Origin of the sequence: Enterobacter cloacae complex sp. EB5 (assembly GCF_031432835.1) — a bacterium.
Lineage (GTDB): Bacteria > Pseudomonadota > Gammaproteobacteria > Enterobacterales > Enterobacteriaceae > Enterobacter > Enterobacter hormaechei_C.
Window position 1 is genome coordinate 1,142,541 of the sequence record NZ_CP133860.1, and the last position, 57,671, is coordinate 1,200,211.

Here is a 57,671-nt window from a genome sequence, read left to right on the forward strand (position 1 = left end):
TTCGGCTCATTAATTGCCGCGCTTGGCAGCTACCTACAGGCTCGCGCCCGTCAGGGTAAATGGCTGGTCCGAATTGAAGATATCGATCCTCCGCGTGAAGTTCCCGGTGCAGCAGAAACTATTCTGCGTCAGCTGGAACATTACGGTCTTCACTGGGACGACGACGTACTCTGGCAGTCTCAACGCCATGATGCCTACCGTGAACGTCTGGCGTGGCTTGCTGAACAGGGCCTTTCCTATAACTGCACCTGCACGCGGGCGCGTATTCAGAGCGTAGGTGGCGTTTATGACGGCCACTGCCGCACGCGGCACAACGGTCCTGAGAATGCCGCCGTACGGCTAATACAGCGTTCTCCGGTGACGCAGTTTACCGACGTTCTCTCAGGAACAATTCAGGCGGATGAACGCCTGGCGCGTGAAGATTTTATTATTCACCGTCGTGATGGTTTGTTTGCCTATAACCTGGCGGTGGTTGTCGATGACCATTTCCAGGGCGTCACGGAAATCGTGCGCGGGGCGGATCTGGTTGAGCCTACCGTGCGGCAAATATCGCTTTACCAGCAGTTTGGCTGGGCGGTGCCGGATTACATCCATCTGCCGCTGGCGGTCAATGAACAGGGAAATAAGCTGTCAAAACAGAATCATGCCCCGGCGCTGCCTGACGGCGATCCGCGCCCGGTTTTGATCGACGCGCTGCGATTTCTCAACCAGAATGTAACGCAGGAATGGCAGGATCTGAGTCTGGATGAATTGCTGAAAACGGCCATTGCTGACTGGACGCTTATGGCCGTGCCAAAAATCCAGCATTCTCAAATGCGTTGCGCTGAGCTATGATTAGCCGCTTTTTTGATAACAAAACACACTACGAGGTGTACTATTTTTACCCGAGTCGCTAATTTTTGCCGTAAAGTGCTGAGCCGCGAAGAGAGCATGGCGAACGACGCTATTGCACAGCCACACATGTCGGTCATTCCGCGTGAGCAGCACAATATTTCCCGCAAAGATATCAGTGAAAATGCCCTCAAGGTGCTCTATCGTCTGAATAAAGCAGGCTACGAGGCCTATCTCGTCGGCGGCGGGGTGCGCGATTTACTGCTGGGCAAAAAACCAAAAGATTTCGACGTGACGACCAGCGCCACGCCTGAGCAGGTGCGTAAATTATTCCGCAACTGCCGTCTGGTTGGCCGCCGTTTCCGTCTGGCGCACGTGATGTTTGGACCGGAAATTATTGAAGTGGCGACCTTCCGCGGTCACCACGAAGCGGGCGTCAACGATCGCACGACTTCCCAGCGCGGCCAAAACGGCATGCTGCTACGCGACAACATCTTCGGCTCTATTGAAGAAGATGCTCAGCGTCGCGATTTCACCATCAACAGCCTTTACTACAGCGTGGCGGATTTTACCGTGCGCGATTACGTCGGCGGTATGCAGGATCTGAAAGACGGCCTAATTCGCCTGATCGGTACGCCGGAAACGCGCTATCGCGAAGATCCGGTCCGAATGCTGCGCGCCGTGCGTTTCGCCGCCAAGCTGAACATGCGTATCAGCCCGGAAACCGCAGAGCCGATCCCGCGTCTGGCGACGCTGATTAACGACGTGCCCCCTGCCCGTCTGTTTGAGGAGTCGTTAAAGCTGCTCCAGGCAGGCTACGGATTTGAAACCTACAACCTGCTGCGTGAATACAACCTGTTCCAGCCGCTGTTCCCGACCATTACCCGCTACTTCACCGAAAACGGTGACAGCGCAATGGAGCGGATAATTGCGCAGGTGCTGAAAAACACGGATACCCGTATTCATAACGATATGCGCGTGAATCCGGCGTTCCTGTTCGCGGCCATGTTCTGGTATCCGCTGCTGGAAACGGCGCAGCGCATCACCCAGGAGAGCGGTCTCGCCTATTATGATGCGTTCGCGCTGGCGGCAAACGACGTGCTGGACGAAGGCTGTCGCACGCTGGCGATCCCGAAACGTATTACCACGCTGGTGCGTGATATCTGGCAGCTTCAGCTGCGTATGTCCCGCCGTCAGGGTAAACGCGCCTGGAAGCTGATGGAGCATCCTAAGTTCCGCGCCGCGTTCGATCTGCTCTCTCTGCGTGCTGAAGTTGAACGGAACCCGGAGCTACAGCGCCTGGCGCAGTGGTGGGGCGAGTTTCAGGTTTCTGCGCCACCGGAGCAGAAAGATATGCTTACGGATCTGGATGATGAGCCGGCACCGCGCCGTCGTCACCGTCGCCCGCGCAAACGCGCACCGCGTCGTGAAGGCACGGCATGACCCTCGCGTATATCGCCATCGGCAGCAATCTGGCCTCTCCGCTGGAGCAGGTTAACGCTGCCGTGCAGGCCCTGGGAGAGATCCCCCAAAGCCGCATTGTCGCGCTGTCCTCATTTTACCGTACGCCCCCGCTCGGCCCGCAGGATCAGCCTGATTATCTGAACGCCGCCGTGGTGCTGGAAACGACCCTTGACGCTGAAACGCTGCTGGATAATACCCAGCGTATTGAGCTACAGCAGGGTCGCGTCCGCAAAGCCGAACGCTGGGGACCGCGCACGCTCGATCTCGATATTATGCTTTTCGGTCACGAGGTGATTAACACCGAACGCCTCACCGTGCCGCATTACGACATGAAAAACCGCGGGTTTATGCTCTGGCCGCTGTTTGAAGTCGCGCCCGATCTCACCTTCCCTGACGGCGCCTCGCTGCACGCCGTTCTGCAAAATCTCAACGCGGATAAACCGGCCCGCTGGTAATCCCGCCTCTGCATCGATTAACCATTTATTATTTGCGGTTAATCGATTGCCTAAAATCATTGTTCCCTCGAATGTTACTGTTAGAATGCGCAAAGATTCGCTTTTGGGCCATCAGGAAACAGTATGAAACCAACCACCATCTCCTTATTGCAGAAATGCAAACAGGAAAAAAAACGCTTCGCCACTATCACCGCGTATGACTACAGCTTCGCAAAACTGTTTGCCGAAGAAGGGATCAACGTCATGCTGGTCGGAGACTCGTTAGGGATGACGGTACAAGGACATGATTCCACTCTGCCGGTCACGGTCGAGGATATTGCTTACCATACCCGCGCCGTGCGCCGGGGTGCCCCCGCCTGCCTGCTGCTTTCCGATCTGCCGTTTATGGCGTATGCCACCCCGGAACAGGCCTTCGAAAATGCGGCGACAGTGATGCGCGCTGGCGCCAATATGGTCAAAATCGAAGGCGGCGCCTGGCTGGTCGATACGGTGAAAATGCTCACCGACCGCGCCGTGCCGGTTTGTGGTCATTTGGGGCTGACGCCGCAGTCTGTCAACATCTTTGGCGGATACAAGGTGCAGGGCCGAGGCGATGCGGCGCAGACGCTGTTTGATGATGCCGTGGCGCTGGAAGCCGCAGGCGCGCAGCTGCTGGTGCTGGAGTGTGTGCCGGTTGAGCTGGCTAAGCGTATCACTGAGGCGCTGTCGATTCCGGTGATCGGCATCGGCGCGGGCAACGTCACCGACGGCCAGATTCTGGTGATGCACGACGCCTTCGGGATCACCGGCGGCCACATTCCGAAATTTGCAAAAAATTTCCTGACAGAAGCAGGCGACATGCGTGCTGCTGTGCGGCAGTATATTGCCGAAGTTGAGTCCGGCGTTTATCCGGGCGAAGAACACAGTTTCCATTAAGGAGTCCAGGTGTGCTAATCATAGAAACTCTGCCGCTGCTACGTCAGCATATCCGCCGTGCACGTCAGGAAGGTAAACGTATTGCACTGGTCCCGACCATGGGCAATCTGCACGACGGGCATATGAAGCTGGTCGATGAAGCGAGAGCCCGGGCAGATATCGTGGTGGTCAGTATCTTCGTTAACCCGATGCAGTTCGATCGCGAAGACGATCTGGCGCGCTACCCACGTACCTTGCAGGAAGATTGCGAGAAGCTCAAAAAACGTCATGCGGATATCGTCTTCGCACCGGCACCCGCAGATGTGTATCCCCAGGGCACCACTGAATCGACCTACGTCGACGTGCCAGGTATTTCGACCATGCTGGAGGGCGCCAGCCGCCCGGGCCATTTCCGTGGCGTCTCCACCATCGTCAGCAAGCTGTTTAACCTGGTGCAGCCGGACATCGCCTGCTTTGGCGAGAAAGATTTCCAGCAGCTGGCGCTGATCCGCAAAATGGTTGCCGACATGGGCTACGACATCGAGATCGTCGGCGTGCCGATTGTCCGTGCGAAAGATGGCCTGGCGCTCAGCTCCCGTAACGGCTATCTGACCGCCGAACAGCGTAAAATTGCGCCGGGCTTAAGCAAAGTCATGAATACCATGGCAGAGCAACTGCTGGCAAAAGCGTTAACAGCAGAAGAGATTATCGCCCTGGCTGAACAGGCGCTGAACGAGAAAGGTCTTCGTGCTGACGACGTTCAAATTCGGGATGCCGATACGCTTCTGGCGCTTACAGAGACCAGCAAACGTGCGGTAATTCTGGTGGCGGCATGGCTCGGCCAGGCCCGCCTTATCGACAACAAAGTGGTTGAGCTGGCGTAGTTTTACTACCCGGAAGATGAAAGGTAAACGTAATGATTCGCAAAATGCTGCAAGGTAAGCTTCACCGTGTGAAAGTCACTCAGGCCGACCTGCATTATGAAGGCTCCTGCGCGATCGACCAGGATTTTCTCGACGCGGCGGGTATTCTCGAAAACGAAGCCATTGATATCTGGAACGTAAATAACGGCAAACGCTTCTCTACCTACGCGATTGCCGCTGAGCGCGGGTCTAAAATCATCTCCGTCAACGGGGCGGCGGCACACTGCGCTGACGTGGGCGATATCGTGATTATCGCCAGCTTTGTCATGATGTCTGACGAAGAAGCGCGCCGCTGGCAGCCTAAAGTGGCCTACTTTGAAGGCGACAATGAGATGAAACGTACTGCGAAAGCCATTCCGGTACAGGTAGCCTGATATTATATACCCTATACATTAAAATATTATTTCAATGTATAGGGTGTGAAAAACCATTCACAATTTACCCCCTCATAAGTTCTTTTTTCTACCGTATCGCCCCCACAAATTATAATCATCTTAAATTTTCTAAATCACTCATTAAGTTTAAATCACTTCAATTAGCTATATTTCACGAAAATTATCAATATAATCCACGGCGAAATTTAATTTCATATAAAAAGCTTTATAGGCATTTATTATTTACTCAACGAATATGGATATTGAAATGATTTCTAAAAAATATGGTTTGGCAATTGCAATGGCAAGCGTTCTGGCTGCGGGTTCAGCGGTGGCAGCAGATGACACGGGCACCATCACTTTCCACGGCATGGTTTCTAACAATACTTGCCAGGTCTCCCTTGACCAGAAAATCGATCAAAACGGTAATGATTTTGACGTAACCCTGGACACTGTATTTGTACGTGATTTTGCAACCGCACTGGGTACTACCAGCACCCTGGGTGAAAAGAAATTTAGCCTTTCTCTGACCGGTTGTGATACCGAGACTGCGAAGAAAGCGTCTGCCCAGTTCTCTTCATGGGCGGGTTCTTCTTCTACAGAAGGCGGTCTGCTGGTGCCACCAAGCAATGCACAGGGTTCTGCTAAGAACGTTAACCTGGTGCTGTCAAACGACGGTAACTCAGCTACCGATCAGATTAAAATTGACCAGACCAACAACACTCAGAAAGCAACTATTGATGCAACTTCTGGCGCAGGAAACCTGTACTACCGCGTAGCGTACACCCAGGGTCAGGGTTGGGATGCAACAACTAACCCAGTGTCTGCTGGTACCGTGCAGGCACAGGTTGCCTTCACCATGATTTACGAATAAGAGATTCGTAAACTTTAAATTAAGCAATCCTTCATGATGAGTGAGGGATTGCTTGTGTAATTCCAAAAGGAAGTGGAAAAATGTCTCATTCAGTCTTCATTAAAATTTTTCAAGCCGTATTGCTCACAACTGCCTTTTTGGCCGCATCGAATGCAAGTGCGGATATTGTTATTTCCGGTACCCGCATTATCTATCCACAGTCATCGAAGGATGTCGTTGTTAATCTCGATAACCATGGAACCAAACCGCTCCTGGTTCAAACATGGCTTGATGATGGCCGTGATGGCGTAAACCCGGAAGAGTTAAAACTTCCTTTTATCATTACCCCTCCGGTATCCCGTATTGATCCGAAAAAAGGCCAATCCGTACGTATTACCTATACAGGTGCGCCTTTACCACAGGATCGTGAATCGCTTTTCTGGTTCAATGTCCTGGAGATTCCGCCAAAATCAAAAGCTGCGAATAAAGAGAATCTTAACCAGCTTCAGCTGGCATTCAGAACCCGTATTAAACTCTTCTATCGACCAGACGGGTTAAAAGGTTCAGCAGGTGAAGCAGCTGACCATTTGACATGGACGCAGAAAAAAGAGGGGAATGCAGTTAAGCTTGTTGCTCACAATAATTCACCCTATAACGTCTCCGTTTCGGCTGTAACCATTAAAACCAGCCAAAAAAAATACGACGTTATTCATCAGGCCGTTCCACCATTTAGTGATACCACAATGATGGTGAAAGGTTTAGCTTCTGCCGTAACGGGTAAAGTTGAGTTTGATACCATAAATGACTATGGCGGCACAGACCATCATGAAGCTGGACTAAAATAGAGCACTCTTTAATACATATAATAATTGATAGTATTAACTCTGTAGAGAGTATTTCTCTCTACACTGATTAAGTGGATGTGCCATGTTATTTAAACGTTCCCTTTTATGTCTTGCGATAAGCGCAGCATTGCCTTTTTATGCTTGCGCAGAAAATATCACACCAGCAACAGATCTGCCTGAAAATGAAGAAGAGGTCGAGTTTAACGATCAATTTCTTTTAAATGGCAGCGCTAATATTGATATTAATCGTTTTTCACATGGCAACCCTGTTTTACCGGGGACCTATCGCACTAAGATCAACCTGAACGGTAAACTGAAATCTACCGTGGAGGTCACGTTTAAAGATAACGGAACACCTCGTGCGACCCCGTGCATAACAAAACTGCTACTGTCTCAATCGGGTGTTGACACCAGCACATTACCTGACGGACCGGAAGACGATGAAACCTGCGTCGATATTAAGAAATCCTTCCCTGGCGCTACGGTTAGCTATGACAGCGGCAAGCAGACTATTGATTTTAATTTTCCACAGATTTATGTGCTGAAACGCCCGGCTGGTTATGTCGATCCGTCCTTGTGGGATAACGGAATTCCTGCCGCTCTGCTCTCTTATGACATGAACGGCTGGCGTAGCGAGAACAACGGCAGTACATCAGAAAGTGCATATATAGGATTACGCTATGGCCTGAATATGGGGCCATGGCGCCTGCGCTCGCGTGGAAACTTTAACTGGGACAAAGATAGCGGCACAAAATACTCCAGTCAGGATGTCTATTTGCAGCGCGATATCACGCCGTTGAGTGCGCAGTTCGTAATCGGTGACTCTTACACGCGTGGCGAGGCATTTAACTCTATGAGCCTTCGCGGTGCACGCATGTACAGTGACGATCGCATGCTGCCAATGGGTTCCACAGGCTACGCTCCTGTCATCCGGGGTGTCGCGAACAGTAACGCGAAGGTCAGCGTCACGCAGAGTGGCAATAAGATTTATGAAACCTCGGTGCCACCAGGCGCGTTTGAAATAAACGACCTGAGTACCACAGGTTACGGAAATGATTTACTGGTAACGATTGAAGAAGCGGACGGCAGCAAACGCTCCTTTACCGTACCCTTTTCATCCGTTACCCAGATGCTCCGTCCGGGAGCCTCTCGCTGGGACGTCGGTTTAGGTGAATTAAATGACGATTCACTGATTGATGCGCCTAAAGTGGGTTACGGTACGCTTTACTATGGCCTGAATAATACGTTCACGGGTTATATTGGCGCACAATATACCGATATGGATTTTTATGCCGGTATACTCGGCGTGGCAATGAACACCCCTGTTGGTGCGTTTGCATTCGACGTTACGCAATCTTATGCAGATATCGAGGAATTGGATACATTAAGTGGTCAAAGTTATCGTTTAACGTACAGTAAAATGATTGAGTCAACCAATACGTCCTTTAACGTTGCGGCGTATCGTTTCTCGACTGAAGATTATCTGACGCTTAACGATGCGGCGCAACTTCAGGACAGTATCAAACATCAGGAATACTCAAATCGTAGCTATGACTCAAACGCAGCGTTGTATGCAGACTATCAGCGTACCAAAAACCAGGTGCAAATTAGTCTTAACCAACCGCTAATATCCGGAGAAGACAATTTTGGCTCCCTTTATATAAGCGGTACCTGGCAGGATTACTGGAACGCTACGGGCTCAACTTCCAATTACAATATTGGATATAACAATAGCTTCACCTATGGCAGCTACAGTCTGTCATTACAGCGAACCTATGATCAGAACGGCAAGAAAGACGACAGCGTTTATCTAAGCCTCAGCATTCCATTAAGTGTATTCTCAAAAGATAGAGGAAACTCTGGTGGATTCTCGAACATCAACATGGGGTTACGTTCTGACCTTAAAGGCGGCACAAGCTTTAATACATCTGCGGGTGGAAATACCCAAGATAATAAAGTGAGCTATTCCGTTAGCGCCTCGTCAAACAGTGGTAATTACGGTGACCTTAATCAGATAAGTGGCTTTGGGTCCTATAACAGTGAATATGGCCCGCTGGGTTTATCTGCCTCTTTTGGTGATGACAACAGTAAACAATATTCTGCCTCCTATAGCGGTGGCATGGTATTGCATTCAGGGGGCATCGCATTTGCGCCAGGGAGTATTGGTGACAACGATGCGCTGGCGCTGGTCAAAGCGAGTGGTGCGAAAGGCGCCGGCATCGGTTTTGGTAGTAGCGAAATAGGCAGTTCCGGTTATGGCATTCTGCCTTATATGTCCGCCTACCGTGAAAACCGCGTATACCTTGATATCAGCACGCTGGAAAACGATGTTGAAATTAAAAACACCAGTGAAATTACGGTTCCCCGCAGTGGTTCCGTCGTGCTGGTTGATTTTGCAACCGATGAAGGTCGTTCATTAATTTTAGAACTTAAGCGCACCGATAACGGATTTATTCCTTTAGGCGCGGATGTTTTAAATGAAAAAAATGAATCAATTGGCACTGTGGGGCAGGCGGGGCAAGCCTATGTCCGCGGCGTTGAAGATGAAGGCACGCTTCATGTTGTCTGGGGAAGCGATAAAGACAGTAAGTGTGACGTGCATTATAACGTCTCATCACATGCTCAAAAAGTAGGACTTACAACGGTACTCAGCAATCAAGTGTGCCAGATGTAATTATTCGGGAAAATAGACGAGAGTTTGTATGAAAAAAAATCTTTATAGCCTGTCAGCCGTTGCCATGACGATGCTGGCGTTATCAGGTTCGGCGCTCGCCGAGGGCACTAATTTAGATGTTAACTTCACGGCTAATATCCGTGAAACTACCTGTGATATGAAACTGGTCGGTGGTACGGGTTCCGATACGCAACAAACGCTGACTATAGGAAATAATGGACAGGTGCGACTTGACGATGTGAAAGCCGGGACTGCAAACGCTACTTTCAAAATCGTGATCGTCGAATGTCCGGCATCTCTTACCTCACTGAAAACGACGGTAAAAGGATCCCCATCGGGTTATTTAGCTACCGGGCTTAAGAACCAGATCGTAAAAGAAAGCGGTGGTTCAGATTACTCTGCTGTCGAAATCGCCAGAGCCAGCTCACCGACCGCCCCGTTTACCATTAACTCTACCGTGGATGCGGAACGCCTGGTCTGGACCTCTACAGAAATCCAGAATAAGGAGGTTCCATTGGTGGCCACAATGCGTGAAACCAAAGCGAATAGCATGACCCTTGGTGATTTTCAGGCTGTGGCGACTTTTGAATTTAGCTACGAGTAATTGGCGCAGGAAAACGGAGCAACATTATGAAATTTAAATCAACTTTTATCGCCCTGTCCGTTTCTGCCCTTCTGTTCTCTGGAATGGCAAGTGCAGCAATTACAGGTACCAGCAGTGTTGAGATGACGATTAAAACCAAAGTTGTATCAGGTACATGTACAGCCAAAGTGCTCAACGGAGCAGGTACTGCATCCACTGAAATTGCGTTTGGCGATGTATACAAATCAGATCTGGTGAATAAAACCCGCGTCGAACCACTCAAAATTGTCTTCACCAACTGTTCTGGGGTAACGAAGGCAACGGTCGCTGCCGCGAAAGGCGCTGGCGGAGAATGCAGTGGCACAGATAAGAGCGGCGACTCGTTTTCTGGGGGCCTGGCAACGGGTTTTGAAATATGGTCTGGCGTTGTTGATACCGGTCTACTCTTGAGCTGTAACACCCCTCCGGCAGCACAAGAAGTCACCATTACTAATGGCACCGGCGAATTCCCAATGAATTCCCGTATTGTAGTCGGTAAAGGCAAAACCATTGCTGATGTTGGCACAGGTGCGGTTACCGCTCCGGTAACGTTTACCGTCACCTATCAATAGTATCAGGAATCACCATGCAACAATCACCGTTAAATTTACACCAGCCCGGTCTTGTGTTGCTTATCGGTCTGGCTGGTAGCACCCTGCCTGGCATATGCCAGGCAGGTTCAGGTGTGGATGTAAACCTGACAGCGAATATTGTTAATAATACCTGTCGGCTAAGCGTCGAAAATGGCGGAGAGATCTATTTACCGACCGTTGCACGAGACTGGTTTTATAACAGCGACAAGAGCGATCGTTTATCGCCAACCGATGATGAAGCAGGAACGCCTTTTACAATTCACGTGGATGACTGTTACGCGAGCGGTACAGAAGGCGCAACGATTAACCAACTCAAATTTAGTTTTGCTCCGCAAAATGGTTTCTGGAGTAATCATAACCAGGTATTTAAAAACGATGCCACAGCCCGTGCGGCTGAAAATGTAGGTATCGTTATTTTCTCTGAAAAATACAGAACGAACGTGTTGAAAAGTGATGGAACGTCTGGCGTTATTTACGATGTCAGTGGAAGTAGTGAGAACTATATAAAGGATTATGGATTTTACGCGCGTTATCAGAACGTTGGAGCGATCACCAGCGGCGCTGTGATGAGCAATGTTCTTGTTAATGTGAGCTACGAATAAAGGGATTTATGATGAAAAAATATGTCAATCTATTTGCATTCGTGATGCTGGGGATGTCTGGTGCAGCGCAAGCTTATGAATGTAAATTCTATGGTGGTACAGACAATGTGTTAATTATGTCTCCGGGTACGCAGCCGGTAATTACCCCCTTGCCCGTAGGCACGGTAACAACCCCAACGCAGATAAGCACCACGATCATTATGGAGACGACGCCAACATTAAAATCGCACTGTGCAGGTGGTGATGATGGCGGCGATGTTTATCAGTTAACCAATAATGCCATGTTGTATGGAGAAATAGATGGCAAAGCCACGTTTCGTACCAATATCCCTGGGATTATCTACACGCTGGCGTTTTTTCCTGATGGCAACGGCGTAACCGCATGGTTCCCACCAAACGCCAACGCATTTTATAGAACAGGCATCGTCGGTTATGACTATAGCATGCTAGATGAGAAAAACTGGCATGTTCGTATGGAGTTTTGGCAAACCAATGCATTTACCGGTGTGCCGCCCGACGAAGATTTCCTGACCGCCAGCAGCGGCCCTATAGGTCAAATTATAATCGGAAAGCCTGATGGAACCACAAAGGAGGATCATCCACGCCCTCTGGTAAATATGTCTCAGATGTCGTTTAGCATTCCATTAAATCGCCCGACCTGTGCCTTACGTGCACCCACGACGGTAGACCTTGGGGACTGGTTTCCTGCGGAACTGGAAAACGGCAATACCCCAAAAGTTGAGTTTCATATTACGGGAACATGTGCAAATACCACGCTGGTTCAGTACTCACTTTCATCCACCCACACAACGGCAGATAAGAAATCTTTTACTAATTCCGTTCAGAGTAGTGGTGGTGTCACTGCGGCAGGCGGCGTCGGCGTTCAGATTTTCGATAATCCTAGCGATACTTATCCGGTCCCAGCAAATGGCGTAAAACGCGTCATTGCCATTGGAGAAATAGCCGGAGAGCCCACAGATAACGTTATAGACAAATCAGTTTGGGCCAGACTGGTTAAGCTCGGTAGCGACCCGGTCACCGTCGGCGTTTTTGGCACCACCGTGACCTTCCAGACCACGTACGAATAACTCACCCCTGTGGCTGATTACTGATCAGCCGCGACATGGTCTCCAGCGAATCCGTTCTTAAGATATACAGACGTTTCAGTAAGAACGGATTATCCCCCGGCTTCACCTTCCCTTTCACCGTTGTCACCGCCAGATGAAACCCTGCATCGTTCGCGGCTTTAATCGCTTTATTGTCATACCCGCCAAACGGGTACGAAACATACAGCACGCGCGGGTTGAACTGCGCCAGTGCACGCCGTGAGCGTTCAAAATCGAACAGGATCACGTGATAGCTGCGGCTCAATAAGATGGGGTGTTTATACCCATCCACGCGATGCAGGAAGTGGGTGTGAGACTGAATGTCGAACACATCCTGGATGCCCTTGATTTCCTGAACGCTCATAAACTGTAGCGATCGGGGATCCCACTTCTGTGGGTGGCCTTTAATACGGGATGAGATAATAAACGCCGTCGCGTTGAAGCCATACTGTTTCAGCACCGGATAGGCGTAGCGGCTCACCGATTTCAGGCCATCATCAAAGGTGATTACCACCGCTTTCGCGGGGAGGTTCATCTTGTTACGCACGTACCCTTCAAGCTGGTACATCGTCAGCGTGGTATAGCCTTGATCGCGTAACCAGGCCATCTGATTATTAAACGCACGTACGCTGGTCGTTGTGGAGGTATGTCGAAAACGGGTGTTCTCTTCATCACGCAGGATATGGTGGTAAGTCAGAACCGGTAGCCCGTTATCTTCCTGTGCATCAAGGCTGCTGATCCACGCCAGACGATTGCCGATGCGGATCTGAAACCAGGTCTGATTCAGGCGGTCTTTCAGCTTATTCAGAATCGGATAGCGAAGATTGGCGCTTAAGGTGCCAAAGGGCGCGCTTCCGCTGCTGGGGGCGTTATACACCGGCGTGTCTTTCCAGGTGATGAGGTTTTGATTGCTGAGCGGCTTGTTCAGATCGCCCAGGCTATCCTCAACGCGTTGCTTACCCTGCACGTTTTCCAGGTGGTCTTTATCAATAAACCCCGTACCGAATCCGAAACGAAATTCATAGTAATCCGCCGCGGCCGGAAAGACGGCGAGGATCTGCCCGGCGCGGACATTGCCCACGTTCACAACGGCATTTCCCACCTGCGCCCAGATGGCCGCATCTTCGGTAGTTTGCATATATTGAGCAGGAAGGCCTTGCTCACTGGTCAGGCTGGCAGACGCACCACCGGAAACCAGCAGCAGAAGGATAAAGATAACGCGCATGAGCATGGGATATAATCGATACGGAAAATCAGCCGACATTGTAGCAAAAGCGACATCAATACCAATGTTTAATGCTTATACAGATCGTGAAGCAGAACGAAAGGCGGATTCTTCTGCTGCTGGTGCCACAGGCTGCTCACGCCCGGCGAGCCCTGCGCCACAATGGCGTGGCGAAACTCAGCGCTGCTCAACGTTGCGCGCAGCGGATACATCGCTTCGAGTAAAGGCAGGCTGATACCGGAGATCACTTCACAGTTATCGTGCTTATGGCTCATTAACGCCGCTGAACGGTAAGGCGCCGCGCCCGATCTGTCGGTGAGAAAAATCACGCCATCACCGGAGTCGGTTTCATGCAGCGCGTCGCACATCATCCGGCTGAGCATATTGGTGCTTAGCCCTCGCCAGTAATTTACCGCACGACATTGCGCCAGAGGGCCAAATCGGGCCTCCAGCTTCAGGAGCATTTCCTGTGCCTCTTCATCGTGGCAGGTGATAACCCATCCCAGCATAACGTCTCTCCTTAGCAGGCGAGTAGTTTATCCAGGTGAAGGTTAGTTTACGGTGATAACTGTCAAAGAAAGTGCCCGGCAAACAGAACGTCGCCGGGCAGAAGGTTAGCTACGCAGCCCACGTCCACGCTGGATCAGATACCAGCACAGCAGATAGAACGCCACGATAAATACCACCAGCACCACAACGGTGGTGAATAGCGGGACATCGGTAATGCCGAGGAAACCAAAGCGGAAGCCGCTGATCATATAGACAATCGGGTTCAGGTGCGACAGCGCCTGCCAGAACGGCGGCAGCAGCGTCAGGGAGTAAAACACCCCGCCCAGATAGGTCAGCGGCGTCAGCACGAAGGTCGGGATCAGGCTGATGTCATCGAACGTTTTGGCGAACACGGCGTTCAGCAAGCCAGCCAGTGAGAACAGGATCGCCGTCAGCAATAACGTGAGCGCCACGAACAGCCACGAGTGCACCTGGAACGGCACGAAGAACAACGAAATCGCCGTCACCAGAATACCCACGCACAGCCCGCGCGCCACGCCGCCGCCCACGTAACCGGCGATAATGACATGCGTCGGCACTGGCGCCACCAGCAGCTCTTCAATGTTGCGCTGGAACTTGGCGCTGAAGAATGAGGACGCCACGTTCGCGTAAGCGTTGGTGATCACCGCCATCATGATCAGGCCCGGCACGATAAACTGCATATAGGTGAAGCCGTGCATCTCACCGATGCGGGAGCCAATCAGGTTGCCGAAAATGATGAAGTAGAGCGTCATGGTGATCACCGGCGGCACCAGGGTTTGCACCCAGATACGCATAAAGCGGTTAATCTCTTTCGCCCAGATGCTTTTCAGCGCGACCCAGTAAAGATGCGTCATGCCTTGTCTCCTTGTTTATCGTGCACCAGAGAGACAAACAGCTCTTCCAGTCGGTTCGCTTTGTTACGCATACTTAACACCTGAATGCCCTGCGCGCTCAGCTGGGAGAACACGCTGTTGATCCCCTGCTCGCGCAGCACTTCTACCTCCAGCGTCGAGGTATCGACCAGGCGATAGTTATACCCCTCAAGCTTCGGCAGGGCGCTTTTCGCCGCCAGATCGAGGATAAAGGTCTCTGATTTCAGCTTGGAGAGCAGATTCTTCATTGAGGTGTTTTCCACCAGCTCGCCGTGCTGAATGATGCCGATATTGCGGCACAGCATCTCCGCCTCTTCCAGGTAGTGTGTGGTCAGGATGATGGTGGTGCCTTTGTCGTTCAGATCCTTCAGGAAGCCCCACATGGAACGACGCAGTTCAATATCTACGCCAGCGGTCGGTTCATCGAGAATGAGCAGTTTTGGCTCGTGCATCAGCGCGCGCGCAATCATCAGGCGGCGCTTCATCCCCCCGGACAACATCCGCGCGCGCTCGTTACGCTTCTCCCACAGATCAAGCTGTTTGAGATACTTTTCGCTGCGCTCAAGCGCTTCTTTGCGCTCAACGCCATAGTAACCCGCCTGGTTAACAACAATCTGCTGCACCGTCTCAAACGGGTTGAAGTTGAATTCCTGCGGCACCAGCCCCAGCTGGCGCTTGGCGTTGACCACGTCTTTTTGCAGATCGTAGCCAAACACGCTGACGCGGCCCGAGGTTTTATTGACCAGCGAGCTGATGATCCCGATGGTGGTGGATTTCCCCGCCCCGTTCGGCCCCAGAAGCGCGTAGAAATCTCCCGCTTCGACTTTAAGATCTATCCCGCGCAGCGCCTGAACGCCCCCCGGGTAGGTTTTTTTGAGCTGTTCAAGCTCCAGTGCAATCGCCATGAATTCAACTTACCTTAAGTTCTGACACACGTTGTGTGGTTTCATTAAAAGTCGGGTTACCCTATAGTAGCGCAACGCAATCACTTGGTTACAGGTCGCTAACCTCCATGAACGACATAGATACACTCATCAGCAACAATGCACTATGGTCAAAAATGCTGGTGGAGGAAGACCCCGGATTTTTTGGAAAACTCGCGCAAGCGCAGAACCCGCGCTTTCTCTGGATTGGATGTTCCGACAGCCGCGTCCCCGCCGAACGTCTGACCGGTCTTGAACCGGGCGAACTGTTTGTTCACCGCAATGTGGCTAACCTGGTTATTCATACCGATCTCAACTGCCTTTCGGTTGTTCAGTATGCCGTTGACGTTCTGGAGGTTGAGCACATCATTATTTGTGGTCACTACGGCTGCGGCGGCGTACAGGCGGCGGTCGAGAATACAGAGCTGGGGTTAATCGATAACTGGCTGCTGCACATCCGTGATATCTGGTTCAAACATAGCTCACTGCTGGGCGAAATGCCGCAGGAGCGCCGTCTCGACACGCTGTGTGAGCTGAACGTGATGGAGCAGGTCTATAACCTGGGCCACTCGACGATTATGCAGTCTGCCTGGAAACGCGGGCAGAAGGTCTCCATCCACGGCTGGGCGTACGGTATTCACGACGGCCTGCTGCGCAATCTGGAAGTGACCGCCACCAACCGCGAAACGCTGGAACAGCGTTACCGCTCGGGAATTGCCAACCTCAAGCTTAAGCACGTTAATCATAAATAACAAAGCCGGGTGGCGGCTGCGCCTTACCCGGCCTACATGTGCCCATTCGTAGGCCCGGTAAGCGTAGCGCCACCGGGCAAAAGTACTATTCGTCCAGAATCACGACTTTCCCAACATACGGCAGATGGCGATAACGCTGCGCGTAATCAATGCCGTAACCCACCACAAATTCGTCCGGGATGGAGAAACCCACGAACTCCACCGGCACCTGCACTTCACGGCGCTCAGGCTTATCCAGCAGAGTACAAATCGCCAGTGATTTTGGTTCACGCAGGCTCAGGATCTCACGCACTTTAGAGAGCGTGTTGCCGGAGTCGATGATGTCCTCAACAATCAACACATCTTTGCCACGAATATCTTCATCCAGATCTTTCAGGATTTTCACATCACGGGTTGTGGACATGCCGCTGCCGTAGCTGGAGGCGGTCATAAAATCGACCTCGTGCGGCACCTGCACTTCACGGCACAGGTCTGCCATGAACATGAAAGAGCCACGCAACAGACCGACCAGCACCATTTCGCTGCCGCTGTCCTTGTAATGTTCGGTGATTTGACGACCCAGTTCGGCGATACGCGCTTTGATCTCGGCTTCCGGGATCATCACTTCAACAGTATGTTTCATATTACTAACCAAATGATTTTAGTGAAAATCTCTCAATGCGGATGACTCTCGCTCCGGCATCGATACGCAAGCCAGCCATTATACCAGTAAATGGATAAGCCTGGCGTATGAGTTATAAAAAGCAATATTTGTGATTCCGATCACAGTTGTTAATACCTATAATTAATTGCTAGCAAATAATTAACAAAACTGACGAGTACTTTTCTATGGCTGAAACAAAAACTAAACAGCCGCGTCTACTGGTGACATTAACAGCCGCGTTTGCCGCATTCTGCGCGCTGTATTTGTTAATCGGTGGCGTATGGCTGGTCGCGATTGGCGGCTCCTGGTACTACCCGATTGCGGGTCTGGTTATGGTTGGCGTAACCGTCCTGCTTTTACGCAGAAAACAATCTGCTCTGTGGCTGTACGCAGCGTTACTGCTCGCAACCATGATCTGGGGCGTCTGGGAAGTCGGGTTCGACTTCTGGGCATTGACGCCGCGCAGCGACATTCTGGTCTTCTTCGGTATCTGGCTGATCCTGCCGTTTGTCTGGCGTCGTCTGATCGTCCCTTCCAGTGGCGCCGTGGCCGGTCTGGTCGTTGCCCTGCTGATTAGTGGCGGCATCCTGACCTGGGCCGGTTTTAACGACCCGCAGGAGATCAACGGTACGCTGAACGCGGAATCCACGCCGGCTGCGGCTATCTCGCAGGTGGCGGACGGTGACTGGCCTGCTTATGGTCGTAACCAGGAAGGCCAGCGTTACTCCCCGCTGAAGCAGATCAATGCGGACAACGTGAAAAACCTGAAGGAAGCCTGGGTATTCCGTACCGGCGACCTGAAGATGCCAAACGATCCGGGTGAGCTGACCAACGAAGTGACCCCGATTAAAGTGGGCAACATGCTCTACCTGTGTACGGCGCACCAGCGTCTGTTCGCGCTCGACGCGGCCACCGGTAAAGAGAAATGGCACTTCGATCCACAGCTGAACTCCAACCCGTCGTTCCAGCACGTGACCTGCCGCGGCGTCTCTTACCACGAAGCACGCGCCGATAATGCCAGCCCGGAAGTCATTGCCGACTGTCCTCGCCGCATTATGCTGCCGGTGAACGATGGCCGCCTGTTTGCCATCAACGCTGAGACCGGCAAGCTGTGCGAAACCTTCGCCAATAAAGGCATTCTGAATCTTCAGACCAACATGCCGGACACCACGCCGGGTCTGTATGAACCGACCTCGCCGCCAATCATCACCGATAAAACCATCGTGATTGCCGGTTCGGTAACGGATAACTTCTCCACGCGTGAAACCTCCGGCGTTATCCGTGGTTTCGACGTGAACACCGGTAAACTGCTGTGGGCCTTCGACCCGGGCGCGAAAGATCCTAACGCGATCCCATCGGATGAACACACCTTTACCTTTAACTCACCGAACTCCTGGGCACCGGCAGCGTATGACGCGAAGCTGGATCTGGTTTACCTGCCGATGGGCGTAACCACGCCGGATATCTGGGGCGGTAACCGTACGCCGGAGCAGGAACGTTACGCCAGCTCCATCGTGGCCCTGAACGCAACGACCGGTAAACTGGCATGGAGCTACCAGACCGTTCACCACGATCTGTGGGATATGGATATGCCGTCCCAGCCGACGCTGGCGGACATTACCGTTAACGGTAAAACCGTTCCGGTGATTTACGCCCCAGCCAAAACCGGCAACATCTTCGTACTGGATCGCAGCAACGGTAAGCTGGTTGTGCCTGCACCGGAAAAACCGGTTCCGCAGGGCGCGGCCAAAGGCGACTACGTCACCAAAACGCAGCCGTTCTCTGACCTGAGCTTCCGTCCGAAGAAAGATCTCAGCGGTGCAGACATGTGGGGTGCCACCATGTTTGACCAGCTGGTGTGCCGCGTGATGTTCCACCAGCTGCGCTACGAAGGGATTTTCACCCCGCCGTCAGAGCAGGGTACGCTGGTCTTCCCGGGTAACCTGGGGATGTTCGAATGGGGTGGGATCTCCGTTGACCCTAACCGTCAGGTCGCCATCGCTAACCCAATGGCGCTGCCGTTCGTTTCCCGCCTGATCCCTCGCGGTCCGGGTAACCCAATGGAGCAGCCGAAAGATGCGAAAGGCAGCGGTACCGAAGCCGGTATCCAGCCGCAATATGGCGTTCCTTATGGTGTGACCCTGAATCCGTTCCTTTCTCCGTTCGGTCTGCCGTGTAAACAGCCTGCCTGGGGTTACATCTCCGGTCTGGATCTGAAGACCAACAAGATCGTCTGGAAGAAACGTATTGGTACGCCACAGGACAGCATGCCGTTCCCGATGCCTGTTCCAGTACCGTTCAATATGGGTATGCCAATGCTGGGTGGCCCAATCTCCACCGCCGGTAACGTGCTGTTCATCGCGGCAACCGCAGATAACTACCTGCGCGCGTACAACATGACCAACGGTGAAAAACTGTGGCAAGGCCGTCTGCCAGCCGGTGGACAGGCAACGCCGATGACCTATGAAGTGAATGGCAAGCAGTACGTTGTCATCTCTGCGGGTGGTCACGGTTCGTTTGGCACGAAGATGGGCGACTATATTGTCGCGTATGCGTTACCTGACGAAAACAAGTAACTGAAAAGCCCGGTGGCGCTAACGCTTACCGGGCCTACGGGTGCCCTATGCAGGCCGGGTAAGGCAAAGCCGCCACCCGGCTTTTTTATACGGTAAAACCGAGCATCATCCCCGTATCTTCATGTTCCAGCAGATGACAGTGGGCCATATAGGCAAACTCTTTCGGCGCGTCGTGGTCGAACTTCACCAGCACCTCACTGACGCCGCCTTCTACCCTCACCGTATCTTTCCAGCCCGCACGATGCGCCTCCGGCGCTTTACCGTTCTCAGTGAGAATACGGAACTGCGTGCCGTGGATATGGAACGGGTGCAGCATCATGTCGCCTTCGCCTGAAATCACCCAGCGTTCGAACTGCCCTTTCGTGGCAGCGAACATGGGCGTGTTCATATCGAACGCTTTGCCGTTGATGCGGTTGGCGTTGTGGAAATCGAAACCATGGCCTCCGTGATCCATGCCGCCCATATTGCCATGGTCCATATTCATATGGCCCATCATCTGGCCGTGATGCATTCCCGCCATAGCCTGATTGCCGTACTTCTTCATCAGCGCCTGCATGCCCATCATGTCGAGCATCGGGTCCATGGAGAGCTGAAGTTTACGCTGCGTAAGCCCGTCCAGCGACGGGAGCGCTGGCAGCGTGGTGAGGGTCTCCGGCAGCGTACCGGAGGCGGTGATTTGAAGCGGCTGAATGCGCAGGACCGGATGCGGCTTATCAAACGGCGCAACGGCCATCCCCATCTGGCTGACCGGCAGGGTCACGAGGTCAAACGCTTTGCCATCGCTGATATCCACCAGCACCTCGAAGCGCTCGCCCATCAGCATCGGCAGCTCACTCACCTTCACCGGCTCCGGCAGCAGGCCGCCGTCGCTTGCCACTACGTAAAGCGGGCGTTTATCGCTGGTGGCGAAGTTCAGCGAGCGGGCGTTACAGCCGTTAAGCAGACGTAAGCGCAGCCAGCCTTTTGGCGCGGCATGCTGCGGGTAGATCGCGCCGTTGGTCAGCAGCGTATCGCCAAACCAGCCTACCGCCGCGCTCATGACGTCCAGCTGATAGTCAATTTGCCCGTCAGCGTTGAATTTTTTGTCCTGCACAATCACCGGGACATCGTCGATTCCCCACTGTTTCGGCAGGCGCAGCAGGCGGCTTTCATCGTCTTCAATCAGCACCAGGCCGGCCAGCCCCATCGCCACCTGATGGCCCGTTTTGCCATGCTGATGCGGGTGGAACCAGCAGGTCGCCGCGCGTTGTTCCGGGGTAAAGGTTACGCTGCGTTTACCACCAGGCCTGATGATGCCCTGAGGCCCCCCATCCACTTCGCCCGGGACTTCCAGCCCGTGCCAGTGCAGGGTGGTCTCTTCCGCAAGCGTGTTATGAATGTCTACCGTCACCGCCTTCCCTTTGCGTAACTGCAACGCCGGGCCGAGCAGATTGCCGTTATAGCCCCACGTCGTGGCGTCGTGCTGACCGAACGTGGTTTTACCGGCCTGCACCACAAGCTGAATGCGGCTGCGGGCATCTGGGGAAAGTAATTCAGGAATGGGTAAAGCCGGTCTGTCGGCGGCAAATACGGCGCGGCTCCAGAGAGGTAACGCGCTGGCAACCCCCAGCGCGGCAGAAAATTTTAAAAAAATCACGACGTTGCATGTGCATTTCCTTATTTCCAGCAGGCGATCTTTTGAGCATAAACCCTCCCCTTACCGGAAGGTCAAGCACGGCGGCAATAATAAAGATCGTCGGCCTGGCATCAAGTATGCTAACGTTAATTTTCCGTGATGCAGTGGTAAAGGCAATGAAGACGTTTTTCAGAACAATTTTGTTCGCCAGCCTGATGGCGATGTGTGCGAACAGTTACGCGCTAAGTGAAAACGAAGCGGAAGATATGGCCGATCTGACGGCAGTTTTTGTTTTTCTGAAAAACGATTGTGGTTACCAGAATTTACCCAATGGGCAAATTCGTCGCGCACTGGTCTTTTTTGCCCAGCAGAACCAATGGGACCTCAGCAACTACGACAGCTTCGACATGAAGGCGCTCGGTGAAGACAGCTACCGTGATTTAAGCGGTATTGGCATTCCCACTGCTAAAAAATGCAAAGCGCTGGCTCGCGATTCACTCAGCCTGCTCGCCTACGTGAAGTAACCTTCCCGACGCCCCTTGTTGACCCGCTAACCGCCTCACGGCGGTGTTGTGTTGCGCCCATCTGCCGGATGTAATGGATGTTAACGAAGGAGGTGCTCCCCATGACCGAAAAAACGGTATGGCAAGAAACGCTGCATGACCAGTTTGGTCAGTATTTTGCCGTGGATAACGTGCTCTATCATGAGAAAACCGATCATCAGGATTTGATAATCTTCGAAAACGCCGCCTTTGGCCGCGTGATGGCGCTGGACGGCGTGGTGCAAACCACCGAGCGCGACGAGTTTATCTATCACGAAATGATGACCCACGTCCCGCTGCTGGCCCACGGCCACGCGAAGGACGTGCTGATTATCGGCGGCGGCGACGGCGCGATGCTGCGTGAAGTCTCTCGCCATCAGAATGTCGAAACCATCACCATGGTGGAAATCGACGCCGGTGTGGTGTCGTTCTGCCGCCAGTATCTGCCCAACCATAATGCCGGCAGCTATGACGATCCGCGGTTTAATCTGGTTATCGACGATGGCGTCAATTTTGTTAACCAGACCACGCAAACGTTTGATGTCATTATCTCTGACTGTACCGACCCTATCGGTCCGGGCGCGTCGCTGTTTACCTCGTCGTTTTACGAAGGCTGCAAGCGCTGCCTGAAGCCTGGCGGAATTTTTGTGGCGCAAAACGGCGTTTGCTTCCTGCAACAGGATGAAGCGCTTGATAGCCACCGTAAGCTGAGCACCTATTTTACTGACGTCAGCTTCTACCAGGCGGCGATCCCCACTTACTACGGCGGGATCATGACCTTTGCCTGGGCGACGGATAACGACGTCCTGCGCCATCTCTCTACCGAAATTATCCAGGCCCGCTTCCATCAGGCCGGGCTCCAGTGCCGCTACTACAACCCGGCGATCCACACCGCAGCCTTTGCGTTGCCTCAATATCTGCAAGACGCGCTGTCCTCAAAGGAGGTGAACTAATTGAAAAAGCTTAAACTGCATGGCTTTAACAATCTGACCAAAAGCCTGAGTTTTTGTATTTACGATATCTGCTACGCCAAAACAGCAGAAGAGCGCGATGGTTACATCGCCTATATCGATGAACTCTACAACGCCAACCGTCTGACCGAGATCCTGACAGAGACCTGCTCGATTATCGGCGCGAACATCCTGAATATCGCGCGCCAGGATTATGAGCCTCAGGGTGCGAGCGTCACCATTCTGGTGAGTGAAGAGCCGGTTGACCCAAAGCTTATCGACAAAACCGAGCACCCCGGCCCGCTGCCGGAAGTGGTTGTCGCCCACCTGGATAAAAGCCATATCTGCGTGCACACCTACCCGGAAAGCCACCCGGAAGGCGGGCTGTGTACCTTCCGCGCGGATATTGAAGTGTCGACCTGCGGCGTGATTTCACCGCTGAATGCGTTGAATTATTTAATCCACCAGCTGGAATCCGATATCGTCACTATTGATTATCGCGTGCGCGGTTTTACCCGTGATATCAACGGCATGAAGCACTTCATTGATCATGAGATCAACTCCATTCAGAATTTCATGTCCGAGGACATGAAGTCGCTGTACGACATGATGGATGTGAACGTCTATCAGGAGAATATCTTCCACACCAAAATGTTACTTAAGGAATTCGACCTTAAGCACTACATGTTCCACACCAGGCCGGAAGATTTAAGTGAAGAAGAGCGTAAGGTCATTACCGACCTGCTCTGGAAAGAGATGCGCGAAATTTACTACGGCCGTAACATTCCGACCGTGTAAACGTAACCCGGAGCAGGGACGCTTCGGGGAGTTACTTCTGTTTCATAAAATCGCGGTAGGCGTTCAACACGCTCAGGAAGTCTTCCACGCCGCACAGCGACAGACTCTCTTCGTCGTAGTAGCTCATCCCCTCTTCCATCTCATCACCCGAGAACTCAAGCTGGTTGGCGCGCACCATCACCTCTTCGCCATCCATCCACAGCGTGTATTCGTGCCCGGCGCGTTGCCAGGAGCGTTCACTGCCTTTCACCGTTTCCGCCGCCTGTTCGACTTCATCCAGCAGCGCGAGGTTCTCTTTCACCTCTTCGTTAAACCAGTGTCCAACGGCTTCGTGCCCCATCGACATTCGCACTTTCACCACGCCGGTGATGTCGCGCAAAAATTCGTAATCCATAGCGTTTTCCTCTGCAAAGCCATTAGGGTAATTATCGCAGCAGCGAGGAAGAAAAAAAGCGGGAGAGGCGGGAGGAATGAAAATAAAAAACCCACCGACGTTGCGATGGGTTTTGTAGGCCCGGTAAGCGTAGCGCCACCGGGCAATGGGTCAGGTGCGGAGCGGTCTGGTGCCCTCACCCCCAGCCCCTCTCCCACGGGAGAGGGTAGCATTTATACTGCGGTCTGGAAGATCACCCCGTCAGCCTTCTCGGTGTACTGAGAGAGCTGGTCGAAGTTCAGATAGCGATAGGTATCCACCGCCGTCTTATCTACCTGAGCCACAAAGGTCTGGTACTCTTCCGGCGTTGGCAGTTTGCCAATCAGCGCCGCAACCGCCGCCAGCTCCGCAGAGGCCAGGTAAACGTTCGCCCCGGTTCCTAAACGGTTAGGGAAGTTACGGGTTGAGGTGGAGACCACCGTTGCACCGTCGGCCACGCGCGCCTGGTTGCCCATGCACAGGGAACAGCCAGGGATTTCGATACGCGCCCCGCTCTTACCAAACACGCTGTAGTAGCCCTCTTCGGTCAGCTGTGCCGCGTCCATACGGGTTGGCGGCGCCACCCACAGACGGGTTGGCAGCTGGCCTTTATGGGTATCCAGCAGCTTACCGGCAGCACGGAAGTGGCCGATGTTGGTCATACAGGAGCCGATGAACACTTCGTCGATCTTATCGCCCTGCACGTCAGAGAGCAGACGCGCATCGTCCGGATCGTTAGGCGCACACAGGATTGGCTCTTTGATATCCGCCAGATCGATCTCAATCACCGCCGCGTACTCTGCGTCAGCATCGGCTTCCAGCAGCTGCGGATCCGCCAGCCATTTTTCCATGCCCTGGATACGGCGCTCCAGCGTACGACGGTCGCCGTAGCCTTCCGCAATCATCCACTTCAGCAGCACGATGTTGGAGGTCAGATACTCAATAATCGGCTCTTTGTTCAGCTTGATGGTACAGCCCGCAGCAGAACGCTCGGCAGAGGCATCGGTCAGCTCGAACGCCTGTTCCACTTTCAGATCCGGCAGACCTTCAATTTCCAGAATGCGGCCAGAGAAGATGTTTTTCTTGCCTTTCTTCTCAACGGTCAGCAGACCCTGTTTGATGGCATACAGCGGGATCGCGTGCACCAGATCGCGCAGGGTAATGCCCGGCTGCATTTTGCCTTTGAAGCGCACCAGCACGGATTCAGGCATGTCCAGCGGCATCACGCCGGTCGCTGCGGCAAACGCCACCAGACCGGAACCCGCCGGGAAGGAGATCCCGATTGGGAAACGGGTATGGGAGTCACCGCCGGTACCGACGGTATCCGGCAGCAGCATGCGGTTCAGCCAGGAGTGGATAACGCCGTCGCCCGGACGCAGGGAGACACCGCCACGGTTCATAATGAAATCAGGCAGCGTGTGGTGCGTGGTCACGTCAACCGGCTTCGGATACGCCGCCGTGTGACAGAAGGACTGCATCACCAGATCGGAAGAGAAGCCCAGGCACGCCAGGTCTTTCAGTTCGTCACGGGTCATTGGGCCAGTGGTGTCCTGAGACCCCACGGAGGTCATTTTCGGTTCGCAGTACGCGCCAGGACGGATACCGGCGACGCCGCAGGCGCGACCCACCATTTTCTGTGCCAGCGAGAAGCCGCGGTTGCTTTCCGCCACGTCTTTCGCCTGACGGAACACGTCGCTGTGCGGCAGACCCAGCGCTTCACGCGCTTTGGTGGTCAGGCCACGGCCAATGATCAGCGGGATACGGCCACCGGCACGCACTTCGTCGATCAGCACGTCGGTTTTCAGTTCGAAGCTGGCCAGCAGTTCGTTGGTTTCGTGGTTGCGCACTTCGCCTTTATACGGGTAAACGTCAATCACGTCGCCCATGTTCAGGTTGCTCACGTCCACTTCAATTGGCAGCGCGCCCGCATCTTCCATGGTGTTGAAGAAGATTGGCGCAATTTTGCCGCCGAGGCACAGGCCGCCGCCGCGCTTGTTCGGCACATGCGGAATGTCGTCGCCCATGAACCACAGCACGGAGTTGGTGGCGGATTTACGGGAAGAACCGGTACCGACCACGTCACCGACGTAAGCCAGCGGGAAGCCTTTCTTCTGAAGTGCTTCGATCTGTTTGATCGGGCCAACCACGCCCGGCTGATCCGGCTCAATGCCTTCACGGGCGTTTTTCAGCATCGCCAGGGCGTGCAGAGGGATATCCGGGCGAGACCATGCATCCGGTGCCGGAGAGAGGTCATCGGTGTTGGTTTCACCGGTCACCTTAAAGACGGTCACGGTGATTTTTTCAGCCAGAGCTGGACGGTTCAGGAACCATTCGGCATCAGCCCAGGACTGCATCACCTGCTTCGCGTAAACGTTGCCTGCTTTGGCTTTTTCTTCCACATCGTAGAAGTTATCGAACATCAGCAGCGTTGAAGAGAGCGCTTTGGCAGCAATCGGCGCCAGCTTGTCGTTATCCAGCGCGTCAATCAGCGGATGAATGTTATAGCCGCCCTGCATGGTGCCGAGCAGTTCAATCGCTTTTTCAGGAGTAACCAGTGGGGAGGTGGCTTCGCCTTTGGCAACGGCGGCAAGGAATCCGGCTTTTACGTAGGCAGCTTCATCTACGCCAGGCGGTACACGGTTGATCAGCAGATCTAACAGGAATTCTTCTTCGCCCTCAGGCGGGTTCTTCAGCAGCTCGACGAGCGCGGCCATTTGGGTTGCATCTAACGGTTTGGGTACAATTCCCTCGGCGGCACGTTCTGCTACGTGCTTACGGTATTCTTCTAGCACGACGGTTCTCCTCGCTCTCATTGTCATATGCGGCGGGCGTTCTCTTCACGCTCCTGTGAGACAGCAGTTTGTAGGGTAAATGCCCGATACCGCGTCGGGCAGCATAGCAGGATTTCTGCACAGTGTTAATCTGTTTACAAAAAAGCAACATTAAAAAATTTGCTGAATCGTTAAGCATGGTGTAGCAACCCGTCACCGGGCCCGGAAGCAGTTCCGTAAGTCTGTCGTCACCCCGACAACGCGCTGCTGGTCGCTCGCGCGGCCTTCTGAATTTCCGTCGCCGGTTCAGCCATCCGATATAATTGTGTAATAAATACTCACACTCTTTATCCGGACGCTTCGGATGGTTTCCCAATAAAAGTCAAAACTGTAAAACACGGGTGAATGATACTCGCGGCAACAGCAACGCCTCACGGCACTGCACTCGTCTCGTTGGAGTCAATCTATGAAGTTGCCTTTTAAACCACATCTTCTTGTTCTGCTTTGCAGTGCGGGGCTGTTTGCCGCCTCAGGCGTCATGTTCGTTAAAAGCCGCGCAACGGAACCCGCTCCCGCACCTGCACCTGCGCCGGTTGCCCCGCAGCTCCCCGCCCCGGCAGCACAGCCTGCCCCGGTGGCGACTCCGGCCTATACGGCCGCGCAGATCGATCAGTGGACCGCGCCCATTGCGCTCTACCCCGACGCGCTGCTGTCGCAAATTCTGATGGCCTCAACCTATCCGGCGAGCGTGATTCAGGCCGCCCAGTGGTCAAAGGACAACCCTAAAATGCAGGGCGATGCCGCCATTCAGGCGGTCAGCGGGCAGCCATGGGATGCCAGCGTAAAATCGCTGGTCGCCTTTCCGCAGTTAATGTCACTGATGGGGGAAAACCCGTCGTGGGTACAGAGCCTCGGCGACGCCTTTCTGGCCCAGCCAAAGGATGTGATGGATTCCGTGCAGCGTCTGCGCCTGCTGGCGCAGCAGACAGGCACGTTGCAATCCACCCCGCAGCAGACCGTCACCACCGTGAAAAAATCTGCGCCAGCCTCCACCAGTACAGCCGCGACGTCAACGTCGGCTAGTCCGACGGTGATTAAAATTGAGCCAGCCGATCCACAGGTGGTTTATGTCCCTACCTACAACCCTTCCACCGTTTACGGCACGTGGCCAAACGCCAGCTATCCGCCGGTGTATCTGCCCCCGTCTCCCGGCCAGCAGTTTACCAATAGTTTTGTCAGAGGCTTTGGCTATAGCCTCGGCGTAGCCACCACCTATGCGCTGTTCAGTAACATCGACTGGGACGATGACGACGATCACCATCACGATCATGATGACGATCACCACGGCGGTTATTCGCATAACGGCGATAACATTAATATTAATGTTAATAACTTCAATAAGATCACCGGCGAGCACCTCACCGATAATCATCAGGTCTGGCAGCATAATCCGGCCTACCGCAACGGCGTGCCCTACGCCAATAGCCAGCTTGCCAGCCGCTATCATCAGACTTCAGTGCCGGGCGGGTTGAGCGCTACCCGGCAGCAGCCGGTCAACCGTGATAGCCAGCGGCAGGCTGCGATGGCGCAGGTACAGCAGTCGACGGGCAAAACCCTCAAACAGCTACAGCATGGCGACGCGCATTTCCCGCAACATTCAGCGTCCGCGCAGCAGCTGAAGCAGCTCTCTCAGCGCAGCAACTATCGCGGCTACGACAGCGCGCGGCCCCACGCACAACAGATGAATAATACTCTTGCGCAAACCAGACGCCCGACGCAGGTTCAGCATCAGCCGCTGCGGGCAAACGCCCTGAGCGGCAACGACAGCCGTTCGGCCAGCTGGCAGGCCCAGCACCAGCGCGGGCTGCAAAGCCGCCAGCACGCGTCGCTGAACAGTGAACAGCGTGCCAGCTTCCGCCAGCAGCTGTCCGAACACCATACTGAACACCGTGAATTCCACCGTCGTTAAGGGAGCCGCTATGAACATGAAACCGATCGGTGGAATGCTGTTGTTGATGGTATCCACCTTCGCCTGCGCCCAGCAATCCTTCTCCACGCCTGAGCAGGCAGCCAATGCCCTGACGAAGGCCATCAGCGAGCAGAATGAGCGCGCGATGGCCGACCTGCTGGGGGATAACTGGCGCGACTATCTGCCACCTGAAGGAGTTGATCCGGAGGCGGTGGCTCGATTCCTGCGTGACTGGAAGATATACCATCGTACCGAAATCAGCGGCGATATAGCCCATCTGTCAGTTGGCGATAACGGCTGGCAACTCCCCATACCGGTAGTGAAGAAAAAAGAGGGCTGGCAATTTGATATGCAGAAAGCGGCGGATGAGATCCTGACCCGCGAAATCGGCCGCAACGAACTCGCGGCTATCGAAGCGCTGCACGCCTACGTCGACGCACAGCAGAGCTACTACGCCATGAACCACCGCTATGCGCAGAAGATTGTCAGCACGCCAGGGCTAAAAGACGGCCTGTACTGGCCCATCTCGCCGGGCGAAGCGCCAAGCCCGCTGGGTCCCGCCTTCAGCCCGCCGGAGCCAGGTATGGGCTATCACGGCTATCGGTTCCGCATTCTGCCGGATAAAAATGGCTTTGCGATGGTTGCCTGGCCCGTGAGCTATGGTCAGACGGGGGTAATGAGCTTTGTCGTTAATCAGGATGACAAAGTTTATCAGGCAAATCTCGGCAACGATTCGGCACAAAAAGCGCAGGCGCTCGCTGCATACCGCCTGGATAAAACCTGGCAGCCTGTCACCCCCTGAACGCGGCGCATAAAAAAAGCGGCCTGAGGCCGCTTTTTTCAAATGAAGAAACTTATTTCTTCTTCGCTTTCGCGTTTGGCAGGTCGGTGATGCTACCTTCAAACACTTCTGCCGCCAGGCCCACGGACTCGTGCAGAGTCGGGTGAGCGTGGATGGTCAGCGCGATGTCTTCCGCGTCACAGCCCATTTCGATAGCCAGACCGATTTCACCCAGCAGCTCGCCGCCGTTGGTACCGACAATCGCACCACCGATCACGCGGTGAGTCTCTTTGTCGAAGATCAGTTTGGTCATACCGTCTGCGCAGTCGGACGCGATAGCACGGCCAGAAGCAGCCCACGGGAAGGTGGCGGTTTCATAGCTGATGCCTTTCTCTTTCGCTTCTTTCTCAGTCAGACCGACCCATGCCACTTCTGGCTCGGTGTAGGCGATAGATGGGATCACTTTCGGATCGAAGTAGTGCTTCATGCCGGCGATAACTTCAGCGGCAACGTGACCTTCGTGAACACCTTTGTGCGCCAGCATTGGCTGACCGACGATATCGCCGATAGCAAAGATGTGCGGCACGTTGGTGCGCAGCTGTTTGTCAACGCGGATGAAGCCACGGTCGTCCACTTCCACGCCAGCTTTGCCCGCGTCGAGATTTTTACCGTTCGGCACACGGCCGATAGCCACCAGCACGGCGTCGTAACGCTGTGGTTCGGATGGGGCTTTTTTGCCTTCCATGGAAACGTAAATACCGTCTTCTTTCGCTTCAACGGCAGTCACTTTGGTTTCCAGCATCAGGTTGAATTTCTTGCTGATGCGTTTGGTGAAGACTTTAACGATGTCTTTGTCGGCAGCCGGGATAACCTGGTCGAACATTTCAACCACGTCGATCTCTGAACCCAGCGCATGGTACACGGTACCCATTTCCAGACCGATGATACCGCCGCCCATAACCAGCAGGCGCTTAGGAACGGTTTTCAGCTCCAGCGCATCGGTGGAATCCCACACGCGTGGATCTTCATGTGGAATGAATGGCAGTTCGATTGGGCGAGAGCCTGCCGCGATGATCGCGTTGTCGAAGTTGATCACGGTTTTGCCGTTTTCGCCTTCCACTTCCAGGGTGTTCGCACCGGTGAATTTACCCAGACCGTTTACCACTTTCACTTTACGGCCTTTGGCCATACCCGCCAGACCGCCGGTCAGCTGAGTGATAACTTTCTCTTTCCAGGTACGAATTTTGTCGATGTCGGTTTTCGGCTCGCCGAAGACGATACCGTGTTCAGCCAGCGCTTTGGCTTCTTCGATAACTTTCGCTACGTGCAGCAGCGCTTTAGAAGGGATACAGCCGACGTTCAGACAAACACCGCCGAGGGTGCTGTAACGTTCTACGATGACGGTTTCCAGACCTAAATCCGCGGCGCGAAATGCTGCGGAGTAACCTGCCGGGCCTGCCCCAAGTACTACGACCTGAGTTTTGATTTCTGTGCTCATCATGACCTCTTAATGTATACCCGTCGTCCACCGGGTCGTTCTATCCGCCCGTATTTTACAAAATTGTTAACAATTTTGAAACAACAAACGGCTCACGAATTATCGCTTTCACCAATAACCTCAAAAACCCCATGAGATTATCAGAAAAAAGCCGGCCGACTGGCCGGCTTTTCGATTACATCACCAGGCGGCGAATGTCGCTCAGCATGTTGTTGATGATGGTGATGAAACGCGCACCATCAGCCCCGTCGATCACGCGGTGGTCGAAGGACAGAGAGATTGGCATCATCAGACGCGGCACGAACTCTTTGCCATTCCACACCGGCTCCATCGCGGACTTGGACACACCGAGGATAGCCACTTCCGGCGCGTTCACAATCGGCGCGAAGTGGGTGGTACCCAGGCCGCCGATGCTGGAGATAGTGAAGCAGCCGCCCTGCATTTCGCCGGCAGTCAGCTTACCATCACGCGCTTTTTTGGAGATGGTGGTCAGTTCACGGGACAGCTCAGTGACGCTCTTCTTGTTCACGTCTTTGAAGACCGGAACAACCAGACCATTTGGCGTATCAACCGCAACACCGATGTTGATGTATTTCTTCAGCGTCAGCTTCTGGCCGTCTTCGGACAGGGAGCTGTTGAAGCGTGGCATCTGTTCCAGCGCCGCCGCAACCGCTTTCATGATGAAGACCACTGGAGTGAACTTCACGTCCAGCTTACGCTTCTCAGCTTCGGCGTTCTGCTGTTTACGGAACGCTTCCAGATCGGTGATATCGGTCTTATCGAAGTGGGTAACGTGCGGGATCATCACCCAGTTACGGCTCAGGTTCGCACCGGAGATTTTCTGGATACGGCCCAGTTCCACTTCTTCGATTTCGCCGAACTTGCTGAAGTCCACTTTCGGCCATGGGAGCATGCCCGGGATACCGCCGCCAGCGGCTGCCGCAGGTGCAGCTTCGGCGCGTTTCACCGCGTCTTTCACGTAAGCCTGAACGTCTTCGCGCAGGATACGACCTTTACGGCCGGTGCCCTTCACTTTCGCCAGGTTCACACCGAATTCGCGCGCCAGGCGACGAATCAGCGGAGTCGCGTGGACGTAAGCGTCGTTTTCAGCGAACTCAGATTTTTCTGCTTTAGCAGCAGGGGCAGCAGCCGGTTTAGCAGCCTGAGCCGGTGCAGCAGACGGTGCCGGAGCAGCCGCGGCAGCCGGAGCGGCGGCAGGTGCAGCGCCTTCCACTTCGAAGACCATGATCAGAGAGCCGGTAGACACTTTGTCGCCGGTGCTGATTTTGATCTCTTTAACGGTACCGGCGAACGGCGCAGGCACTTCCATAGAAGCTTTGTCGCCTTCAACGGTGATCAGTGACTGTTCAGCGGCAACTTTGTCGCCCACTTTCACCATCACTTCGGTCACTTCAACTTCGTCACCGCCGATGTCCGGTACGTTAACGTCTTTCACGCCGCCAGCCGCCGCTGGTGCAGCAGCCGGAGCCGGAGCAGCTTCCGCTTTCGCTGGAGCCGCAGCGCCTTCAGCGCCCGCCACTTCGAAAATCATGATCAGGGAACCCGTAGACACTTTGTCGCCGGTGTTGATCTTGATCTCTTTAACGGTACCCGCGAACGGTGCCGGCACTTCCATAGAGGCTTTGTCGCCTTCTACGGTAATCAGTGACTGCTCAGCCGCAACGGTATCGCCCACTTTCACCAGGATTTCAGTGACTTCAACTTCGTCACCGCCGATGTCAGGCACGTTCACTTCTTTCGCTGCCGCGGCCGCTGCTGGAGCAGCAGCAGGAGCGGCTTCTTTCTTCTCTTCCTGCGCAGGTGCAGCAGCTGCTGCACCGTCGGCGGAATCGAAAATCATGATCAGTTTACCGGTCTCGGTTTTATCGCCAACAGAGACTTTGATCTCTTTAACGATGCCAGCCTGAGGAGACGGGACTTCCATAGAAGCTTTGTCGCCTTCTACGGTGATCAGCGACTGTTCAGCTTCAACTTTGTCGCCTACTTTGACCAGGATCTCGGTGATTTCAACTTCATCAGCCCCGATGTCCGGTACATTGATTTCGATAGCCATTATTCTTTTACCTCTTACGCCAGACGCGGGTTAACTTTATCTGCATCGATGTTGAATTTGGTGATTGCGTCTGCAACCACTTTCTTATCGATTTCGCCACGTTTAGCCAGTTCGCCCAGTGCTGCTACAACCACGTAGGAAGCATCAACTTCGAAGTGGTGACGCAGGTTTTCGCGGCTGTCAGAACGACCGAAGCCGTCAGTACCCAGTACGCGATAATCATCAGCTGGAACGTAAGTACGAACCTGCTCAGCGAACAGTTTCATATAGTCAGTAGACGCCACCGCTGGCGCGTCGTTCATCACCTGAGCGATGTACGGAACGCGTGGGGTTTCCATTGGGTGCAGCATGTTCCAGCGCTCACAATCCTGGCCATCACGCGCCAGTTCAGTGAAGGAGGTAACAGAGTACACATCGGAACCCACACCGTAGTCTTTCGCCAGGATCTGCGCTGCTTCACGAACGTGACGCAGGATAGAACCGGAGCCCAGCAGCTGAACTTTACCTTTGCTACCTTCGATGGTTTCGAGTTTGTAGATACCTTTACGGATACCTTCCTCGGCACCTGCTGGCATTGCCGGCATGTGGTAGTTTTCGTTCAGGGTGGTGATGTAGTAGTAAATGTTCTCTTGCGCTTCACCGTACATGCGCTGCAAGCCGTCATGCATGATGACTGCCACTTCGTACGCGTAAGACGGGTCGTAAGAGATACAGTTAGGGATAGTCAGAGACTGAATGTGGCTGTGACCATCTTCGTGCTGTAGACCTTCACCGTTCAGGGTCGTACGACCAGAAGTACCCCCGATCAGGAAGCCGCGAGCCTGCTGATCGCCTGCCTGCCAGCACAGGTCACCGATACGCTGGAACCCGAACATGGAGTAGTAGATGTAGAACGGGATCATCGGCAGGTTGTTGGTGCTGTAAGAGGTCGCAGCAGCCAGCCAGGATGCGCCTGCACCCAGTTCGTTGATACCTTCCTGAAGGATCTGACCTTTCTCGTCTTCTTTGTAGTATGCAACCTGCTCACGGTCCTGCGGGGTGTACTGCTGGCCGTTCGGGCTGTAGATACCGATCTGACGGAACAGACCTTCCATACCGAAAGTACGCGCTTCGTCGGCGATGATTGGAACCAGACGATCTTTGATCGACTTGTTCTTCAGCATCACGTTCAGGGCACGAACGAAAGCGATAGTGGTAGAGATCTCTTTGTTCTGCTCTTCCAGCAGCTGAGAGAAATCTTCCAGCGCTGGCAGTTCCAGCTTCTCGGTGAAGTTAGGCTGACGAGCAGGCAGGTAGCCTTTCAGCGCCTGACGACGTTCGTGCAGGTACTTGTGCTCTTCAGACCCTTCCGGGAAGGTGATGTAAGACAGGTTTTCTACCTGCTCATCGGTCACTGGAACGTTGAAACGGTCGCGGATATAACGCACGCCGTCCATGTTCATTTTCTTAACCTGGTGAGCGATGTTTTTACCTTCTGCGGTATCACCCATGCCGTAACCTTTGATGGTGTGGGCCAGGATCACAGTCGCTTTACCTTTGGTTTCACGCGCTTTTTTCAGTGCAGCGTAAACTTTCTTCGGATCGTGACCACCGCGGTTCAGCGCCCAGATCTGCTCGTCAGTCCAGTCTGCAACCAGGGCTGCGGTTTCAGGATATTTGCCGAAGAAGTGCTCACGTACGTAGGCACCGTCTTTGGATTTGAAGGTCTGGTAGTCGCCGTCAACGGTTTCGTTCATCAGCTGGATCAGTTTACCGCTGGTGTCTTTACGCAGCAGCTCATCCCAACGACCGCCCCACATCACTTTGATCACGTTCCAGCCTGCACCTGCGAAGATGCCTTCCAGTTCGTTGATGATCTTGCCGTTACCGGTTACCGGACCATCCAGACGTTGCAGGTTACAGTTGATGATGAAGCACAGGTTGTCCAGCTTCTCACGGGTCGCGATGGTGATCGCGCCTTTAGATTCTGGCTCATCCATTTCACCGTCGCCCAGGAAGGCGTAAACGGTCTGCTCAGAGGTGTCTTTCAGACCACGGTGTTCCAGGTACTTCAGGAATTTAGCCTGATAGATCGCACCGATTGGACCCAGACCCATAGATACGGTCGGGAACTGCCAGAACTCAGGCATCAGTTTAGGGTGCGGGTAAGAAGACAGACCCTTACCGTGAACTTCCTGACGGAAGTTGTTCATCTGCTCTTCAGTCAGACGACCTTCCAGGAAGGCACGTGCATAGATGCCCGGAGAGATGTGGCCCTGGAAGTACACCAGATCGCCGCCATCTTTCTCGTTCGCTGCACGGAAGAAGTGGTTGAAGCACACTTCGTAAATGGTCGCAGAAGACTGGAAGGACGCCATGTGGCCACCCAGTTCCAGGTCTTTCTTGGATGCGCGCAGAACGGTCATGATGGCGTTCCAGCGGATAGCAGAACGGATACGGCGTTCCAGATCCAGATTGCCCGGGTATTCCGGTTCGTCTTCGACGGCAATCGTGTTTACGTAGTTGCTAGCCCCTGCACCTGAAGCCACTTTCACGCCGCCTTTGCGTGCTTCTGAAAGCAGCTGATCAATCAGATACTGAGCGCGCTCAACACCTTCTTCACGGATGACCGATTCGATCGCCTGTAGCCAGTCGCGAGTTTCGATCGGATCCACGTCATTTTGGAGACGTTCTGACATGGGGGTATTCCTTATCTATCTAATACGTTGATTTGTCTGGAACCTGTCCCATTGTATTTTCGCCGGAAAACACAATAAGACAGGTTCTGCGTTTAGTTGCCGCGCTCTAAAAGTACCTGGCGCTTAATCCTTTCGTTGCTGTATGCGGCGTAATGAACGTTCGCGACGCGATTGTTCACGGCTGCGGTCCAGCAAGATTTCCTCAATGAAAGCCAGATGGCGGTGCGACGCTTCGCGCGCCTGCTCCGGTTCCCCGGCCATTATCGCCTCGAATACTCGGGTGCGATGGTTGCTTACCAGCGGGAGCATCTCCCGACGGGCATACAACAATTCAAAATTCTGACGAACGTTCTGGGCCAGCATCGGCTCCATGCAGCGTAGCAGATGGAGGAGCACCACGTTGTGCGCCGCTTCGGTGACGGCAATTTGATACTGGACGACGGCATTGGACTCGGCGTCTAAATCGCCGGACTGCTGTGCCCGTTCAATGGCCTGATGCAGCTCGCGAATACGTACGCGGTCTTCATCAGTGCTGCGAAGGGCGGCGTAATAGGCCGCGATACCTTCCAGCGCGTGACGGGTCTCAAGCAGATCAAACTGGGATTCTGGGTGGTCAGAGAGAAGTTCTACCAGCGGGTCGCTGAAGCTCTGCCACAGGCTGTTTTGCACAAAGGTTCCGCCACCCTGGCGACGGAGCAACAGGCCCTTTGCTTCGAGACGTTGAATCGCCTCACGCAGAGAGGGGCGTGAAACGTCGAACTGTTTTGCCAGCTCGCGTTCTGGCGGGAGTTTCTCGCCCGGGCGCAGTGTCCCTTCGAGAATTAAAAACTCCAGCTGCTGCTCAATCACATCGGAAAGTTTTGGTTGGCGAATTTTGCTGTAGGCCATATTCCCTGTCTTACGCCTTTTTGCCCGGAGTCAATTGGTCTTACCAATTTCATGTTCGTATCGCTAAAGTAACAAAGTATTCACCTTCTGTCCATATTGGTTTTGATTGAAATCAGTAAACCCTGCACATTTTAACAACCTTACAGAACTAACGTTTCAGGAATGTAACTTTGCACAAATGAAATGGTTACTACCAAAGAGGCAGTTTTAACCATAATGAAACGAGGGTTTTTGCAATCTGAAGCGATTCAACAAGGCAAAAAATGAAAATTCGCCCTCTTCTGACGCATTTCTATTCTATAGGTTGGGGTATGAGGGGTTAACGTACCGATTTACAATTGGTTTCTTTTTATTCAAGTCGTCATCACCCCTTCATAAAGCAGGTGCATTCGCTGGCGCTTACCACTATTCTTGCGCTAACGGAAGCCATCTCCGCTTTTTTCGGTATCGTTAACCGTAAAGAAATAAATACAGAATATGGACTTTCATAATTACACACGCACAGCGTGAACATAACAACCACACACGAGGTTTCAAATGGAAGCTCAACAGCATGGCGATCAGCTAAAGCGCGGCCTTAAAAACCGCCATATTCAGCTCATCGCCCTGGGCGGTGCTATTGGTACTGGCCTGTTTCTGGGCAGTGCATCGGTTATCCAGTCGGCCGGTCCGGGCATTATTCTGGGGTACGCGATTGCGGGTTTTATTGCATTTCTGATTATGCGTCAGTTAGGGGAAATGGTTGTTGAGGAGCCGGTCGCAGGCTCATTCAGCCACTTCGCCTATAAATACTGGGGCAGCTTCGCAGGCTTCGCCTCCGGCTGGAACTACTGGGTTCTGTACGTTCTGGTTGCCATGGCCGAGCTGACCGCCGTTGGGAAATACATTCAGTTCTGGTACCCGGAGATCCCCACCTGGGCATCAGCGGCGGCCTTCTTCGTCCTGATTAACGCCATTAACCTCACCAACGTAAAAGTGTTCGGTGAAATGGAGTTCTGGTTTGCCATCATTAAAGTGATTGCCGTTGTAGCGATGATCATCTTCGGCGGCTGGCTGCTGTTCAGCGGCAACGGCGGCCCGCAGGCCACCGTGCGCAACCTTTGGGAGCAAGGCGGGTTCCTGCCTCACGGCATGACCGGCCTGGTGATGATGATGGCGATCATTATGTTCTCCTTCGGCGGTCTGGAGCTGGTGGGTATCACCGCCGCGGAAGCCGACAACCCGGAGCAGAGCATCCCGAAAGCCACGAACCAGGTTATCTACCGTATTCTGATCTTCTATGTGGGCTCCCTGGCGGTCCTGCTCTCCCTGCTGCCATGGACGCGCGTGACGGCGGATACCAGCCCGTTTGTGCTTATCTTCCACGAGCTGGGCGACACCTTCGTGGCGAACGCGCTCAACGTCGTGGTGCTGACCGCCGCGCTCTCCGTTTATAACAGCTGCGTTTACTGCAACAGCCGTATGCTGTTCGGCCTGGCGCAACAGGGCAACGCACCGAAAGCGCTGCTTACCGTTGATAAGCGTGGCGTACCGGTTAACACCATTATCGTGTCGGCGGTCGTGACGGCGCTGTGCGTTCTGATTAACTACCTGGCACCGGAATCTGCCTTCGGCCTGCTGATGGCGCTGGTGGTTTCCGCGCTGGTGATTAACTGGGCGATGATTAGCCTCGCGCACATCAAGTTCCGCCGCGCCAAGCAGCAGCAGGGCGTAACCACGCGCTTCCCTGCCCTGCTCTATCCGCTGGGGAACTGGGTTTGCCTGCTGTTCATGGCAGCCGTGCTGGTCATCATGCTCATCACCCCAGGCATGGCGATTTCCGTCTACCTGATCCCGGTCTGGATTGCGATCCTTGGCGTGGGCTATATGGTGAAACAGAAAAATGCCAAAACGGTAAAAGCGCACTAAGTGTTTTCTCGCTGTACTCGCGGTGGCGGGTACAGCGTCTTGTTACCTTCCTCACAAATTCGCGCCAACAGCAAAATCCTCCATATCACCGCCTTTATATTGCAACGCATATATTCGTTTGCCAGCGAATAATTCTCTCCATACCGAAACCCGGAGAGCTGTCGATGAATAACAACAAACTGTCAGTAAAAGAAAAGATCGGCTATGGCATGGGTGACGCCGGATGCAACATTATCTTTGGCGCCATCATGTTATTTGTTAACTATTTTTATACGGATATTTTTGGTCTGGCTCCTGCACTGGTTGGCGTTTTACTCCTGTCCGTACGCGTCATTGATGCCGTCACGGACCCGATCATGGGCGCGATTGCCGACCGTACCCGCAGCAAATATGGCCGGTTTCGTCCATGGCTTCTGTGGATTGCCTTCCCCTATGCGCTGTTCAGCATTCTGATGTTCACCACGCCGGAGTGGAGCTATAACAGCAAAGTTATCTATGCCTTTGTCACCTACTTCCTGCTGTCACTGACCTATACCGCCATCAACATTCCGTACTGCTCGCTCGGCGGCGTGATCACCAACGACCCGAAAGAGCGTGTTGCCTGCCAGTCCTACCGTTTTGTTATGGTTGGTATCGCCACGCTGCTGCTGTCGCTAACGCTCCTGCCGATGGCCGACTGGTTTGGTGGGGATAACAAAGCCAAAGGCTACCAGATGGCGATGACCGTGCTGGCGCTGATTGGTACCTGCATGTTCCTGTTCTGCTTCGCCACGGTGCGCGAGCGCGTACGTCCGGCGGTGCAAACCCATGACGAACTGAAAAACGACCTGAAAGACGTGTGGAAGAACGACCAGTGGGTGCGGATCCTGCTGTTAACCCTGTGCAACGTCTGCCCTGGCTTTATCCGCATGGCGGCCACCATGTATTACGTCACCTGGGTCATGGGGCAAAGCACCCATTTCGCCACGCTGTTTATCAGCCTGGGCGTGGTCGGCATGATGTTCGGCAGTATGCTGGCGAAAGTGCTGACCGACCGCTGGTGTAAGCTGAAGGTCTTTTTCTGGACCAACATCGTGCTGGCGATTTTCTCCTGCGCCTTCTACTTCTTCGACCCGAAAGCGACGACAACCATTGTCGTGCTCTACGTCCTGCTGAACATCCTGCACCAGATCCCATCCCCGCTGCACTGGTCGCTGATGGCCGACGTGGACGACTACGGTGAATGGAAAACCGGGAAACGCATCACCGGGATCAGCTTCTCCGGCAACATCTTCTTCCTGAAGCTGGGTCTGGCGATTGCCGGGGCAATGGTCGGCTTCCTGCTCTCCTGGTACGGCTACGACGCGGGCGCAAAAGCGCAGAGCGCGGACGCCATTAACGGCATCGTGCTGCTGTTTACCGTCATTCCCGGCATTGGATACTTAATTACCGCGGGCGTAGTACGTCTGCTGAAAGTGGACCGTGAGACCATGAAGCAGATCCAGTCCGATCTGGAAAAGCGTCGCACCAACTATCGCGAGCTGAACGATTATCAGGAACTCAAAGCCGCTGAGACTAAATAAGGAAAGCCGAATGCAAACCTGGCCAAACCCGTTTATTGAACAACGCGCCGACCCGTATATCCTGCGTCACGATGGGCAATATTACTTTATCGCCTCCGTGCCGGAGTACGATCGGCTGGCGATCCGCCGCGCGGACTCGCTGGAAGGTTTACGCGATGCCGAAGAGGTGATTGTCTGGCGCAAGCCCGACACCGGCCCGATGAGCCAGCTGATCTGGGCACCGGAACTGCATCATATCGACGGCAGGTGGTACATCTATTTTGCCGCCACGCATACCCAGGCGCTCGATCAGCTCGGGATGTTCCAGCATCGCATGTTTGCCATTGAATGCGCTGACGGCGATCCGCTCACCGGTACGTGGGTGGAAAAAGGGCAAATCAAAACCCCGTTTGACACCTTCGCGCTGGATGCCACCACCTTTGTTCATCAGGGTAAACGCTGGTATCTGTGGGCGCAAAAAGCCCCGGATATTTCCGGTAACTCCAATCTTTACCTGTGTGAAATGGAAAATCCGTGGACGCTGAAAGGCGAGCCGGTGATGCTCAGTAAACCGGAATATGACTGGGAGTGCCGCGGGTTCTGGGTCAACGAAGGCCCGGCGGTGCTGTTCCATGGCGATAAGCTGTTTATCAGCTATTCCGCCAGCGCCACCGACGAGAACTACTGCATGGGATTACTGTGGGCAGACCTGAATGCCGATCCGCAAAACCCGGCTAACTGGCATAAATCCCCGCGCCCGGTGTTCGTCACCAGCTACGAAAACCGTCAGTATGGGCCAGGCCATAACAGCTTTACGCAGACGCCGGAAGGCGAAGATGTGCTGGTCTACCACGCGCGAAACTACACTGAAATTGAAGGCGATCCGCTTTACGATCCCAATCGCCATACTCGCCTGAAACTCGTCCGCTGGAACGAAAACGGGATGCCTGACTTCGGCATCCCGCCCGCGGATACGCTGTAACGGCTTCGGCGCGCTGGCTTAGACCAGCGTGCCGTAAATCGTCAGCAGCGCCACAATCACCACCACCACAAACGACGTTTTCTTTGCCATCGAGACGGCAGCCTTTGGCGTTGCGACTTTGTCCGTGTGCGGCTCACGCGCCAGCGAGAACTGTGCCAGTCGGGTTAAAACCTGATACTGCGAGGTATGGCGGTCTGCAAGGGAGACAAACCACGCGGGCAGCGCCTTTTCACCGTGACCGATGAGGGCATAGACCACGCCTACCAGACGCACCGGAAGCCAGTCGAGCACGTGCAGGATGGCATCAATGCCGGACTGTAGACGTTCATGCGGCGTAAGATAGCGGGCAAGCCAGGTCTGCCAGGCACGCAGGAACGCGTAACCCATCAGCAGTACCGGCCCCCAGGGTCCGCCCACCACAAACCAGAACAGCGGCGCCAGGTAGTAACGGAAGTTGATCCACAGCAGCGCGTTTTGCAGCTCGCGCAGAAACTCGCGTTCATCGCAGTCCGGCGGTACGCCATGGATCATCGTCAGCTCGCTCGCCATCGCCCCACGCGCGTGGGCATCATCCCGGGAAGCGGCTTTCAGATACGCGTGATAGTGCAAACGCACCTTGCCCGCGCCAATACACAACACGCCGAGCAGGATCCACACCACCAGCAGCGGCACGTTGAAAAAGAGGCCGTAAAGCGAGCGCAGCAACAGGAACGTAATCGCCATCACGCCTGCCGCCATCAGCAGCGTGCGCAGCATGGAAAAATGCCTGATGCGGCGGAATAACACCTCCAGCCGATGATCCAGATGCCAGTGCTCGCCGAGCTTAAACAGGCGTTCAGCGATCATAACCAGCAGCATGGTAAACAACGTCATGTTATCTCCTTATCTGACGACGTGGTAAGCATGGCGTGAAACCGGGACCAGTCAAACGCCGGGCCGGGGTCGTTTTTTCTTTCAGGGGCGATGTCGCTGTGCCCTGTAATATTGTCTGCAATAGCGGGATAGCGCCCGATTAACGTTTGCGTTACAGCAACCAGTTTCTCATATTGCGCATCGGTGTAAGGCGTGGTGTCCGTTCCTTCCAGTTCAATTCCAATGGAGAAATCATTGCACCGCTCGCGCCCCTGATACATCGACACGCCGGCATGCCAGGCACGCTTGTCAAAAGGAACATACTGAACCACTTCGCCATCACGACGGATCAGACAGTGTGCCGAGACGCGCAGATGCGCAATCTCAGCAAAGAAGGGGTGGGCATCGGGATCTATCGTTCCAGTGAATAACGCATCGATCCACGGACCGCCAAACTCACCCGGCGGGAGACTAATATTATGAACCACCAGCAGTGTGGGCTTTTCATCCTCCGGGCGGCAGTCGTGGTGCGGCGACGGTACATGCCGCGCGTCCACCAGCCATCCGTTTTCTAACAACATGCTGGAACTCCTTATCTATGGTGCTGTTACTCGGTTCAGAGTAGCATGTTTCAATATTATGATTCGTTACCAATTTGGAGTTTTATCATGCCGCCTCGCCGCTATAACCCCGACCACCGACGTGACGCGCTTCTGGAACGTATTAATAGTGATATCCCGGCAAGCGTTGCCCATGCCCTGAAAGAAGATCTCGGCGGTGACGTCAGCGCCGATAACGATATTACCGCCCAATTGTTGCCAAAAGAGACACGCTCGCATGCGGTGATCATCACCCGCGAAGCGGGGGTTTTCTGCGGCAAACGCTGGGTTGAGGAGGTCTTTACCCAGCTGGCAGGCGACGAGGTGCAGGTAACATGGCACGTTGAAGACGGTGATGCGGTCACGGCGAATCAGCCACTGTTCGAGCTGGACGGCCCGTCCCGCGTCTTGCTGACCGGTGAACGCACCGCGCTCAATTTTGTGCAAACGCTCTCTGGCGTTGCCAGTGAAGTACGCCGCTACGTTGACCTGCTGGCAGGCACCCGCACGCAGCTGCTGGATACCCGTAAAACCCTGCCGGGCCTGCGCACCGCGCTGAAATACGCGGTACTCTGCGGTGGCGGCGCCAACCATCGTCTGGGGCTCTCCGATGCCTTCCTGATCAAAGAGAACCACATTATTGCCTCTGGCTCGGTGCGTCAGGCCGTGGAAAAGGCCTTCTGGCTGCATCCGGATGTCCCAGTCGAAGTGGAAGTGGAAACGCTGGAGGAGCTGGACGAGGCCATTAAAGCGGGGGCTGACATCATCATGCTCGATAACTTCGACACGGAGCAGATGCGTGAAGCGGTCAAACGCACAAACGGCCAGGCGCAGCTTGAGGTGTCCGGCAACGTGACGTTCGACACCATCCGCGAATTTGCTGAAACCGGCGTCGATTACATCTCCGTTGGCGCCCTGACCAAGCACGTCCGCGCCCTCGACCTCTCGATGCGCTTCAAATAAATTAGCCTCCCCTCTCCGCCCGGAGAGGGGAAATACGAAACCGCTCGCAATTACGCTGTCCTTCTCTGCAACACTGCATCATTTCCCTGAAAGCCCCTTCACGTTCACGCTTTTGCCCCTCGTTTCTGCGCGCAGTCATTGCCACAGTAGCGCCACTTAACATAAGGAGCAGACATGAACAGACAACAAGGATTTACCCTGATTGAGCTAATGGTGGTCATTGGCATTATTGCCATCCTGAGCGCGATTGGCGTCCCGGCCTATCAGAACTACCTGCGAAAAGCGGCGCTCACCGATATGCTGCAAACGTTCATCCCCTACCGCACCGCCATTGAGCTTTGCGCCCTGGATCGTGGTGGTGTGGATCGCTGCGACGCAGGCACCAATGGCATCCCCTCCCCGACAACCACACGTTACGTTTCAGCGATGAGCGTGGCGAAGGGGGTCGTATCGTTAACAGGGCAGGAAAGCCTTAACGGACTTGAAGTGCTCATGACACCGATCTGGAGCGACGGTAACGGAATGACGGGCTGGACGCGTGACTGCAAAATTGCGTCCGACACGGCGCTCAGACAAGCCTGTGAAGATGTTTTCCGCTTCGATAACAACTGACAGGAGTGGACAATGAATACTGAACAGCTTATGACGCTCTGTCAGCGCCATCACGCACTGCTACTCGCAAGCGACACCGACATGATCAGCATTGCGGTAGTGGGTAATCCTGCCTCTGAGCTGATGGAAGCGTTACGCTTCGCCACGCAGAAACGTATTGATATTGAGTGCTGGACGGCCGAACGGATGGAAAAACGGCTTCAGTCCCTCTCATCATCACACCTGCCGGGCATAGCGCCAAACTCAGCCGCTGACGTGCTCAGTACAACGTTGCAGCAGGCAGTGAACCAGCGGGCTTCTGATATCCATATTGAACCGACGGAGCACGGCTACCAAATCCGTTTGCGAATCGACGGTGTTCTCTACCCGCAACCGCCGATTTCCACCGCCCTCGGAACGACGCTTGCCGCACGCCTGAAGGTGCTGGGCCAGCTGGATATTGCGGAGCGCCGCCTGCCGCAGGACGGTCAGTTTACGGTGGAGCTGGCAAGCGTCCCCGTCTCTTTTCGTATCGCAACCCTTCCCTGTAGCGGTGGAGAAAAAATCGTGCTTCGTCTGCTTCACCAGGTACAGCAGGCGCTGGAGCTTGAACAGCTGGGGATGAGCGCAGACCAGCAGGCCCGTTTTGCCGCGGCGCTTAACAGCCCTCAGGGGTTGATTCTGGTCACCGGCCCGACCGGTAGCGGGAAAACGGTGACGCTGTACAGCGCGTTACAGGCGCGAAATACCCCTGACGTCAATATTTGCAGCGTGGAAGATCCCGTTGAAATCCCGCTTGCTGGTTTAAACCAGACGCAGATTAATCCGCGCGCGGGGCTGACCTTCCAGAGCGTGCTGCGTGCCCTGCTCAGGCAGGATCCTGACATCATTATGGTGGGTGAAATTCGTGACGGCGAAACGGCAGAAATTGCCATTAAGGCGGCGCAAACCGGGCATCTGGTGCTGTCCACCCTCCATACTAATTCGACGACTGAAACGCTGGTGCGGTTGCAACAGATGGGCGTCGCGCGCTGGATGATCTCGTCGGCACTCTCGATGGTGATTGCCCAGCGGCTGGTGCGCCGTTTATGCCCGTACTGCCGACAGGAAGCCAGCCGCCACACCGAATTACCCCGCACGCTGTGGCCCCGGCCGCTTCCTCGCTGGCAACCCACCGGCTGCGATCGCTGCTACCACGGTTTTTATGGTCGCGTAGCCATTTTTGAAGTGCTCGTCATCGACGACACGCTGCGGCAGGCCATCGCCAGCGGAGCAAGCACGGAGGTGATTGGGTCCAGCGCTCGTCAGGCGGGAATGACCTCTTTGTTTGAGCATGGCTGCATGGCCGTAGAGCAAGGGCTGACCACGCTCGAAGAGCTGTTGCGCGTTCTGGGAATGCCCGATGGCTGCTAATTCGCTCTGGCGCTGGCGTGCCCTGACCACCGAGGGGGAGGTGCAAACCGGCACCCTCTGGGCCATCGACCGTAACGCAGCTTACACGGCTCTGGTGCTTAAACAGCTGCACCCGCTGGCGCTGAAACGCTGCCAGCAGCGCCACCGATGGCAGGTGCAGCACTGCTACGATATTTTTCGCCAGCTCGCCACGCTGCTACAGGCCGGACTCACGCTGTCCCAAAGCCTGCACATGCTGGCGGAACAGCACCCTTTGCAGCACTGGCAGGCGCTGCTGCACTGTCTTGCGGATGATCTGAGCGAAGGTTGCGCCCTGTCAGAGGCCATGAAGAAATGGCCAGAGGTGTTTAGCCCTCTTTATGTCTCAATGGTGAAGACGGGTGAGCTGACGGGTAAGCTCGAAGCCTGCTGCCGTCAGCTTGCGCAGCAACAAAAATCCCAGCAGCAGCTCAGTGCAAAGGTGAAGAAAGCGCTGCGCTATCCGCTGATCATCCTGACGCTGGCCGTTTTCGTGGTGCTGGCGATGGTCACGCTGGTTTTGCCTGAGTTTGCTGCAATCTACAAAACGTTCAACACCCCGCTCCCTTTGCTCACGCAGGCAGTCATGGGGCTGGCGGCCCTGGTTCAGGCGCATATCCCCACCCTTTTGGCCCTGCTCGCGGCAATGGTTGTCATCGCCTGTAAGCTGCGGCGTCATCCACGCTGGCAGTATGTCTTGCTACACGTACCGGTGATGGGCACGCTGACGCGCGGGCAAAAACTGGGGCAGATTTTTACCGTGCTGTCATTAACCCAGCAGGCCGGAATTGCCTTTTTACAAGGACTGGAGAGTGTGGAGGAGAGCGTTGAGAGGGGCTACTGGCAGGAGAAAATCCGTGAGATACGCAGCGATATCGAACAGGGAATGCCCGTGTGGTCCTCCTTCCAGAAGGCCTCTGTTTTTACACCACTGTGTATTCAGCTCATTCGCACCGGAGAAGTGTCGGGTTCACTGGACGTGATGCTGATGAATCTGGCCCGCCATCATACGGAACAGACATTTCAGCAGGCAGACAATCTGGCGGCGCTTCTTGAGCCTTTGCTACTGGTCGTGACGGGACTGATTATCGGCACGCTGGTGGTGGCAATGTATCTGCCGATTTTCCATCTGGGGGATGCAATGAGCGTGGGGTAATGCTGGCGCACGGGCGCGCGCCAGCCGTAGCCGTCAGAGGCTATTGAATACGCGGTTTTCCTGCTCCTGAACGCGGATAAACGTCGTGCGTTTCGTCAGCTCTTTCAGGCGGGAAGCCCCAACGTAGGTGCAGGCAGAACGCAGACCGCCGAGGATATCGCGCGCCGTGTTTTCTACCGGACCGCGCAGTGGCAGCTTAACGGTTTTGCCTTCCGCCGCACGGTATTTTGCGACACCACCCACGTGACGGGTCATCGCAGATTCAGAGCTCATTCCGTAGAACAGCATGAATTTCTCGCCGTTCTCTTCCACCACGGTACCGCCGCTCTCTTCGTGGCCTGCCAGCATGCCGCCGAGCATCACGAAATCCGCGCCGCCGCCGAAGGCTTTCGCGACATCGCCTGGCATGGTGCAGCCACCGTCGCTGATGATCTGGCCGCCCAGACCGTGTGCAGCGTCAGCGCATTCAATTACCGCAGACAGCTGCGGATAACCCACACCGGTTTTCACGCGCGTGGTGCAAACGGACCCCGGGCCAATGCCCACTTTCACAATGTCGGCCCCGGAGAGGATCAGCTCTTCACACATTTCACCGGTCACCACGTTGCCCGCAATGATGGTTTTGGTTGGCCAGGCCTCACGTGCCTTGCTGACGAACTGAACGAAATGCTCGGAATAACCATTTGCCACGTCAATGCAGACAAAATTCAGCGCCGGATTGGCGTTCAGGATCTGTTTGGTTTTCTCGAAATCTGCATCAGACGTACCGGTCGAGACCATCACATGCTTCACCACGTCAGCCGAGGCGGAGGCGACAAACGCATCCCACTCTTCAGCGCTGTAATGTTTGTGTACCGCAGTAAGGATGTCGAATTGCGCCAGTGCGGTCGCCATCTCGAAGGTCCCGACGGTGTCCATGTTGGCCGCGATAATCGGCACGCCAGACCATGTCTGACCGGAATGCTTAAAGGTGAATTGACGTTCGAGTTCAACGTCTGAGCGACTTTTCAGTGTAGAGCGTTTAGGGCGGATAAGAACGTCTTTGAAACCTAACTTCAGATCTTCTTCGATACGCATGTGCGGATTCCTGGGGTTAGAGGCAAATATATTAAAAGCACAACTCCAGTGACGCTATCATACGCACTAATACCTGCTCCGCAAGACTGCGAAATTCTCTTTTTTTACGCTACAATCCTATAAATTTACCTGGTTAAAAGCGGGTAAAGAGAGCTAAACATTGGCTGTTGTAAGTTTGAATTTTAAGCAACTGATTTTAAAACTGAATAATTCCCAGGATCTGATTTAATGGGGTATATCGTCGCATTAACCGGCGGCATCGGTAGTGGTAAAAGCACCGTTGCGCACGCGTTTGCTCGTCTCGGCATCACGATTATCGACGCCGATATCATTGCCCGTCAGGTGGTAGAACCCAATACACCCGCCTTAAACGCCATCGAAGCGCATTTTGGTCGCCGTGTGATACAGGCTGACGGCACCCTGAATCGTCGGCAGCTGCGTGAGTGCATATTTTCTGATTCTTCGGAAAAAGCCTGGCTTAATGCCCTGCTCCACCCCATTATCCACCAGGAAACTCAGCGTCAGATTGCCGCAGCCCGTTCGCCCTATGTGTTGTGGGTGGTCCCGTTACTGGTGGAAAATCAGCTTCAGCATAAAGCAGACAGAACGCTGGTGATTGACGTTTCCCGCGAAACGCAAATCCAGAGAACCATGGCGCGTGACCATGTTTCACGCGAGCATGCTGAACAAATTCTTGCCGCACAGGCCACGCGCGAAGCGCGCCTCGCCGTTGCGGATGATGTTATTGATAATAACGGCGCACCAGATGCCATTGCATCGGATGTTGCTCGTCTGCACGCGCAGTATCTGACCTTCGCCGCGCAGGCCGTTGCACAGGAAAAACCATAATGTCGACTCATATCCTTTTTGAGCACCCGCTTAACGAAAAAATGCGTACCTGGCTACGCATAGAATTTCTTATTCAACAGCTTTCACAACATCTGCCTGTCAACGATCACGCCACCGCGCTGCATTTTTTCCGCAACGTGGGCGATCTGCTGGATGTGATTGAACGCGGCGACGTCCGCACTGAGCTGTTGAAAGAGCTGGAGCGCCAGCAGCGAAAATTACAGGCCTGGGCCGAAGTACCGGGCGTGGATCAAAGTCGAATTGACGCTTTACGCCAGCAGCTGAAAAACAGCAGCACGACGCTGATGGCCGCGCCGCGCGTTGGCCAGTTTTTACGAGAGGATCGTCTGATTGCGCTGGTGCGCCAGCGCCTGAGCATACCGGGCGGATGCTGTAGCTTTGACCTGCCAACGCTGCATATGTGGCTGCACATGCCACAGGAACAGCGCGATCGCCAGGTGAACAGCTGGCTGGGCAGCCTGGAGCCGATGAATCAGACGTTATCGCTGATCCTCGATCTTGTACGTAACTCGGCCCCGTTCCGCAAACAAACCAGTCTCAACGGTTTTTATCAGGATAACGGTGACGACGCCGATCTTCTGCGCCTGAATCTGTCTCTTGGCGAGCAGCTTTATCCGCAAATTTCCGGGCATAAAAGCCGTTTCGCGATCCGCTTTATGCCGCTGGACAGTGAACATGGCACCGTGCCGGAACGCCTCGATTTTGAACTGGCCTGTTGTTAAGGAGTGCCAATGTCTGACGTAACCACCGTAAACTGCCCAACCTGTGGGAAAACTGTCGTCTGGGGAGAAGTGAGTCCATTTCGCCCATTCTGCTGTAAGCGCTGTCAGCTTATAGACCTGGGTGAATGGGCGGCGGAAGAGAAACGCATTCCGAGCGAAGGCGATCTCTCGGATAGCGATGACTGGAGCGAAAACCAGCAGTAACCTTTGAAGCCTGCTGGCGCTTCGCTCAGCAGGCCTACAGGTTGCCCGTTAGCCGGGATATGACGGGCGCATTTGCCGGAGGAAATTTTTCGGCATCACTCGCGTGAAGCGTAACCCAGCCCCCCGGTTGCCCCTCTTTACCCCACGGTTCACCTTCCCAGCTTTCCACCAGCCAGAACCACAGCGTGATATGCCTGTCCGGAAACTGGTATTCAAGCTTATCAAACAGCGTTGCGCCAATCGGAGTAATGCCGACCTCTTCCTGAAGCTCGCGCACCAGCGCCTGCTCCGGCGTTTCACCGGATTCAATTTTCCCGCCCGGAAATTCCCATTTGTTCGCCATGTGCGCATCGGCGGCGCGTTGGGTTATAAAGATCTGATTTTGCGGGTTGCGAATAATCCCGACAGCAATTTGCAGTGTTTTCATCATGTCACTTCCATAAAAAAGGCGCAGATATCTGCGCCTTTTCAGTTTGTTATGTTCTTAGCTCAGACGGCCGTGGCACGCCTTGTATTTTTTGCCGGAACCGCATGGGCACGGATCGTTACGACCGACTTTACGATCGCCCGTCTGCGCTGCGATTGCCGCTGCGGCTTCGCTTTCATCGGTCTGATGGCTCAGCTGCTGCATCTGTGCCAGACGCTCAGCTTCTTCACGACGCTGCTGCTCCATCGCTTCCACTTCTTCCGGCATACGCACCTGAACTTTGCTCAGGGTGCTGATAACTTCATACTTCAGCGACTCCAGCATGGCGGCAAACATGGAGAAGGATTCACGCTTGTACTCCTGCTTAGGATCTTTCTGCGCATAACCACGCAGGTGGATACCCTGACGCAGGTAGTCCATTGCCGCCAGGTGCTCTTTCCACAGGGAGTCCAGGGTCTGCAACATTACGCCTTTCTCGAAGTGACGCATCATCTCTGCGCCAACCACTTCTTCCTTACGCTTGTAGACCTCCAGCGCGGTTTCGTAGATACGCTCGCGCAGGGTCTCTTCGTGCAGCTCAGGCTCTTTGTCCAGCCACTCTTTGATTGGCAGTTCGAGATCGAAGTCGTTTTTCAGACGTTCCTGCAAACCTTCGATATCCCACATCTCTTCCAGAGACTGCGGCGGAATGTGCGCGTCGATAGTGGCCTTGAACACATCTTCGCGAATGCTGTTGATGGTTTCACTCACGTCGGACACATCCAGCAGTTCGTTACGCTGGGTGTAGATCGCACGACGCTGGTCGTTGGCCACGTCATCATATTCCAGCAGTTGCTTACGAATATCGAAGTTACGGCTTTCCACTTTACGCTGGGCGTTGGCAATCGCTTTGGTAACCCACGGGTGCTCGATCGCTTCGCCAGGTTTCATGCCCAGTTTACGCATCATGCCGGACACACGGTCAGAGGCGAAAATACGCATCAGCGCATCTTCCATAGACAGATAGAAGCGGGAAGAACCGGCATCACCCTGACGGCCCGCACGACCGCGCAGCTGGTTATCGATACGACGAGATTCATGACGCTCGGTACCAATGATGTGCAGACCACCGGATGCCAGCACCGCGTCGTGACGCACCTGCCAGTCGGCTTTGATCTGCGCGATTTGCTCTGGGGTTGGGTTTTCCAGCTCCGCCACTTCGGCCTGCCAGCTACCGCCGAGCATAATATCGGTACCACGACCCGCCATGTTGGTGGCGATGGTTACGGCAGCCGGGTAACCCGCCTGCGCAACGATATCTGCTTCTTTAGCGTGGAACTTGGCGTTCAGAACGTTGTGTTTGATGCCTGCTTTGGTCAGCTCGTTAGATACCACTTCGGATTTCTCGATGGAGATGGTCCCCACCAGTACCGGCTGGCCCTTCGCGGTACGTTCGCGAATATCTTCGATGATCGCCTGAATTTTTTCCGCTTCAGTCATGTATACCAGGTCCGGCATATCCTTACGGATCATCGGACGGTTGGTAGGTACTACCACGGTATCCAGCTTATAGATGGAGCTGAACTCAAACGCTTCGGTATCTGCGGTACCGGTCATCCCCGCCAGCTTCTCGTACAGACGGAAGTAGTTCTGGAAGGTGATGGATGCCAGCGTCTGGTTTTCGTTTTGAATATCCACGCCTTCTTTCGCTTCCACGGCCTGGTGCAGGCCATCGGACCAGCGACGTCCCTGCATGGTACGGCCGGTGTGTTCATCGACGATGATAACTTCGCCGTCTTTAACGATGTAGTCAACGTCGCGGGTGAACAGGGCGTGCGCGCGCAGTGCAGCCGTTACGTGGTGCATCAGCATGATGTTGCTCGGGGAGTACAGAGACTCGCCCTCTTCCATAATGCCTTCAGCCACCAGCAGCTCTTCGATTTTCACCAGGCCGCGTTCGGTCAGGTTGACCTGACGCGCTTTTTCATCCACGGAGAAGTGACCTTCACCCTGGAAGGTATCGGAGTCTTCTTTCTCCTGACGCAGCAGGTGAGGAATGATTTTGTCGACTTTACGGTACATCTCGGAGCTGTCTTCAGCCGGGCCGGAGATGATCAGCGGGGTACGCGCTTCATCGATCAGAATGGAGTCAACCTCATCCACCAGCGCATAGTGCAGCTTACGCTGGACACGCTCTTCCGGGCTGAACGCCATGTTGTCACGCAGGTAGTCGAAGCCGTATTCGTTGTTGGTGCCGTAGGTGATATCCGCGTTATACGCTTCACGCTTGGCAGGTGCCGGCAGGCCGGACATGTTAATGCCCACGGTCATGCCGAGGAATTCGAACAGCGGACGGTTGTTTTCGGCGTCGCGCTGCGCCAGATAGTCGTTGACGGTAACAACGTGAACGCCCTTACCCGTCAGCGCATTCAGGTAAGCCGGCAGCGTTGCAGTCAGGGTTTTACCTTCACCGGTACGCATTTCCGCGATGCAGCGCTCGTTGAGCACCATCCCGCCCAGCAGCTGCACGTCGAAGTGACGCATGCCGAACACGCGTTTACTGGCCTCACGTACAACGGCGAAGGCTTCCGGGATCAGGCTCTCTAAGGTTTCACCTTTCTCCAGACGCGCGCGGAACTCCGCAGTTTTCGCTTTTAGCTCATCATCAGAGAGCTTCTCCATCGCCGGTTCCATACCGTTGATGACGTTCACAGCTTTGCGCATGCGGCGCAGGGTACGATCGTTACGACTACCAAAAACTTTGGTTAACAATTTGATTAGCATAATAAATTCTCAAACGCCCCAGTCGGGCAGATAAATTAAGGTATTGAAAAAGGTTAATTTAGCTGAGGCGTTGAGGCCCGGCACGGATGCCGTGAACCTGGCTAATCCATGTCGAAACAGAGAAGGATGCAGGGGAAACAAAATCCGTTTTCGCCGTCTGATTCACGGTCACTGGCGGCTGGTTGTCCTGCGTCAGCAGCGCATTAAGCGTATCGAGCAGGGCAAGATGCTGCGCCTGGACCGGCAGCGTTTCTTCCGCAACAGGCATCGTCTGCGGCGCCATCGCGAACGACAGATGGCGGATAACCGTGCGAATCGCGTGTTGCTGCCAGTAATCAACGGAGAAATTGGGACGACGGCTGGCTTCAAGCCATGCGAGATTAGTGAAGTTAACCCGCGTGGTGAGATCGTGTTTGGTCGTCGTGGAACGTGCTGGCGTGGCCGCGTCTGCGCTGTTGCTGAGCACAGGCAAGCCGAAACTCGCCGCGACCATCCCCAATAAGAGATGCGGCCAGAAGTAACGTCTGCCAAATTGTCGCCAGCGCGTCAGTATTCCGCTCACTTGCTCCACCACGTTCGCCCGCCAGTGCAGGCTGAGTTCAGTTATTCTTTTTTAGCGCCCAGATATTACCACTAAAGCCAATACACGACAGCAGGAATGACATCTTGCAGCAGGTAAAAACGGTCAATAATGCAGCGAACACACCGTTATTCGGCACCCGACACAAGCCAGGGGTGAGAGGGACAAATTAAAGAAGGGCAGAAATAAAAACGACTGGCTTCCCTGGTCGGAGAGAGTACCAGGTGAACCAGTCGCTTTTCTTACGAAACGGTTTTAACCGTTACGCCAGGACCATAGTCGGGGCTTTGAACGCCAGCGGCAGTTCAGCTTCGTCTTCGAAGGTCACATATTCCCAGGCTTCCTGTTTTGCCAGGACGGCCTGCAACAGTTTGTTGTTCAGTGCATGACCGGATTTAAACGCGGTAAAGGCACCAATGATGTTGTGACCACACATGAAGAGGTCGCCGATCGCGTCCAGCATTTTGTGACGAACAAATTCATCTTCAAAACGCAGGCCGTCTTCGTTCAGTACGCGATAATCGTCAACAACGATGGCACAATCGAAGCTGCCGCCCAGGCACAGGCCGCGGGATTGCAGATATTCGATATCACGCATAAAGCCGAAGGTACGTGCTCGGCTGATCTGACGCATGAACGCATCCGCAGAGAAGTTCATCGCATAGCGCTGGGTGCTGGAGTCAATCGCCGGATGGTTAAAATCGATGGTGAAGTCCAACGAGAAACCATTGTACGGTTTGAATTCAGCCCATTTGTCGCCATCTTCGACGCGAACGGTCTCTTTAATGCGAACAAATTTCTTCGCGCAGTTCAGTTCTTCGATGCCGGCATCCAGCAACAAATAAACGAACGGAGCAGCACTCCCGTCCATGATCGGGATTTCTGGCGCATCGACTTCAACCATAATGTTGTCGATACCCAGACCCGCCAGGGCGGCGTTCAGGTGCTCTACGGTAGAAATCCGCACGTCATGCTCGTTCACCAGACAAGTACAGAGCATAGTATCACGCACAGATTTGGCATCGGCCGGAAAATCTACCGGTGGATTCAAGTCGGTGCGACGATAGATGACCCCGGTATTGGCCGGCGCAGGGCGTAACGTCAGTGTGACTTTCTTGCCGGTATGTAAACCGACACCCGTCGCCTGAACGATACGTTTAAGTGTCCTTTGTTTGATCATCGTATAATCTCGCCAAATTAACTATCCAACCGAGAGTGTATATCACTAACGGTGGGCCAGTTTAGCACAAAGAGCGCAAATCCCCAAATTCCAGCCAATTCTTAGTCAGCTTGCTTACGCAGGAACGCCGGGATATCCAGATAATCTGGCTCTTTTGCCGTTTGTGGAGTCGGGTCGTTCACCACTTTCGCAGCGGGTTTTTGCTCCTGAGTCAGAGGCGCCATACCGTGCTGCTGGTAACGATCCATCACCGGCTGCTGAGTCTGTTTGTTAGTCACCAGGGTGATCTCAGGACGCTTGTCCATACCGATACCGGTGGCCACAACGGTCACACGCAGTTCGTCGTTCATTTCCGGGTCAAGGGACGTACCGATAACGACGGTCGCGTTGTCAGAGGCGAATGCACGGATGGTGTTACCCACGGTTTCGAACTCATCCAGACGCAGGTCAAAGCCAGCGGTAATGTTGACCAGCACGCCGCGCGCGCCAGACAGATCGATATCTTCCAGCAGTGGAGAAGAGATCGCCATTTCAGCGGCTTCTTCCGCACGGTCTTCACCGCTCGCCACGCCAGAGCCCATCATCGCGTAGCCCATCTCGGACATCACGGTGCGAACGTCTGCAAAGTCAACGTTCATCAGGCCAGGACGGGTAATCAGTTCAGCGATACCCTGAACTGCGCCTTTCAGCACGTCGTTTGCCGCGCCAAAGGCGTCCAGCAGAGAGATGCCGCGACCCAGCACTTTCAGCAGCTTGTCGTTCGGGATGGTAATCAGAGAGTCCACGTGCTTGGACAGCTCGGTGATACCCTGCTCCGCGAAAGCCATACGCTTCTTACCTTCAAAGTTGAAAGGCTTGGTCACGACAGCAACGGTCAGAATACCTAAATCTTTAGCGACTTCCGCCACAACGGGTGCTGCACCGGTACCTGTACCGCCGCCCATACCCGCTGCGATGAAGACCATGTCTGCACCGTCCAGTGCAGCGCGCAGCGCTTCACGATCTTCTTCAGCCGCGTTGCGGCCCACTTCCGGGTTAGCCCCTGCTCCCAGACCTTTGGTGATGCCACCACCGATCTGAATCGTCTGGCCAACAGCCGTTTTACGCAGTGCCTGCGCATCGGTGTTCACCGCGAAGAATTCAACACCTTCGATGCGCTCGCGCACCATGTGCTCTACGGCGTTACCGCCGCCGCCACCGACGCCGATGACTTTAATCACCGCGTCGTTGGTTAATTCCATAGGTTCAAACATAATCTCTCTCTCCGTTGTGCCTGTCGCCCGAGACCGCTAATTCTCTCCGGTCTCTTAAAAAAATTAAAATTCTTTTCGCAGCCAGGTGTTAAGTCGTTTGACCCACGACCCCACCGAGACGCGTTTTTCCACCTCTGCCTCACCACTTAAATGGGACTCTTTCCCGTAGTGCAGCAGGCCCACCGCCGTTGAATAGTACGGCTCCTGAGCATAATCCGTTAAACCGGTGATATTCAGCGGCGCACCAATACGCACCTGCGTATGGAACACGCGCTGAGCGCAGGCCGCAAGACCTTCAATTTGCGCTGCCCCGCCGGTTAATACAATCCCCGCCGCGAGATGATGTTTCACACCCTGCTGGCGAAGCTGTTCCTGTAACTGCAAAATCTCTTCGTTGACCAGGTTGAGCAGCTCGGTATAACGCGGCTCAATCACCTCTGCCAGCGTCTGGCGTTGCAGGCTGCGCGGCGGTCGTCCGCCTACGCTCGGCACTTCAACGCTTTCGTCTTTGCCGACGATAGAGCCCAGCGCGCAACCATGGCGCACTTTAATCGCCTCTGCATCGCTCGGTGGCGTACCAAAGGCGTAAGCGATATCGCTGGTCACCACATTCCCGGCGTACGGGATCACTTTGGTGTGGCGTAACGCACCGCCGGTATAGACAGCCATGTCCATTGTACCACCACCAATATCGACCACACAGACGCCCAGTTCACGTTCGTCTTCGGTCAGCACGGAATAGCTCGCGGCAAGACCGGCGAAAATAAGTTGGTCAACTTTCAGGCCACAACGTTCAACGGCTTTTACAATGTTCTTCGCCATATCGTTATGACATGTGATCAGGTGCACTTTAGCCTGCATACGCACGCCCGACAGACCGACCGGATTCTTGATACCTTCCTGGTAGTCGATCGCGTATTCCTGCGGGATCACATGCAGCACACGGTGCTCGTCGCGAACACGCACGGATTTCGCCGTGTGGACAACGTTCTCAACGTCTTCCTGCGTCACTTCTTCTTCGGAAATCGGCACCATACCGATTTCATTCTGGCAGCTGATGTGCTTACCAGAAAGGGCCAGATAGACAGAGGAAATCTGGCAATCTGCCATCAATTCAGCCTGGTCGATGGCGCGCTGAACGCATTTCACCACCGACTCAAGGTCGTTTACCCCACCTTTATCCATACCACGGGAGGGGCAGCTGCCCACGCCAATGATATTGACCATACCGTCGGGCAGAACTTCCCCTACCAAAGCGGCAACCTTCGCGGTGCCAATCTCCAGTCCTACTACCAATTTTCTGTCCGTCGACTTGATCATTGTTGTTCTGCCTGTACCTGTGCCTGATTTTGTTGCTGATTAGGTTCCTCGACCGGAGCCGGCTCCCAACCGACTGCTGCGCCTGAGTCATAGCGCAAATCAACGTAGCTTATCCGTTTGCCATCCGTCTGCGCCTGCTGCTGTAAAACCGGGTAAAGTTCTACAAAACGCGCCAGACGTTTCATTGTGTCGCCGCGGCCAAGATTGAGCTTAATGCCATTCGTTAAGGTCAACTGCCAGGAACGGCGCGCCGTCATCGCAGCATCTTTTAACGTAAAGCGATTCTTAGCCAGCACCTGCCCCATCTCACGAAAACCCTGCAATACTTCGTTTTCGCTGCCTTCCGGGCCATACAACATCGGTAAATTCTGCTTGTTGACACGATCGCTCGGGACGCTGAACGAATTTCCGTCTACGTCAACCATATGCTGATCATTCCAACGCGCAATCGGCACATATTCAACCAGATGAATCTTCAATTCATCAGGCCATTGCTTTCTGACACTCGCCTGTTTTAT

51 protein-coding genes and 1 pseudogene (2 of these 52 cut by a window edge) are annotated in these 57,671 nt (G+C 54.3%); 30 read left to right on the top strand and 22 right to left on the bottom strand.

The genetic code is table 11. From position 1 onward, the window contains the following. From gluQRS to RHN82_RS05605, 13 genes are all read left to right on the top strand, one after another. Positions 1–834, top strand: partial view of a tRNA glutamyl-Q(34) synthetase GluQRS gene (gene gluQRS, locus RHN82_RS05545; protein ID WP_047051289.1) — the 3' portion only. 57 nt of this gene lie to the left of the window's left edge; the window shows 834 of its 891 coding nt (coding positions 58–891); the start codon falls outside the window, past its left edge; the stop codon is at positions 832–834. Positions 835–876: 42 nt separating this feature from the next. Next, positions 877–2,274: a polynucleotide adenylyltransferase PcnB gene (gene pcnB / locus RHN82_RS05550; RefSeq protein ID WP_026080645.1), complete on the top strand. Its 1,398-nt coding sequence runs from the start codon at positions 877–879 to the stop codon at positions 2,272–2,274. Beyond that, positions 2,271–2,750, top strand: a complete 480-nt coding sequence (folK, locus tag RHN82_RS05555; RefSeq protein WP_032670542.1) for a 2-amino-4-hydroxy-6-hydroxymethyldihydropteridine diphosphokinase — start codon at positions 2,271–2,273, stop codon at positions 2,748–2,750. The genes pcnB and folK overlap by 4 nt, the downstream gene beginning before the upstream one ends. Positions 2,751–2,873: 123 nt before the next feature. Then, positions 2,874–3,665, top strand: coding sequence for a 3-methyl-2-oxobutanoate hydroxymethyltransferase (gene panB / locus RHN82_RS05560; RefSeq protein ID WP_032670543.1), 792 nt, complete (start codon positions 2,874–2,876; stop codon positions 3,663–3,665). An 11-nt stretch (positions 3,666–3,676) separates the two neighbouring features. Beyond that, positions 3,677–4,528 (top strand): pantoate--beta-alanine ligase, encoded by an 852-nt coding sequence (gene panC / locus RHN82_RS05565; RefSeq protein WP_047051290.1) that lies wholly within the window; start codon positions 3,677–3,679, stop codon positions 4,526–4,528. Positions 4,529–4,560: 32 nt separating this feature from the next. Continuing rightward, positions 4,561–4,941 carry an aspartate 1-decarboxylase gene (gene panD / locus RHN82_RS05570; RefSeq protein ID WP_003856284.1) on the top strand — a complete coding sequence of 127 codons (381 nt, stop codon included), beginning with the start codon at positions 4,561–4,563 and terminating at the stop codon, positions 4,939–4,941. A gap of 268 nt (positions 4,942–5,209) precedes the next feature. Then, positions 5,210–5,815, top strand: coding sequence for a fimbrial protein (locus tag RHN82_RS05575; RefSeq protein WP_047051370.1), 606 nt, complete (start codon positions 5,210–5,212; stop codon positions 5,813–5,815). An 80-nt stretch (positions 5,816–5,895) separates the two neighbouring features. After that, positions 5,896–6,639 (top strand): fimbrial chaperone, encoded by a 744-nt coding sequence (locus RHN82_RS05580; RefSeq protein WP_059347558.1) that lies wholly within the window; start codon positions 5,896–5,898, stop codon positions 6,637–6,639. Between the two features lie 82 nt (positions 6,640–6,721). After that, positions 6,722–9,313 (top strand): outer membrane usher protein, encoded by a 2,592-nt coding sequence (locus tag RHN82_RS05585; protein ID WP_047051292.1) that lies wholly within the window; start codon positions 6,722–6,724, stop codon positions 9,311–9,313. 28 nt (positions 9,314–9,341) lie between these two features. Further along, complete coding sequence (locus tag RHN82_RS05590) at positions 9,342–9,917, top strand: fimbrial protein (RefSeq protein ID WP_047051293.1); 576 nt, start codon at positions 9,342–9,344, stop codon at positions 9,915–9,917. A 26-nt stretch (positions 9,918–9,943) separates the two neighbouring features. Beyond that, the gene (locus tag RHN82_RS05595) at positions 9,944–10,507 is read left to right on the top strand and encodes a fimbrial protein (protein WP_047051294.1); all 564 of its coding nucleotides are present in this window, start codon (positions 9,944–9,946) and stop codon (positions 10,505–10,507) included. Positions 10,508–10,521: 14 nt separating this feature from the next. After that, complete coding sequence (locus RHN82_RS05600; RefSeq protein ID WP_047051295.1) at positions 10,522–11,130, top strand: fimbrial-like protein; 609 nt, start codon at positions 10,522–10,524, stop codon at positions 11,128–11,130. Positions 11,131–11,138: 8 nt separating this feature from the next. Further along, entirely contained in the window at positions 11,139–12,218 is a 1,080-nt protein-coding gene (locus RHN82_RS05605; protein ID WP_224213922.1) for a fimbrial protein StkG, read from the top strand. A gap of 1 nt (position 12,219) precedes the next feature. Here the strand turns inward: RHN82_RS05605 and RHN82_RS05610 are convergent, their stop codons facing one another. The 4 genes from RHN82_RS05610 to RHN82_RS05625 all read right to left on the bottom strand — a co-directional run bounded on the left by RHN82_RS05610 (position 12,220) and on the right by RHN82_RS05625 (position 15,769). Beyond that, positions 12,220–13,467: a polysaccharide deacetylase family protein gene (locus RHN82_RS05610; protein WP_047051297.1), complete on the bottom strand. Its 1,248-nt coding sequence runs from the start codon at positions 13,465–13,467 to the stop codon at positions 12,220–12,222. 62 nt (positions 13,468–13,529) lie between these two features. Continuing rightward, positions 13,530–13,970: a PTS sugar transporter subunit IIA gene (locus tag RHN82_RS05615; protein ID WP_047051298.1), complete on the bottom strand. Its 441-nt coding sequence runs from the start codon at positions 13,968–13,970 to the stop codon at positions 13,530–13,532. Between the two features lie 105 nt (positions 13,971–14,075). Next, positions 14,076–14,846 (bottom strand): ABC transporter permease, encoded by a 771-nt coding sequence (locus RHN82_RS05620; RefSeq protein ID WP_003856297.1) that lies wholly within the window; start codon positions 14,844–14,846, stop codon positions 14,076–14,078. After that, the gene (locus tag RHN82_RS05625; RefSeq protein ID WP_003856300.1) at positions 14,843–15,769 is read right to left on the bottom strand and encodes an ABC transporter ATP-binding protein; all 927 of its coding nucleotides are present in this window, start codon (positions 15,767–15,769) and stop codon (positions 14,843–14,845) included. Before RHN82_RS05625 ends, RHN82_RS05620 begins: the two co-directional genes overlap by 4 nt. Before the next feature lie 107 nt (positions 15,770–15,876). Here RHN82_RS05625 and can point away from each other — a divergent pair, with 107 nt between their 5' ends. Next, positions 15,877–16,539 (top strand): carbonate dehydratase, encoded by a 663-nt coding sequence (gene can, locus RHN82_RS05630; RefSeq protein WP_003856301.1) that lies wholly within the window; start codon positions 15,877–15,879, stop codon positions 16,537–16,539. A gap of 85 nt (positions 16,540–16,624) precedes the next feature. Here the strand turns inward: can and hpt are convergent, their stop codons facing one another. Next, positions 16,625–17,161 (bottom strand): hypoxanthine phosphoribosyltransferase, encoded by a 537-nt coding sequence (gene hpt, locus RHN82_RS05635; RefSeq protein ID WP_003856303.1) that lies wholly within the window; start codon positions 17,159–17,161, stop codon positions 16,625–16,627. Between the two features lie 206 nt (positions 17,162–17,367). Between hpt and RHN82_RS05640 the strand changes: the two genes are divergently transcribed. After that, complete coding sequence (locus RHN82_RS05640) at positions 17,368–19,758, top strand: glucose/quinate/shikimate family membrane-bound PQQ-dependent dehydrogenase (RefSeq protein WP_047051299.1); 2,391 nt, start codon at positions 17,368–17,370, stop codon at positions 19,756–19,758. A gap of 85 nt (positions 19,759–19,843) precedes the next feature. On the opposite strand, the pseudogene cueO reads toward RHN82_RS05640, so the two are convergent. Beyond that, positions 19,844–21,404, bottom strand: a pseudogene (gene cueO, locus RHN82_RS05645) (multicopper oxidase CueO). Positions 21,405–21,549: 145 nt separating this feature from the next. Between cueO and RHN82_RS05650 the strand changes: the two are divergent. From RHN82_RS05650 to speD, 3 genes are all read left to right on the top strand, one after another. Then, positions 21,550–21,897, top strand: coding sequence for a YacC family pilotin-like protein (locus RHN82_RS05650; protein WP_003856306.1), 348 nt, complete (start codon positions 21,550–21,552; stop codon positions 21,895–21,897). A gap of 101 nt (positions 21,898–21,998) precedes the next feature. After that, positions 21,999–22,868 (top strand): polyamine aminopropyltransferase, encoded by an 870-nt coding sequence (gene speE, locus RHN82_RS05655; protein ID WP_047051300.1) that lies wholly within the window; start codon positions 21,999–22,001, stop codon positions 22,866–22,868. Beyond that, entirely contained in the window at positions 22,869–23,663 is a 795-nt protein-coding gene (gene speD, locus RHN82_RS05660; RefSeq protein ID WP_045333712.1) for an adenosylmethionine decarboxylase, read from the top strand. It abuts the gene before it with no gap. A gap of 31 nt (positions 23,664–23,694) precedes the next feature. On the opposite strand, the gene yacL is transcribed toward speD, so the two are convergent. Further along, positions 23,695–24,057 carry a protein YacL gene (gene yacL / locus RHN82_RS05665; protein ID WP_017694501.1) on the bottom strand — a complete coding sequence of 121 codons (363 nt, stop codon included), beginning with the start codon at positions 24,055–24,057 and terminating at the stop codon, positions 23,695–23,697. A 212-nt stretch (positions 24,058–24,269) separates the two neighbouring features. Beyond that, complete coding sequence (gene acnB / locus RHN82_RS05670) at positions 24,270–26,867, bottom strand: bifunctional aconitate hydratase 2/2-methylisocitrate dehydratase (RefSeq protein WP_047051301.1); 2,598 nt, start codon at positions 26,865–26,867, stop codon at positions 24,270–24,272. 445 nt (positions 26,868–27,312) lie between these two features. Here acnB and RHN82_RS05675 point away from each other — a divergent pair, with 445 nt between their 5' ends. Both RHN82_RS05675 and RHN82_RS05680 read left to right on the top strand, forming a co-directional pair. Further along, entirely contained in the window at positions 27,313–28,815 is a 1,503-nt protein-coding gene (locus RHN82_RS05675; RefSeq protein WP_047051302.1) for a DUF3300 domain-containing protein, read from the top strand. A gap of 10 nt (positions 28,816–28,825) precedes the next feature. Continuing rightward, complete coding sequence (locus RHN82_RS05680; RefSeq protein WP_047051303.1) at positions 28,826–29,617, top strand: DUF2950 family protein; 792 nt, start codon at positions 28,826–28,828, stop codon at positions 29,615–29,617. 52 nt (positions 29,618–29,669) lie between these two features. Here the strand turns inward: RHN82_RS05680 and lpdA are convergent, their stop codons facing one another. The 4 genes from lpdA to pdhR all read right to left on the bottom strand — a co-directional run bounded on the left by lpdA (position 29,670) and on the right by pdhR (position 36,734). Beyond that, complete coding sequence (gene lpdA / locus RHN82_RS05685; protein ID WP_003856313.1) at positions 29,670–31,094, bottom strand: dihydrolipoyl dehydrogenase; 1,425 nt, start codon at positions 31,092–31,094, stop codon at positions 29,670–29,672. Between the two features lie 175 nt (positions 31,095–31,269). Further along, a complete protein-coding gene (gene aceF / locus RHN82_RS05690; RefSeq protein WP_032647258.1) occupies positions 31,270–33,168 on the bottom strand; it encodes a pyruvate dehydrogenase complex dihydrolipoyllysine-residue acetyltransferase in 1,899 nt (632 codons plus the stop codon). 14 nt (positions 33,169–33,182) lie between these two features. Then, on the bottom strand, positions 33,183–35,846 hold the full coding sequence (gene aceE / locus RHN82_RS05695) for a pyruvate dehydrogenase (acetyl-transferring), homodimeric type (protein WP_047051304.1): 2,664 nt from the start codon (positions 35,844–35,846) through the stop codon (positions 33,183–33,185). A gap of 123 nt (positions 35,847–35,969) precedes the next feature. After that, the gene (gene pdhR, locus RHN82_RS05700; protein WP_015572686.1) at positions 35,970–36,734 is read right to left on the bottom strand and encodes a pyruvate dehydrogenase complex transcriptional repressor PdhR; all 765 of its coding nucleotides are present in this window, start codon (positions 36,732–36,734) and stop codon (positions 35,970–35,972) included. A gap of 537 nt (positions 36,735–37,271) precedes the next feature. Here pdhR and aroP point away from each other — a divergent pair. The 3 genes from aroP (at position 37,272) to RHN82_RS05715 (ending at position 41,165) form a co-directional block, all read left to right on the top strand. Further along, positions 37,272–38,642: an aromatic amino acid transporter AroP gene (gene aroP, locus RHN82_RS05705; RefSeq protein WP_003856317.1), complete on the top strand. Its 1,371-nt coding sequence runs from the start codon at positions 37,272–37,274 to the stop codon at positions 38,640–38,642. A gap of 164 nt (positions 38,643–38,806) precedes the next feature. Then, complete coding sequence (locus RHN82_RS05710; protein ID WP_047051305.1) at positions 38,807–40,204, top strand: glycoside-pentoside-hexuronide (GPH):cation symporter; 1,398 nt, start codon at positions 38,807–38,809, stop codon at positions 40,202–40,204. Between the two features lie 10 nt (positions 40,205–40,214). Beyond that, positions 40,215–41,165, top strand: coding sequence for a family 43 glycosylhydrolase (locus RHN82_RS05715; RefSeq protein WP_047051306.1), 951 nt, complete (start codon positions 40,215–40,217; stop codon positions 41,163–41,165). Between the two features lie 18 nt (positions 41,166–41,183). Here RHN82_RS05715 and ampE read toward each other — a convergent pair whose 3' ends face one another. Both ampE and ampD read right to left on the bottom strand, forming a co-directional pair. Continuing rightward, the gene (gene ampE / locus RHN82_RS05720) at positions 41,184–42,038 is read right to left on the bottom strand and encodes a beta-lactamase regulator AmpE (protein ID WP_003856320.1); all 855 of its coding nucleotides are present in this window, start codon (positions 42,036–42,038) and stop codon (positions 41,184–41,186) included. After that, entirely contained in the window at positions 42,035–42,598 is a 564-nt protein-coding gene (gene ampD, locus RHN82_RS05725) for a 1,6-anhydro-N-acetylmuramyl-L-alanine amidase AmpD (protein ID WP_047051307.1), read from the bottom strand. The genes ampE and ampD overlap by 4 nt, the downstream gene beginning before the upstream one ends. Positions 42,599–42,685: 87 nt before the next feature. Between ampD and nadC the strand changes: the two genes are divergently transcribed. The 4 genes from nadC to hofC all read left to right on the top strand — a co-directional run bounded on the left by nadC (position 42,686) and on the right by hofC (position 46,757). Further along, positions 42,686–43,579 carry a carboxylating nicotinate-nucleotide diphosphorylase gene (gene nadC / locus RHN82_RS05730; RefSeq protein ID WP_015572681.1) on the top strand — a complete coding sequence of 298 codons (894 nt, stop codon included), beginning with the start codon at positions 42,686–42,688 and terminating at the stop codon, positions 43,577–43,579. A gap of 174 nt (positions 43,580–43,753) precedes the next feature. Next, positions 43,754–44,191: a prepilin peptidase-dependent pilin gene (gene ppdD / locus RHN82_RS05735; protein WP_017383774.1), complete on the top strand. Its 438-nt coding sequence runs from the start codon at positions 43,754–43,756 to the stop codon at positions 44,189–44,191. Positions 44,192–44,203: 12 nt separating this feature from the next. After that, entirely contained in the window at positions 44,204–45,583 is a 1,380-nt protein-coding gene (gspE, locus tag RHN82_RS05740) for a type II secretion system protein GspE (RefSeq protein WP_047051308.1), read from the top strand. Then, a complete protein-coding gene (gene hofC / locus RHN82_RS05745) occupies positions 45,573–46,757 on the top strand; it encodes a protein transport protein HofC (RefSeq protein ID WP_047051309.1) in 1,185 nt (394 codons plus the stop codon). Before gspE ends, hofC begins: the two co-directional genes overlap by 11 nt. A 33-nt stretch (positions 46,758–46,790) precedes the next feature. On the opposite strand, the gene RHN82_RS05750 is transcribed toward hofC, so the two are convergent. Next, positions 46,791–47,834, bottom strand: coding sequence for a GMP reductase (locus tag RHN82_RS05750; protein WP_017383777.1), 1,044 nt, complete (start codon positions 47,832–47,834; stop codon positions 46,791–46,793). Positions 47,835–48,062: 228 nt separating this feature from the next. Here RHN82_RS05750 and coaE point away from each other — a divergent pair, with 228 nt between their 5' ends. From coaE to yacG, 3 genes are read left to right on the top strand one after another with little or no spacing between them, the layout of a single operon-like run. Next, on the top strand, positions 48,063–48,683 hold the full coding sequence (coaE, locus tag RHN82_RS05755; RefSeq protein ID WP_017694512.1) for a dephospho-CoA kinase: 621 nt from the start codon (positions 48,063–48,065) through the stop codon (positions 48,681–48,683). Beyond that, a complete protein-coding gene (gene zapD, locus RHN82_RS05760; RefSeq protein ID WP_015572676.1) occupies positions 48,683–49,426 on the top strand; it encodes a cell division protein ZapD in 744 nt (247 codons plus the stop codon). Before coaE ends, zapD begins: the two co-directional genes overlap by 1 nt. A 9-nt stretch (positions 49,427–49,435) precedes the next feature. Next, a complete protein-coding gene (yacG, locus tag RHN82_RS05765) occupies positions 49,436–49,630 on the top strand; it encodes a DNA gyrase inhibitor YacG (protein WP_003856332.1) in 195 nt (64 codons plus the stop codon). Between the two features lie 34 nt (positions 49,631–49,664). On the opposite strand, the gene mutT is transcribed toward yacG, so the two are convergent. From mutT to ftsQ, 7 genes are all read right to left on the bottom strand, one after another. Continuing rightward, complete coding sequence (gene mutT / locus RHN82_RS05770; RefSeq protein WP_026094401.1) at positions 49,665–50,057, bottom strand: 8-oxo-dGTP diphosphatase MutT; 393 nt, start codon at positions 50,055–50,057, stop codon at positions 49,665–49,667. A 57-nt stretch (positions 50,058–50,114) separates the two neighbouring features. Continuing rightward, positions 50,115–52,820, bottom strand: coding sequence for a preprotein translocase subunit SecA (gene secA / locus RHN82_RS05775; protein WP_047051311.1), 2,706 nt, complete (start codon positions 52,818–52,820; stop codon positions 50,115–50,117). 58 nt (positions 52,821–52,878) lie between these two features. Further along, positions 52,879–53,382 carry a secA translation cis-regulator SecM gene (secM, locus tag RHN82_RS05780; RefSeq protein ID WP_047051373.1) on the bottom strand — a complete coding sequence of 168 codons (504 nt, stop codon included), beginning with the start codon at positions 53,380–53,382 and terminating at the stop codon, positions 52,879–52,881. Positions 53,383–53,662: 280 nt separating this feature from the next. Next, the gene (lpxC, locus tag RHN82_RS05785) at positions 53,663–54,580 is read right to left on the bottom strand and encodes a UDP-3-O-acyl-N-acetylglucosamine deacetylase (RefSeq protein ID WP_003856337.1); all 918 of its coding nucleotides are present in this window, start codon (positions 54,578–54,580) and stop codon (positions 53,663–53,665) included. A gap of 101 nt (positions 54,581–54,681) precedes the next feature. After that, positions 54,682–55,833, bottom strand: a complete 1,152-nt coding sequence (gene ftsZ / locus RHN82_RS05790; protein ID WP_003856338.1) for a cell division protein FtsZ — start codon at positions 55,831–55,833, stop codon at positions 54,682–54,684. Positions 55,834–55,896: 63 nt separating this feature from the next. Beyond that, the gene (gene ftsA, locus RHN82_RS05795) at positions 55,897–57,153 is read right to left on the bottom strand and encodes a cell division protein FtsA (RefSeq protein WP_003856340.1); all 1,257 of its coding nucleotides are present in this window, start codon (positions 57,151–57,153) and stop codon (positions 55,897–55,899) included. Beyond that, positions 57,150–57,671, bottom strand: partial view of a cell division protein FtsQ gene (gene ftsQ / locus RHN82_RS05800; protein ID WP_047051312.1) — the 3' portion only. The gene runs 321 nt beyond the window's last position; only the last 522 of its 843 coding nucleotides appear in the window; its start codon lies off the right edge, out of view — the gene reads right to left on this strand; the stop codon is at positions 57,150–57,152. Before ftsQ ends, ftsA begins: the two co-directional genes overlap by 4 nt.

Excerpts from the sequence above, each read along its gene's own strand:
- folK (WP_032670542.1), top strand. The coding sequence starts at position 2,271 with ATGACCCTCGCGTATATCGCCATCGGCAGCAATCTGGCCTCTCCGCTG.
- panB (WP_032670543.1), top strand. The coding sequence starts at position 2,874 with ATGAAACCAACCACCATCTCCTTATTGCAGAAATGCAAACAGGAAAAA.
- panD (WP_003856284.1), top strand. The coding sequence starts at position 4,561 with ATGATTCGCAAAATGCTGCAAGGTAAGCTTCACCGTGTGAAAGTCACT.
- RHN82_RS05575 (WP_047051370.1), top strand. The coding sequence starts at position 5,210 with ATGATTTCTAAAAAATATGGTTTGGCAATTGCAATGGCAAGCGTTCTG.
- RHN82_RS05580 (WP_059347558.1), top strand. The coding sequence starts at position 5,896 with ATGTCTCATTCAGTCTTCATTAAAATTTTTCAAGCCGTATTGCTCACA.
- RHN82_RS05585 (WP_047051292.1), top strand. The coding sequence starts at position 6,722 with ATGTTATTTAAACGTTCCCTTTTATGTCTTGCGATAAGCGCAGCATTG.
- RHN82_RS05590 (WP_047051293.1), top strand. The coding sequence starts at position 9,342 with ATGAAAAAAAATCTTTATAGCCTGTCAGCCGTTGCCATGACGATGCTG.
- RHN82_RS05595 (WP_047051294.1), top strand. The coding sequence starts at position 9,944 with ATGAAATTTAAATCAACTTTTATCGCCCTGTCCGTTTCTGCCCTTCTG.
- RHN82_RS05600 (WP_047051295.1), top strand. The coding sequence starts at position 10,522 with ATGCAACAATCACCGTTAAATTTACACCAGCCCGGTCTTGTGTTGCTT.
- RHN82_RS05605 (WP_224213922.1), top strand. The coding sequence starts at position 11,139 with ATGATGAAAAAATATGTCAATCTATTTGCATTCGTGATGCTGGGGATG.
- RHN82_RS05610 (WP_047051297.1), bottom strand. The coding sequence starts at position 13,467 with ATGCTCATGCGCGTTATCTTTATCCTTCTGCTGCTGGTTTCCGGTGGT.
- RHN82_RS05615 (WP_047051298.1), bottom strand. The coding sequence starts at position 13,970 with ATGCTGGGATGGGTTATCACCTGCCACGATGAAGAGGCACAGGAAATG.
- RHN82_RS05620 (WP_003856297.1), bottom strand. The coding sequence starts at position 14,846 with ATGACGCATCTTTACTGGGTCGCGCTGAAAAGCATCTGGGCGAAAGAG.
- RHN82_RS05625 (WP_003856300.1), bottom strand. The coding sequence starts at position 15,769 with ATGGCGATTGCACTGGAGCTTGAACAGCTCAAAAAAACCTACCCGGGG.
- can (WP_003856301.1), top strand. The coding sequence starts at position 15,877 with ATGAACGACATAGATACACTCATCAGCAACAATGCACTATGGTCAAAA.
- hpt (WP_003856303.1), bottom strand. The coding sequence starts at position 17,161 with ATGAAACATACTGTTGAAGTGATGATCCCGGAAGCCGAGATCAAAGCG.
- RHN82_RS05640 (WP_047051299.1), top strand. The coding sequence starts at position 17,368 with ATGGCTGAAACAAAAACTAAACAGCCGCGTCTACTGGTGACATTAACA.
- RHN82_RS05650 (WP_003856306.1), top strand. The coding sequence starts at position 21,550 with ATGAAGACGTTTTTCAGAACAATTTTGTTCGCCAGCCTGATGGCGATG.
- speE (WP_047051300.1), top strand. The coding sequence starts at position 21,999 with ATGACCGAAAAAACGGTATGGCAAGAAACGCTGCATGACCAGTTTGGT.
- yacL (WP_017694501.1), bottom strand. The coding sequence starts at position 24,057 with ATGGATTACGAATTTTTGCGCGACATCACCGGCGTGGTGAAAGTGCGA.
- RHN82_RS05675 (WP_047051302.1), top strand. The coding sequence starts at position 27,313 with ATGAAGTTGCCTTTTAAACCACATCTTCTTGTTCTGCTTTGCAGTGCG.
- RHN82_RS05680 (WP_047051303.1), top strand. The coding sequence starts at position 28,826 with ATGAACATGAAACCGATCGGTGGAATGCTGTTGTTGATGGTATCCACC.
- lpdA (WP_003856313.1), bottom strand. The coding sequence starts at position 31,094 with ATGAGCACAGAAATCAAAACTCAGGTCGTAGTACTTGGGGCAGGCCCG.
- aceF (WP_032647258.1), bottom strand. The coding sequence starts at position 33,168 with ATGGCTATCGAAATCAATGTACCGGACATCGGGGCTGATGAAGTTGAA.
- aceE (WP_047051304.1), bottom strand. The coding sequence starts at position 35,846 with ATGTCAGAACGTCTCCAAAATGACGTGGATCCGATCGAAACTCGCGAC.
- pdhR (WP_015572686.1), bottom strand. The coding sequence starts at position 36,734 with ATGGCCTACAGCAAAATTCGCCAACCAAAACTTTCCGATGTGATTGAG.
- aroP (WP_003856317.1), top strand. The coding sequence starts at position 37,272 with ATGGAAGCTCAACAGCATGGCGATCAGCTAAAGCGCGGCCTTAAAAAC.
- RHN82_RS05710 (WP_047051305.1), top strand. The coding sequence starts at position 38,807 with ATGAATAACAACAAACTGTCAGTAAAAGAAAAGATCGGCTATGGCATG.
- RHN82_RS05715 (WP_047051306.1), top strand. The coding sequence starts at position 40,215 with ATGCAAACCTGGCCAAACCCGTTTATTGAACAACGCGCCGACCCGTAT.
- ampE (WP_003856320.1), bottom strand. The coding sequence starts at position 42,038 with ATGACGTTGTTTACCATGCTGCTGGTTATGATCGCTGAACGCCTGTTT.
- ampD (WP_047051307.1), bottom strand. The coding sequence starts at position 42,598 with ATGTTGTTAGAAAACGGATGGCTGGTGGACGCGCGGCATGTACCGTCG.
- nadC (WP_015572681.1), top strand. The coding sequence starts at position 42,686 with ATGCCGCCTCGCCGCTATAACCCCGACCACCGACGTGACGCGCTTCTG.
- ppdD (WP_017383774.1), top strand. The coding sequence starts at position 43,754 with ATGAACAGACAACAAGGATTTACCCTGATTGAGCTAATGGTGGTCATT.
- gspE (WP_047051308.1), top strand. The coding sequence starts at position 44,204 with ATGAATACTGAACAGCTTATGACGCTCTGTCAGCGCCATCACGCACTG.
- hofC (WP_047051309.1), top strand. The coding sequence starts at position 45,573 with ATGGCTGCTAATTCGCTCTGGCGCTGGCGTGCCCTGACCACCGAGGGG.
- RHN82_RS05750 (WP_017383777.1), bottom strand. The coding sequence starts at position 47,834 with ATGCGTATCGAAGAAGATCTGAAGTTAGGTTTCAAAGACGTTCTTATC.
- coaE (WP_017694512.1), top strand. The coding sequence starts at position 48,063 with ATGGGGTATATCGTCGCATTAACCGGCGGCATCGGTAGTGGTAAAAGC.
- zapD (WP_015572676.1), top strand. The coding sequence starts at position 48,683 with ATGTCGACTCATATCCTTTTTGAGCACCCGCTTAACGAAAAAATGCGT.
- yacG (WP_003856332.1), top strand. The coding sequence starts at position 49,436 with ATGTCTGACGTAACCACCGTAAACTGCCCAACCTGTGGGAAAACTGTC.
- mutT (WP_026094401.1), bottom strand. The coding sequence starts at position 50,057 with ATGAAAACACTGCAAATTGCTGTCGGGATTATTCGCAACCCGCAAAAT.
- secA (WP_047051311.1), bottom strand. The coding sequence starts at position 52,820 with ATGCTAATCAAATTGTTAACCAAAGTTTTTGGTAGTCGTAACGATCGT.
- lpxC (WP_003856337.1), bottom strand. The coding sequence starts at position 54,580 with ATGATCAAACAAAGGACACTTAAACGTATCGTTCAGGCGACGGGTGTC.
- ftsZ (WP_003856338.1), bottom strand. The coding sequence starts at position 55,833 with ATGTTTGAACCTATGGAATTAACCAACGACGCGGTGATTAAAGTCATC.
- ftsA (WP_003856340.1), bottom strand. The coding sequence starts at position 57,153 with ATGATCAAGTCGACGGACAGAAAATTGGTAGTAGGACTGGAGATTGGC.